Genomic DNA, 57,671 nt, shown 5'->3' with positions numbered 1-57,671 from the left:
AGGGGCGCGGTGACTTCTGATGGTTACCCTAAAGATGAGTTACATTGCTGTTTAAGTGCAGGCCATCATCCGAACTTAATTAAAGTGCTGGCGCAGATTTCAGAGCCTGATCATTTAGGTTTGGTCATGGAGCTTATTCCTCCGCGATTTTATAATCTAGGTTTGCCACCTTCACTTGTCACTTGCACCAGAGATACCTTTGCAGATGATATGGATATTTCCATAACGCATATTGTTAAAGTGATGCTGAGCATGGCAGGGGCTTTGTCGCACCTTCATCAACATAAAGTCAGTCATGGTGATATATACGCCCACAATACGATGATTGATGAGCAAGCGAATATGCTGTTTGGCGACTTTGGCGCAGCGACTGACTTAAGTAAACTAAAGCCGCAACAGGCTAAATTGATGCAATGGATTGAAGTTAGAGCGTTTGGCAATATGCTGGATGACTTATTGCAGCAACAAATTGCATTAGGTAATAAAACCAATACGGCTGAATTCACCGTGCTGTCAGAACTATCTCAGCAATGTTTACAGCATCAATCTGATTTACGACCGAGTTTTGATGAAATTTGTCAGCAGCTAAGCCTGTTAAGTTAGTGATTAATATTTACAGCTGCTAAATAATGGTATGGGATAAACAAAAAGGTAAGTTAGTAGAATGAGCCAAACGGAATTAAATCTTCTGATTGCACAGGTAAAGCAATGTGAGTTGTGTAAGCCTGAATTAGCGCACGGGGTTAACCCTGTTGTGCAGCTTCATTCTACTGCCAAAATACTAATAGCAGGACAAGCGCCTGGTCTTGCGGTACATCAGTCTGGTGTCCCCTTTGACGATGCCAGTGGCGAACGTTTAAGAGAGTGGTTAGGGATTGATAAGGCCGTGTTTTACGACCCTAAGCAAGTGGCCATTCTGCCAATGGGCTTTTGTTATCCGGGAAAGGGCAAAAGTGGTGACTTACCTCCACTAAAGCAATGCGCCAAAAAGTGGCGAACGTTATTGCTTGCCGAGCTTAAACAAATACAGCTCACCATTGTTATTGGCAAGTATGCTCAAGATTATCATTTAGACACTGCCAAACAGTCTTTAACTGAAACCGTTAAGAATTGGGCAGACTATCCTCGCTCAATAATGCCTTTGCCACACCCCAGCCCAAGAAATAATATTTGGTTAGCGAAAAATCCATGGTTTGCGGAGCAATTACTTCCTGAGCTTAAATGTCGAGTTAAAGCCGCATTAAAGGATGAGTTTTAAAGGCTTGGCGTTAAATGGTGCTTTAATGCCGTGTTTTCGTGCTATTTGCTTGTAAAATGGGCATTCGAACAATAAGTTTCATTTTTTTATTGATTCAATCTGAAAAATCAGTAAAGTATGCACCACATCAGCGGCGGCAACCGATTGCTTCGTTGAATATCAAATTTTGTAACGCGTTACGACGAGTTACCAGAGTTTGCCCGAGTGGTGGAATCGGTAGACACAAGGGATTTAAAATCCCTCGCTTAATAGGCGTGCCAGTTCAAGTCTGGCCTCGGGTACCATCATTTACATACGTAAGTATGGTGCGAAAAAGCCTCAACGAAAGTTGGGGCTTTTTTGTGTCTAAAATTTATAGAAATGATGCATAGAGTAAAAGCAAAATCCCTCGTCGTTTTAAAGTAAGGCGTGCCACTTCAAGTCTGGCCTCGGGTACCATTATAAAACAGCCTCGACATTAGTCGGGGCTTTTTTATGTCTGAAATTTAAGTAAGTTGAAGTTATTAAACGTTTTTAGGTGCTTCAGACTTGAAAATAATGTCTTTAGATTGCACTATATAAAAATCGAATTGTGATGCCCTCTAGGAGGATACCGTCACTTTTTGTAGGGATGCTGTAGGGTGGTTTGGAATACTCGACTGGGTCGAACTCTATATTCTACTTCTATAGGTACTACATTCTGCTGGTAGTGTTAGTACCACTACTACAATCCAATTTATGGCTGCAAACCATTTTGAGGCGTCACGGCCAGTGACGAAAAATAATCAGGAATTTAACTATGCCTGAGTCGGCTTGGGTCTATTTAGGGAACTATTATGTTCACTTTAAAAACTCAGAAATTTGAACTTACGATAAACATCGCGGCAATCATTAAGGCTTCGGCATTTTTGTTGTACGTTATGTAGTGATTTCAAGGGGCGGGCGACTTCGGTCGCCCAAGCTTCACTTACAAATTATCAACTGCAAATCATACTCAAAGCCACATCCGTTCTACACTTCAATAATTTCCGATTTAAGTTTTATTTGATTTACAACAACAAATATGTGTTAAATTAAAAGTAGAGTTGTTTGTAATAAATCGCATTTGAAAAGGAAGTCGAGCAATTAAAATCTGTTTAAAAATGTTATTCGGTCTTAAAGTTGGATTCAACGACATCGACATGAATGACATAATCACAAGCGAAAGTTCATACCTAGATAACATCAGTTTCGAATCCCCGATCGTGTTTAAGTAGACAGTTAGTTCAAGTAAGAACTTTAGGCATCAACCACTATCACTTCGCCGTTAATAAACCCATCTACTGAGCGCTCAAAAGCTTTACCGACTAATCTTCCTGGTACAGGTTCAAATCCTGGCATCATTTCACCGTAAACTTCCCATGCTTCAGTTAACACGGTTGGATTTACCACATTAATACGGGTATTTCTTGGCATCTCATGGGCTACACATTTTACGAAGGTGTCTATGGCGCCGCTGGTGGTCGCATCTGCAATCGCAAAAGGAATAGGCTTCATGTTTAATATGCCACTGATAAGTGTGAATGAGCCACCATCAGCAATATATTTTTGCCCGATTCGGACTAAGTTAATTTGACCCATCATTTTGCTCATTATGGTGGTTAACCATTGTGATTCAGTCATTGATTCAAAAGTTTCATATTCACAAAAGCCGACTGTGTTTACTACAGCATCAAAGTGGCCCACTTTTTCAAAAAGTGATTCAATCGATTTCTCATCAGTGATATCGACAATATGATCGACATTGCCAGAACGCCCAGCGGTAATAACCTTGTGATTGCCAAGCCCTGTTAGTGCTGCCTGCCCCATTTTACCTAGTGCGCCAATTAAAATAACTGTTTTCATATTTGCTCCTTAACCTGTGTTTGTTTCGATGGATGTATCTTAGGGTGGAATCAAAACAAGCGGAAACAAATAGTATTTGTAGGTGTTACAAGTTTTTCTTGTGTAGTGTTAAACTGCTACCAACATCAAACTCAGAAAGTGGTTAGCGTGAGTAAATTAGATCGTTTAGATATGAAGCAGCTCAGGGTGTTTCAGGCATTAATTCGTGAAGAGAACGCCTCTAAAGCTGCGAATCAGCTTGGGTTAACTCAGCAAGCAGTTAGCGAGCATTTGAAAAAGTTACGAGACGTGTTTGATGACAGATTATTTGTGAGGAAGACCAATGGCTTTGTACCAACCCCATTTGCGGAGGAGCTGGCTATAGGTGTCGATAGACTGCTTATAGATTTTAACTCGTTGTTGTCAGCTAAAGATTTTTCACCAGAGAAAGCCAAAGGCACGTTCGTTATTGCTGCCACTGATTATGCTCAACAAATTATCTTACCTAGCCTGATTGCCAAAATAAGACAACAAGCACCAAATTTAAAGTTGATTATTCGCGACTTCGAATTAGATAAACTGCACGAGTTAATGGAAAGCGGCAAAGTTAACTTAGCGGTGGCATTTCCTGACTATATTCCTGAGAGTTATAAGATCGTTAAGCTATTCGAAGAGCATCATGTTTGTGTGACATCAACTCATTCATCGATTGCTCAATTAACACCATCATTAGCTGAAGTAGCCCAGTTTCCAACCATTATCGCATCTCCATCAAGGCCTAACTTTAAAGGGTCAATCGATGAATGGTTCTCAACCTTTGGCTTAAAACGCAATGTTGTGGTGTCTGCTCCGTGCTTTTCCATTGTGCCTATGTATCTTGAAACCACAGACTCAATCGCGTTTTTACCGTCTAGAGCTATCAAAGGGTTAGATGTTGTCACTATAGAGCTTGAAGAGTCGCCAGATAGTTTTGATGTGATTGCAGCGTGGCACCCGAGATACAATGAGGATCCGTTGCAAAAGTGGGTTGTGAGTTTACTTGATTGCTTCTAACGTTTACGTGAAAGCGAAAAAACAGAGCAAATATTTGCTCTGTTTTTTATTTTGATACGTTAATTACTCTTCGTTACTGGCAATAAAGTTGTTAATTGCTGTGAGTATCAAGTCTTTTTTCATTTGAGTTGGGGTGACTTTTTGATCAAACCAAAAACTCATTGGTTGGTCGAAACCAATGCCATGCATGTAGTTGTATATCGCTTTACGCAATCCCTCACCAAGCATGGGATGATCAGTACCGGTTGGGTCAGTAAAATCGACATCGTTTTCAGCAAACGTAATATCAGGGCGCTCAGCAAGGGTAATGCCAAATTGTTCTGGGTTCATGCCAATCGGGCTGTGAACTGTGGCCACAAAACGATGCCAGTAAGCAGACTGGAAACAACCTTGCTCCATCATCTGGCGTACCATTTCGAGCGAATCAATGGTTTCTTGCTCAGTTTGAGTTGGGAAGCCATACATCAAGTAAGCATGAACCAAAATACCAGCGTCACTAAATGCTTTAGTCACGTGAGCTACACGCTCAACGCTGACGCCTTTTTTCATTAGTTTCAACAAACGGTCGGATGCGACTTCAAGACCACCGCTGACAGCGATACAGCCTGAATCTGCGAGTAATTGGCAACGTGCTTGGCTAAAGGTTCTTTCAAAACGGATGTTACCCCACCAACTAATCACGACATTACGTTCAATTAATCGTTTAGCTAATGAAAATAACACTTTTGGCGGCAAGGCTTCATCGACAAAATGAAAACCTGTTTCACCGGTTTCTTCTATGATCTGTTCGATTCGATCGACTAGCACATCGGCGCCAGCAGCATCGTATCGGTCAATATAATCTAGGCTGACATCGCAAAAGCTACATTTACGCCAATAACAACCATGGGCAATGGTGAGCTTGTTCCAGCGGCCATCACTCCAAATGCGGTGCATTGGGTTAAGCATTTCGCATAACGACAGGTAATCGCCTAACGGCAGCCCATCGTATATTGGTGCGCCCACATCAGTTTGTGGAATATCGTGAAGCTCGGTATTTTCATTAAAGTGAACATAAGGCTGGCAATTTTCATCCTCTGCAAGGAAGTAAGTACGGACTAAATCATCTATCTCACGTTCACCTTGGAAGTATTCAAGCAGGGTAATTAATGGGCGCTCGCCGTCATCCAGACAGATAAAATCAATAAACTCAAATACGCGGGGATCTTTCAGCGCACGCAGCTCCGTATTAATAAAACCGCCACCGATTACGATAGGGATGTCTGGGTTAATACTTTTACAGGTTTGCGCAATACGCAAAGCGCCAAGCATATTGCCCGGAAAAGGCACTGTTAGTGCAACCACACTCGGCTGTGTTTCTTCAAGGTAATGCTCGACTAATTGCTCCAAGATTTCAGAACTGAAACTTGGTTCGCCCATCAAGGTATCGTAGAGGTTATCAAAACTTGGGTTAGCTGCGGCAAGTTGTTCACCGTAACGACTCACTTCAAAGTAAGGGTCAACTCCTTGGGTAATAACGCTCGATAAATCATTGATAAATAGCGTGGCTAAGTATTTGGCTTTATCTTGTACGCCAAGGTTACCAAAGGCGGCTTGCAACACATCGCCTGATACCGCTTCCATTTGTGCAATGGCATCAAATGCGGGGCCTTCAGGTAAAAAGCGGCGCGAGTTAATCCGCATCGCAAGGCTTGGGTCTTTGCCTTGTAAGAACCGTATCGCAGTTTCGACGGTTAAGTGGTAACGGTCAAATTCGGCGAGGAAATTAAAAATGACATCAGGTAGCTCGTCATCTTCAAAGTGTTGGTAGTTTTCTTCTACATGCTGACGAATAATCTCAAGTGCTGGCGCTGTCATCATTTCTAAAAACAACTCAATTGCAGGATCCCGTTGCACCGCCTCATAGCCTCTAGAGCGTAAAAATCCGGTTAAATACGCAGTAGCCGGATAGGGCGTATTTAACTGAGTCATCGGTGGAGTCATTAGAAGAACGGTCATAACCTGCCTTTAAATAGGAAAACTTGAGCACTTGCAGCAAAACAAAGTGGCAATATCACAACTGAAAAATACAGCTGTTAAAAATAAAAAAGGATTCTAACAAAAGCAGTGGATAAAAACCCGTTAATTAGCTTTTCAGCTTTATTAGATGAGGCGACTTCTGGAGTCCGTCTTTATAACTGGCATTTATCACCTGCATTTGTCATATAGACATTGGAATAGCGCTTACTGATTTTATACCTGTTTATAGGCTTGGGTATTATAAACTTTCCAGTCTGTATTTTTAGCCGTAAATCATCAATGCTCCAAAGTTTGTTTACTAATTAAAAATCAAAGTCGTGTCTATTTTCCTACATTAAAAGAAACATCGCAGGATTCCATCCTGCACAGGCCAAAAGGGTATCAACAGCAATACCCTCTTGGATCACCCTGCCGCCCCAAACGAAAAATGCTGAAAAACGCATATTTTCGATGGGGGTGTATCCAACTTCTGACTTCGTTTGTCGACTGCTTCAGAGTTATTCGAAAATGCTAACGCTTCCGGTGGGCCTTCCATGGCCCCACGAAAGCTAGCCTGACGTCCTGTCAGGCTCACGCTATTTTCTTCAACGCCCTCAATTCAAATTGAGTCTGGCAGTTTTTGTCTTGTTTTCAGTTACAAAGATAGTCAAGTCGAAGAGATGAAAATTTTTGGTATAAATGTGGCAGTGACAGTCCATGACATGGACGAGCTTTCAGGGGCTCCCTTTTCCGTGCATCATTTATTGCTTGCTGTAAAGGCTACCTACATTGTTGAAAACCTCAATCTGAAGGTATTAGCAATAACATTTGATGAGTCAAAGCAATATGAATTCTTACTTGTACTTAATCCACCTATAATTCTAGGAGCAACAGGCATGGTATTAAATGCATTTTCTATAGAGCCTTAATTTTGTTTTTAGATTAAGATTGGTGAAAACGATGTTCACACTTAAATGTGGTGTTATTTTCATGGAGTGAAAATTGATCAAATATTTTAAATACCTTATAGCGTTAATAGCAACCTTGCTCATTTTTTCATGTGCAAGTATTCAGGAAAATAATACAGATTCGAATAATTTGATGGCAAGTATTGAAATACTATCTAATGAAGCAACCAGTTGTTTAAATAGCAACAACAGAGCATCTAGTATGTGTACTAGTTTGCCAAAATGTATAAAACTGGAGGCTCTGACGCTGTAAAACGATTTAGCGCTGAGGCTGCCAAGTATCTCGAGGAAGATCTCGATGCTGCACTTACTACAACAGATCAAATTATTATAGTTAGTCATGCTGTATAATTTTTGGGTAAGCGAACATAACGAGCGTATTATGCACAGGACTGCTAATTGTTGACTCGGTTCCGCTACGCAGCAAATTTTAACAAACTATCACTCGCCCTGACTTGGGCGCTTTACTATTATATTGAAAGGATGCAAACAGAGAATGAAGTTTATTGAATTAGAGGTGAAAACTGCATTTGTTGTACATGGATTCGATGAGAATAATAAAGAAATCATAGAAAAAGTTTCAGATGATGTGTTTATAAAAAAACTGATATCAATTGATAGAATTCAATCAATAAGTGAAGAATATGTATTAGTTACTTCAGCACATACACGAGTTATGTATTGGGAATATAATTGCTCCATGGACGAGTTAACTGCCAAACTAAACAGCGCTGGACTGCAAATCGTCTAACCGAAAATGAAGTCACACAGCCAACGTTTAGCTTTTCAACTAGGCTAAGCTTGAGTTTTCGCGCTGTCAGTCCTTTATCAAGTGTTATCTTTTACAATTCTGTACAGTTACATTTGCTCTTATTGGATGAGCCACCTTGTCGAACCTAATTTTATTGGAAAAATAGTCGAAATTGATTCTTCTGAGTTAGTTCAATATTGGAAGCATGATTGCTCTAAAGTCATCTGGCCGGCATGACTGGTTACCCGTAGGTACAGGGAAAGCATCTTATTTTATTACTATTGATTCTAATGGAACTGAGGTAAATAAAGAGTTAATTGACTCCAATTCAGATGGCTGGACGAAGCAAAAACTGTTAAATAAAATGCCAAAACAGCAATACGAAGCTTCTGAAACTAATCCTAATAACATGCCTGTCAAAGTTAAAATTTCATCTGAAGTTAAGCGTATGAGTTAATCAAAGCATATAAGCCAATTGAGGTGTGAATGTTAAATTTGTATGTTGTGGTGATAAAGCGCTTAGCTGATTTGTATTAGGGTTAACTTTATCAATGATTGGTCTATATTAAGTAATACAGCCGACGAATTTTCAAAAACGTGATTTAATTATTTTATTGTACGGTAATAATAACAAATGGGTTTATAGGCTGGTGGGTTTACCAATTGCCCTACAATTATCTACATCATAAAAGACATTAGGTTGTTAGGAGTTACGATGAAAACTGCAGTGTTCTTATTGCTATGCTTATTGATTGTGCCTGTTCAAGCAGCTGAACATGAAAATGGTTTTGTTGAGCAGAGCGCTGATGGAAAGGCGCTAGTCTGGAGTGATATAAATAATGAATGGGTTAGCATAGAGCTATTTTGGAGTGACTTTGCTAAGTCTAATCAAGCTAAATATTGGGGCCAGTCTGAGGTCATACCCTAATTACAATGATGTAGAAGAGTTCGATACATTTTTGGTTCAATTAGATGAAGGCAATTGTTTAATGCAGTTCTTCCATTCAAGGTGGCGGCGAGCTAATGATGTTCAACGCTGGGATGATACTTTCAATGAATATGGTGGCTGCCCATATGTGTTTAATTAGTTTATTTCGAAAGAGATATTTCTCGTATTCTCATCATTTATGAACGGCGAATTCGGAAAAATATAAATTTGCCTAAGTTAGTTTTAGTGTATTTAAACTTTGCCTCATTAATTAAAAAGCCTCTGCCGAAGTCGTTCGAGCAGAGGCTTTGTCATTTTAGCTTTTAAACCAACGAAAGGTTACTTAAACGTTGATATGCTTTTTAAATGCTGGGGCAGGTTTAAAGCTCGGTTGATTGAATCCTGGGATTTCGATGCTTTCACCTGTGTGAGGATTACGACCATTTTTAGCTAAATGGTAACGAAGCTCGAAGGTACCAAATTGGGGTAAATACACTTTCTCGCCTTCGGTTAAGGCTTTATGAAGCTGAATGAGGATCTGTTCTAATTGAGGCTTGGCTTGAGATTGTGTAATGCCAATGTCAGATGCCATGGTTTGTACGAGTTGCTTCTTATTCATAAAATTACTGCGATAAATAGTTTAAAATTTTTTTGCGGGCAACGTTTATAGCAGTTCTGTCAAAGCATTCCTAGTTTCTTAAAGCCAATTAACCGCTTACTGGGGGCTTGTTGGGTTAGTTGGTCTAAATTCATCCGTCTTTCGTAGTAACTTGTTAGCAGATATCACTGTCTGTAACACAAGGTTGATATTTTTTTGCCATACTGAGTAAAGGAATTCGAAGTAGGAGGGTGTGGATGAAAGCATTGTGTTGTTTGCGTATTAGTTTACGTACTGGTTTCGCTTTTACTTTCTTGTTGTCAATTCTATTGAGCTCGCCGATTAAAGCCGCTTCACAAAACCATGCTACCTATAAAACACTGGCTCAACATGTCTTATTGATTTCGTTGGTGGAGCCGTCTGTTAAATGGCAAGATTATTTATCCATTTTACAAGGTGCGAGTGAAGCTGAAAAACTTGAGTATATTGATACGATCCAAGTTGATATTGCTGACTTTTGGCATCAACGCCAAGTGGCACTGCCATATGACAGTCTAGATAATAGCGCATCTTCAAAACACAAAACTTTTGCCCTTGAGCCCAATGTGGAAGATTACTTAAGTGTGTTAAACCACATCAGAAGGCTTATGTGGCTTAACGAACGGCACGAGTGGACAAGTATTCAACCTGGTGGGTTATTACGCCCCGGTGATAGCCATAAAACCATCAGTGCCATTTCGCAACGATTATGGCTGTTGGGTGATTTGTCTTCTCGCTCTGAAACTCAATACGTTTTTGATGAAACTATTACTGTTGCTGTCGCGCGTTTTCAAGCCCGTCACGGTTTAAAGGCTGACGCTGTTATTGGCCCTAAAACCTTATATTGGTTAAACCAAACCCCAAAAGAGCGTGCTGCATTACTGGCGGATAACTTTGTACAAAAGACCAGTTATAAAGCCGATTTAGGTGAGCAATATTTATTAGTGAATATTCCCGCGTTTGAAATGGTATTAGTTAGTGATAATCAAGTGGCACTGACCTCTAGAGTGATTGTTGGGCGCTCATATAGACGAACCCCTGTGATGAAAGGCCAAATATCTAACATTGTGATTAATCCTACTTGGACTGTACCTAAAAAATTGATGCGCCGTGACATATTGCCGAAAGTGGCCGAAAACGGCAGTTACATCAGTGATAGGCAGTTTGATGTGTTTGATGTTACCGGCACAAAAGTCAGTAAAACCCCGCAAGAGTGGCAAGATATTGTCAACGCAGGGCCGTTCCCATATCGTTTAGTTCAGCGGCCTGGCGAGATTAACGCATTAGGGCGTTATAAGTTTCACTTTAAAAACGACTTAAACATCTATTTACATGATACCCCTGATAAAGGTCTATTTACTGAGGATGATAGAGCGCTTTCATCGGGTTGTGTGCGTATTGAAAAAATCCAAGAATTAGCAGAATGGTTTGCAACTAATGTTGTGATTGATAAGCGAACTTGGCAGCGGATGCAAATAGAAGGTGAAAACACTCAATGGTTTTCATTATCAAAAACGGTACCGATTCATTTTGTCTATTGGAATGCGTGGGTCGATGATACTAATCTAGCTCAATATCGTAACGATATTTATCATTTAAATAACATGAGCCAAACAATTGTGGCGAACAATTCATCTAATTCGTTACAGAGCGTTGCTCGATAAGTGATTGACCTGATTATAACTTACTAACATGTACAAAAATTAAGCTGGTTTTGTCGGCTTGATCGCTTGCTATTGCCTTCCTTTCCGTTTAACTTCCCTTTCAGTTGTGTAAAAAACACACAGGTTTTTATAATTAGAAAGTGGTGAGTTAATGTCTTTAGTTTGTCCTGCCCGTAGGCAAGTATTGTTAGGTTTAAGTGGTGTTGCTGTCGCTTCAGTGTTTTCAACACCGGTTCAAGCAAGTCGTTCAACTCAAGGTGTTAGAGAGTTAAGTTTTTATAATCGTCACACTGGCGAGCGCGAACAAGGACAGTTCTGGGCAGAAGGTGAGTACAACCAAGATACATTATCGTTATTCAGTGAAGTGCTACGAGATCATCGTCAGAATCAAGCTGCACCTATGGACAAACGCTTATATGAGTTTGTGTATAATTTGCAACAAGCGATAGGTAACAACGACGAAGTACACGTTATTTCAGGTTACCGTTCGCCGCATACCAACAATATGTTGGCCGCGAAAAGTAATGGTGTTGCCAAGAAAAGTTATCATATGAAAGGTATGGCGATGGACCTCGCTATTCCTGGTGTCGAACTTAAAACTTTGCGCGATGCCGCGCGTTCATTAGAATTAGGCGGTGTTGGCTATTATCCCCGTTCTGGTTTTATTCATGTGGACTGCGGCCCAGTAAGAAGTTGGTAAAGTTTCATTTTTGTCATTTACCTTCATGGTGCTAAAACCCGAACTCAGCATGCATTATCTTCAGCTTTGTTAATCTATCGAGGATAACATTGCTGAGGTAGCAAAACTTGGTGAGCCGTTAACTGAGTGATTGGTATGAAATAGCTGCTAATTGCTTGTTGAGGTGCATAAGCTGTGTTAAAATCCGCGCGCTTTGTTTAAACGAGTTCGATTGAATTGTTTTAATATGCTTTTTATAGAATTTTATTATTAATAAACAAGCACGAGTTGTTATTGGTCGAAAATAACAACATCAATTTATTTTTTTATTAAGTGAGAAACACATGTCTTACACTATTCAAGCTGAAATCCGTACTGAAATCGGGAAAGGTTCGAGCCGCCGCCTACGTCATGCGAATTTAGTTCCTGCTGTAATCTACGGTCCAGGTAAAGAGCCAATTTCTGTTAAGTTCGCTCAAAAAGATATCGTAAACATTCAATTGAATGACGATTTCTACACTACTGATTTAACTCTAGTTATCGATGGTAAAGAAGTTAAAGTACGTGTTCAAGCTATCCAACGTCACGCTTACAAGACGTTAGTTGAACATATTGACTTCAAATTTGCTTAATCGTTAATTTGAATGAAAAAAGCGCCTTTCGGCGCTTTTTTTATGTCTGAAGTCTGGTCAATGTTTTATTGCCAGTTTGCTATAACGTAGTTAGACAATGACATTAATAAATCTTCTTAGTCATTTTCAGAGTTTGTTTAACTCATAGCTATAGAGATAGAATAAACATAGGCAGGATTATTTACCGCTAAAAGCTAGTCAACATTAAAGCTGTAATAGATATCTAATGATTGATTTAGTGTCCCTGATACGGTTTCTAGATACAGCTGCGATAAAATGTAGTAGCGAACCGTCATTTCATAGCCTGGGTTAAATACCCCTATCCCGTACTTGACCATTAAGTCTTCACCAATGTAACCACTAATCGCGACACGGCCTTCATCGTTGGCATCCAGTTGTACATTAGAAAAGCCAAACTTTTCGATTAACCCTGTTGCTGTCGAACCAATGTTATTCATGGCTCCGCCACCAAATTGTGAGCCTAAGGTTAAGGCTGCGCCCATCATTAAGGCACTGTTTTGTTCATTGCTGCCATTACTAAAACCAGCACCAGTGACGATATATGACAAGATTTCTGCTTGCTCTTTTGCAGGGGTTGAAAATAACGTCACGATAGGGCGCATAGCGGTACCTGTGACTCTGACACCAGCGGTGATATCTTCTTCTTTGATTTCTCTAACGGCTTCGATATTTAAATTAGGAACCTCGGTTGGTCCAGAGAACTGCACTTCACCAGTACTAATGGTGAGCGTTTGCCCCATGAATTTGTAGGTACCTCGGCTAACTCTGATATCGCCAAATAATAACGGTGGCTTAAATGCTTGTTGCTGCAGTAGCAGTGTTCCGTTGAGCTTACCGCTGAGTCCCATCCCGTCAACACTGACTTCTGGGCCAACATTAATGCTCAAATCTGACACAATGGCATAAGGGCTCACACGTTGCTCTTGCTCAGAAATAGAGTCATTAAATACCACATCAGATGAGACGGCTACGCCACCTTCTGCAAGCTGTACAACGGTAATTTCACCGGCAGGTATATCGACATTTCCTTTAACTGCCAGTTGATCTTTATTAAAAGTAAGATTGATATCAGGAGAGGCATGTAAAATTGCAATCGGTGGTTGGATTAACGCGAGTTTGTCACCTTTGATATCAATATCACCACTGAAGTTGCCTTGTGGCCAAGATAGGGTGCCATTAATTTGCGCTAATCCTTCGCCCATGGATAAGTTGCCATCTATTAACCCTTTTTGACCTTTAAGCGCCATAGAGAGGTTAATTTTATCGACTAAAGTTGGGTTACTGGTAGTGGCGATAGCAGCCTTAGATAATGCAATGTTGCCTTGAGCCATTGGGTTATTAAGGTTGCCTACAAGATCTAAATCTGCAGTAAAGTCACCTTGAAGGGTTTCAAGTTTTGGGAAAAAGCCTTGGAAGTGATTAAGGTTTAAGGTGTCTATGCTGACATTGCCGGATAGTTCGCGGCTTGGATCGGTGCTGACACTGATTTGGCTGTGTATATTGGCAATTTGTTCAGCTTCTACAATGAGATTAGTGGCAAGCTTTGTTTCATCTAATAAGATGTTCAACTTAACGATATCGTAATCGAGTTTAATAAAATCATTACTGGTTCGTTTTAACTCAATCTCTCCTTCTGCCATGTTGACTTCAGCATTGGCTTGAAGGTTTTCAGTTTCTGACCAGCTTGCTGACGCGGTAATATCAGTATCGCCAGCCCAAGATAGTCGAGTGGGTAACATTGGCTTTAATAAAAGTCCTGGTGTCCCTTGTGCTACAAGGCTGATATCACCTGATTGGCCGAAGCTTGCAGGTGTTTCGATACACACTTGGTTGTTGGGGTGAGTAATACAAAACGGCTTGACGCTACCCTGAGTCTTTTTCTGATCCCAAATGATGTCTACAACTCGATCTGTAGTCCAAGTTCCTAGGAAATTAGTGACTGATAATGCGTTAATTTTGGCATCGAAGATTTGAGTTTTATCGTCGAATTTATTGTCAATAATAGTATGAATAGCAAGTTCGCCAGCGGTATTAAACTCAAGGTGTTGTTGGTTTAAATTACCTGATGCATTAACTAAAATTTCTGATAAATCGATATTTTTCCAGTTAAGTTTGTCATTGCTGACATCAAGCTTAAATTGATGATTACTCAGTGGTAAATAATTGGCTGTTAAGTTAAGCAGCTCAACTTCCATATCGGCGTATTCAAAGTCGGTGACCTTAGCGGAAATGTCTACAATGGGTTGTTGCTCATTTCCCGTTACATCGATTTTTGCATATATACCACCTGTTGAACTTGGTAACCACTGGCTGAGATCGGGTACGGTAAGTTCAGCGTCAACATCCCAGAATTTACTGGCTTGGCCATTTACAATGAGCTCAGCGCCTAGTGCGCGAGCATGTAAATTATCTGCATTGACGGCAAGCTGCTCATTGAACTCAATGTTGCCACTGACAGTGAGTGGAAACTCATTTAATGTGCCTTTAAGATCGGCATCGGCGATTTGTATATTCCAAGTCTCATCGCCAACACTACCTTTAGTTGATAATTGGCCGCTGATATTACTGTCGAGTTCAGTTAGTTCGTACAAATAACTGATTTTTTCTAATTGTAGCGTTTCGGTTTGTAGCTCTGCTTGCCAATTAACACCATTAGCAAAATCGAGTAACCCATTACCTTTAATGTCACCAGCTTCTGATTTTATATCTATGTGCGAAACGGTTAGCTTGTCTTGCTCAAAACTGACATTGGCGTCGGCATCAAGTTTTGGATGAAACGGACTTTGTAGCTGCGCGCTAAAAATCGCAGATTGACTGTTTATATCACCTTTACTGGTAAACTTATCCACTTTTGCTAAGTATTCTGGTTTATCAAAAGGCCATTTCAGATCTGCTTGAGCGACTTCTAATTGGTAATCCATTTCAGGCTTGCTGAGTGCAGCTATGGCTTCAAAGTCGATTGTCATATCACCCGTTGCCGATACTTTTACCGCTAAATCATCAAAGCCATTTTCGGCCTGTATTGATATTTTTTGCTTGGATAAACTCGGTAATTCAGCCACATTATTGAGATTGAATTGAGCATCGATGGTCATCGGGTAGTCATCGTTTAAGCTAATGTCGCCCACGAGTGTGGCATCGCCATATTGGTGTGTGACTGACAGTTGTTGCACATCAATAAAGTATTCGACATAACTGCCTTGTAATGCAATATGTGCAAATTTGTCTTCACGTGACCCTAATCGCATCACACTATCGGTCGAGATTAATTCATCCACATAGATAGGGAAGGTCATATAGACGGCGGGCAGGTTAGCCATGGCCCAGTCATCTATGTCTGAAGTCGTTTCGGGAGTTAGTTTATTTACATCTTTGTCTTTATCGTTATTTGCACTAGTCGTTTTATCATCTTCACCATCCCCAAGCGGGATATCGACGAGTAAACCTTGACTGTGAAGATAACTGACGCGCAGTCCACTTCTATTCCACAAAGCTTTGCCTTGCAGACGTTCAGCGTTATAGCGCATATCGTTGACACTGACTTTGACGTTATTTAAGTCCAGTTCGTTAAGGCCGATTATCACAGGTAAAATCAGTGGTGATGGTTCTTCATTTTTGTTATCTAGCTCAGCGTTTTCAGGGTTTACTTGCACTAAATCATCTATAAGTTCTTTATTTGTAGCATCGTCATTTATAGGGTTTTCATTAACTGCATCGTCATCAAACTCATCGGTGGCTACACGCACTTTCACATCGCTTGCAAGTAGGCTATCGACACATATCTGCTTATTGAATAAACATGTTGGCACCCATGAAAGGGACAAGTTTTCTACTTCTACCGCTACGCCGTTCATTGACCAACTGGCGTAATCAAATTCTAAATGCTTATTAATGATCCCTGAACGCAGCTTGAGCTCAAGGTTGGGGACAAATTGATTGGCAAAGAAGACACTTATTTGTGCGCCAATGGGGGTACCAATTAATACTGCAACAAGGATCAGTATCAGTAATGGAATATAGATTAATATACGAGTTGAAAGCTTAAATGCAATCCAGCAGCGTTTTAATACAGACTTTGGCGGCTTAGCCGCAGGTATATGACCATGAGCTGAATGAGTCTTATGGTCTTGCGTGGATGCTTGAGGAGAGGATTGGTCAGTCATTACAATTCAGTCCCCATGGTTATGTGAATTCGCCACGAGCGATCAACGGTTTCAGTCTCTTTAAGGCCGACACCTAAATCAAGCTTGATTGGTCCAATAGGTGAAATCCAGTGAATACCGCCACCAACTGAAATCACGGGTTCAAATTGTTCGGTATCAAATGCATTACCCGCATCAACAAAGCTTGCTACTCGCCAGGTATCAGTTAGGTAATATTGATACTCTAAACTCCCCACAACAAGATAACGGCCACCAACAACCTGACGCGATATGCCGCCTTCAGCATTCTCATATTCAATATAAGGGCCTAACTCTTGATAACTATAGCCGCGTATAGACTGATCGCCACCGGCAAAGTAGCGCAGTGAAGGCGATATTTGGTCTATTTGATCACTGTCGGCGATATTGGCACCTAAATCCAGACGAGCGACAAAGCGGTGACGATCAAAGAAAGTATCAATCCACTTAAATTTGGCTTCTAATTTTGCGAGTCGAATTTCTGAACCTAAATTGGGGTCGCCGTACTCAACACTATAAACCTGTCTAAAGCCCGATTTGGGGTCAAGGGTGTTGTCACCACGGGTGGTTTTACCAATGCCGAAACCGGCTAAAATGTATTGCGGGTCGTAGTCAGTATCCGATTGATTATAAAACTCTTGGTTGAACTCCAGTGAGTAACCAAATAACCAGCCACTGTCTAAGCGCATTTGTCTAATAATGCCTAGTAAGCGTTTTTCAGATTCAAGTTCTCCAGTGTAGTCATAACTCTTGTTTTCTTCATTATAGTCTTGTGTCACACCGTACTTGTCGCGTAGAAGACCAACTTTAAATTTCAATTGGTCGTCTAATGGATGTGTCAAAGGAATCGTATATGTAGTTAAGAATTTAGGCCTATCAGGTGACCACTCCATGGTCGTTTCTTGAGTATGGCCGAAACGGTTAATTTCTGGCATACGCCATGTCAGACGGATACGAGGCTCAATGTTTTTGTCAACATTATTGCCAATGTCTGCACCTAAACCCACTTCAAATGAGTGGGTAGGGCGCGGCGCTAAATCGACTTTAATAGGTACTTTGCTATCTGAGATATTGTCAATTAGTGGTAATACTTTGATGCTACTGAAATAGCCTGTATCGATTAAGTTTCTGTTAAGGCGGTTTAATCGACTGGTGGAGTACTTGGCATTTGGATCAAAAGGAATCAACTTTTCTAATAAATCATCATTGACAGTTTGGCCAGAAAATACCACATCACCAATGAGGTAGCGTTTTCCTGATTGGAAATCGATATGAATTTTTGCCGTGTTGAAATCTCGATTGATTTCTATTTCAGAACGAGCAAAAGTTGCATCAAAATAACCTCTTGCTAGTGCGAGAGTCACCAATTGTGACTTTAAGTCAGAATAGATCCCATGGTTTAACGTATCGCCTGGTTTAACTGTCAACTGATTTAGCCAGCGATTAAAGCTGTCGTCATTGAGCATTTCATCACTGAACTTGATATCAATCCATTGAATGATGGTGGGTGCGCCTTCATCGATATCGATATTAAGCTTCCATGGTCCCTTATCAGATTCAGTGACATCGATGTCTACTTTGGCATGATAATGTCCCATGGATTCTAAAGCTGCAGTGACGCTATCTTCAACGGTAAATAGGAATGCGCGGCGTTGCACCGCAGAGTTTGGGCTTTCGCCAAGGTGAGCACGAATATTTTTTGTGAGTCTTTCTGAGGCGCCCGTTAATTCAGTGCTAAGCCATTCATCTTTTGCCCAAGCGAAATTCGATGCCATCGAAACGAGGGCAACGCACACAACAAGGCAATATTTAAACGATTTGGATAACAATGAATGAATGCTTATCAACGGCTAATTACTTATAACCTATTGTCGCCAGAATAGTGCTAACAGGCAAGGTTATGATTGAAATTACCGCCCGAAATGGTTACAAAGATACAAACCGATCAAGGACTTGCTTAAAATGAAAACAATATCGCTCGCTTTTGCTGTTTCGCTGACACTTTTTTCAGGCTTATCTTTTGCTAATAACGACAAACCTTTTGCTATCGCCATTCATGGCGGTGCTGGAACCATTAAAAAATCCAGTTTCACACCTGAGCAAGAACAAGCCTATCGCGCAAAATTAAAAGAAGCCGTTGATGCGGGTTATCTGGTGCTAGAAAAAGGTGGCTCAAGCCTTAAAGCAGTCACAACTGCCATTAATGTGCTAGAAGACTCTCCATATTTTAATGCAGGAAAAGGCGCGGTATATACTCATAATGAAGAACACGAAATGGATGCCTCTATCATGGATGGCAACACCATGAATGCAGGCGCTGTTGCGGGTGTAAAACACATTAAAAATCCAATTGATTTAGCGCGATTAGTCATGGATGAGTCAGTGCATGTGATGCTGTATGGACAAGGCGCTGAAGAGTTTGCTTTAACCCAAGGTGTACCATTAGTTGCTAATAAAACCTTTAATACTCAAAAGCGCTATGAAGGGTTGCAACGAGCTAAGGCCAAAATGGCTGAAGCTAAAAGTAGTGCTGATTACCAAGCGGCGCACCAACAATTAGACACTGAATACAAAGTTGGCACTGTGGGCGCAGTGGCATTAGATAAACAAGGCAACATTAGCGCTGGTACATCAACGGGTGGTATGACAAATAAACGCTATGGACGAATTGGTGATGCTCCTGTTATTGGCGCTGGCACATATGCTGAAAATGGAGTTTGCGCAGTATCAGCAACAGGGCACGGCGAGTATTTCATCCGCTATCAAGTTGCAGGCGATATTTGTGCCAAGGTGAAATACCAGAAAAAATCGATTATTCAAGCCGCTGATGAAGTGATTAACCAACGCTTAATTACAGCTGGCGGTACAGGTGGCGTAATTGCCATTGACCATCGCGGTAATATCGCTACACCATTTAATACAGAAGGCATGTACCGCGCGACTCGCAAAAGTGGTGAGCCAGCTCAAGTGATGATTTGGCGCGACAAGTAAGTTAATCAATTAATTTTTGAATTAGGTTTATTAAAACGAAAAAGCATCAGATACCTGATGCTTTTTTATTACTCGAACTTCTATAAACCAAGCCTAAGATTTAACCGAATAACACAATCTATTAATTCAATCATCGCTTTATTAGTATTTTGACTACACTAAATATGAAGACCAAAAAATAATATTAGGGTCATGTTTCAGCGCAGAAACAGATATTAAGGGGTAAAATTATGGATTCAATTAAAATTTCAGAATATATGGATCGCCAGCCAGTGCTATTAAAGGCCAACATGTCTTTAGCTACGGCAGTAGAACATCTATTAACTAAGAATAAAGCTGGTGCGGCGGTTGTAGATAATGATGGTGCTTTGGTGGGCTTTTTATCTCAACAAGATTGTTTATCAGTGATGCTTAAAAGTAGTTATCACTGTGATATGACAGAAACTGTTAAAGATTGCATGAAAACTGATGTGCTAACTGCAACTCCAGATGGCAGCATATTGCAGTTAGCAGAGCAGATGCTGGGTGCAAAACCTAAAATTTACCCAGTGGTAGAGGGAACCAAAGTGATTGGTACTATTAACCGTACCGATGTGCTGAATGCAATGAACATATATATGCAGCAATGTTATTTAACGCCAGCGTAGAAGCCAAGAGTAATATCTCCAATTACCTGCAGTATATATCTAAGTTTACCGAGTTGTTTGTTGCAAACTAATACCATTCAGTCTAGTTCCTTGCTAGGATCGCAGTTTTTGAAATACTTGCTAGGAATTAGATTTGAATTCGGACCAACACCCGCTCTCTAAAGCATACCTAAACTCTTGTTATCAAACCGACGCGGCTAGAATCCGTCGTCGTTTGTATCAATTAAATAAAGAGCCTCAGTCTGAAAAGAAAGATCAAGCCTTAGCCAAGTTAACCGAGCAAGCGACCCAAGCTTACGATAAAGCGCAATACCGACTGAATAATATTCCTCAAGTGACCTATCCTGATTCATTGCCTGTATCGCAAAAGCGCAATGATATTGCTTCTGCTATTGCCACAAATCAAGTGGTGATTGTGGCGGGTGAAACAGGCTCAGGTAAAACGACTCAGTTACCCAAAATTTGTTTAGAGTTGGGCCTCGGTACACGCGGTTTAATCGGGCATACCCAACCTAGACGTCTTGCTGCGCGAAGTGTTGCTAGTCGTGTTGCTGATGAGCTTAATAGTCCACTAGGTGAAGTTGTTGGTTTTAAGGTCCGTTTTGCAGATTCTATCAGTCATGACAGCTACATTAAGCTAATGACCGACGGTATTTTACTGGCTGAACTGACCTCTGATAAATTCTTAAATCAGTACGACGCCATCATTATCGATGAAGCTCACGAACGTAGTTTAAACATCGACTTTATTTTAGGTTACCTTAAGCAAGTTTTAAAAAAACGTCCTGATTTAAAGGTGATTATTACCTCGGCAACCATTGATGTTGAGCGCTTTTCAAAACACTTTAACAATGCGCCAGTCATTGAAGTATCAGGAAGAACCTTCCCTGTAGAAACTCGTTACCGTCCGTTAGTCCGTGATACCGACGCTGATTTAGATGTCAGTGATGGGATTTTCTCCGCTGTCGATGAGTTAATGGCCGAAGGGCCTGGCGATATTTTGATTTTCATGAATGGTGAGCGCGAAATTCGTGACACAGCTGAAATGCTGCGTAAACAAAAATATCGCGATACTGAAATCTTGCCGCTTTATGCGCGTCTATCTTATGGCGAGCAGTCAAAAGTATTTAAAAGCCATATTGGTCGTAGAATTGTACTGGCGACCAACGTGGCAGAAACGTCCTTAACCGTACCGGGTATTCGTTATGTTATTGACCCAGGTACCGCGCGTATCAGTCGTTATAGCTATCGCACTAAAGTACAGCGATTACCGATAGAGCCTATTTCACAAGCCAGTGCGAATCAGCGCCAGGGTCGTTGTGGTCGTGTTGCTGCAGGTATATGTATTCGTTTATATGACGAAATGGATTTTAATCAGCGCCCTGAGTTTACCGATCCTGAAATTCTTCGTACTAATTTAGCGTCGGTTATTTTGCAAATGTTGGCCATTGGTCTTGGTGATATTGCGGGTTTCCCATTTATTCAGCCGCCTGATCAAAAGCATATTCGTGATGGTTTTTTACTGCTGGAAGAGCTACAAGCCGTTAAGCAAAAACGTAAAGATTTAGTGCTGACAAACTTAGGTCGTGACTTAGCTAAAATTCCATTAGATCCGCGTTTGGCGAGAATGGTACTTGAAGCAAAAGACATGAGCTGTTTGCACGAAGTCATGGTGATAGCCTCTGGTTTATCGATTCAAGACCCGCGTGAAAGGCCGATTGAAAAGAAACAAGCCGCAGATGAATGTCATCGCAGGTATGCCGATAAAGACTCAGATTTTGTCAGTTGGGTAAATCTGTGGAATTACTTAAAAGAGCAAAAAAGCGAGTTATCGGCTAGCCAATTCCGAAAACAGTGCCGCGAAGAGTATTTAGCCTATTTACGTGTGCGTGAATGGCAGGATTTATATACTCAAATTAAACAAGCGGTACATGACTTAAAGTGGCGCTTAAACGATTCGCCAGCAAGCTATGATAATTTGCACAAAGCTTTGCTATCAGGACTGTTAAGCCACATTGGTTTTAAAGATGCTAATAACGAATATCTTGGTGCTCGTAATCGTAAGTTCTTTGTATTCCCAGGTTCTCCATTGGCTAAAAAAGGCCCTAAATGGATTATGGCAGCGGAGCTTACAGAAACCTCACGTTTATTTGCCCGTTGCTGCGCCAAAATTCAACCAGAATGGCTAGAGCCGTTAGCTGCGCATTTGATTAAGAAAAATCATTTAGAGCCGCACTTTGAAGCCAAACCTGCCAGTGTTATCGCCTTTGAAAATCAGGTGTTATATGGACTGACAGTGGTTAATCGCCGCAGGGTGCAATATGGGCCTATCGATCCTGTTGAGGCGCGTGAAATTTTTATTCGCAGTGCTTTAGCGGAAGGGCAGTTACAAACTAAAGAACCTTTCTTTATTAAAAATCAGCAACTGCTGAATGATATTGAGTCGTTAGAACACAAGTCTCGCCGCCGCGATATTTTAGTTGATGAACAAGTGCTGGTTGATTTTTATGATCCGTTAGTGCCGCAAGGTATTTATAACTCGCCGCTGTTTTTTAAATGGTGGAAAGTCGCTCGTAAAGATAATCCTGAGTTACTGGATTTTAATCAAGACTTATTAATGCAGCGCAGCGCTGATCATATTTCTGCATTGGACTTTCCTGAAGTGTGGCATAAAGCCAATTTAGGTCTGCAAGTGAGTTATCACTTTGAGCCTGCAGCTGTTGATGATGGTGTTTCGGTGCACATTCCAGTCGCGCTTATCAACCAAATAGATACTGATGATTTTGATTGGTTAGTTCCAGGGCTTAGAGAAGAAAAGGTCGTGGCACTGATTAAGTCGTTACCTAAAAACCTACGTCGTAATTTTGTGCCAGCGCCAGATTATGCCCGAGCTTGTGTACAAGCGATGGAGCCGTTTACTATGCCACTGCTTGATTCCATCTGTAAGCAGTTACTTCGTATGACAGGCACACGTATCAGCGGTGATGATTTCGATTTAACCCAGTTAAGTGCTCATTTAGCGGTTAATTTTAAAATTGAAGATGATAAACATCGTCTTGTGGATCAAGGCCGCGATTTAGATACTCTTAAAGATAAACTTCAAGGGGTGGTAGCAAAAGCGATTCGAAATGTGGCTGAAGATGGCATTGAAAAGAAAGAAATCACCACTTGGTCATTTGGTGATTTACCTAAGCAATATCAAAAGCGTAAAGGCAATTACGAAGTTAAAGCGTATCCAGCATTAATTGATGAAAAAGACCAAGTATCGATTAAGTTGTTTGATGATGAATTCGAAGCAGAACGTCAGCACCGAATTGGTTTACGTCGCTTACTGCTAATTAATATTCCATCGCCGGTTAAACATTTACAAAAAGCACTGCCTAACAAGGCTAAGCTTGCGATGTACTTTAATCCTTTTGGCCAGGTACAACTGCTGATTGACGATATTATTTCGGCATCGGTTCAGCAATTACTAGATGAGAAAAAGCTCGATGTGCGTAATGAAACGCAATTTGAACAAGCTAAAGATTGGGTACGACAAGAGCTAAATGGCTATGCAGAGCAAATTTCTTTGCAAGTTGAGCAAGTACTAACGATTTATCAGCGTATTAAAAAACGCTTAAAAGGCAAAATCAGTTTAGATATCGCTTTTGCCATGAGTGACATTAATAACCAGCTTGATAAATTAGTATTTAAAGGCTTTGTAGAACATTGTGGTTGGAACCGTCTTGCTGATGTAGCCCGTTATTTGAAAGCCATTGAAAACCGTTTAGATAAGCTGCCAGTAGACCCGACTCGTGACAGACTGCATATGCAGAGCATTGCTAAAGTGAGTGAGCTGCTAACAGCGCAACTTGCAAAGGTACCAAAAATGCAACCTGTTCCAGAGTCATTAGTTGAAGCGCGCTGGATGATTGAAGAGTATCGGGTATCGTGTTTTGCACAAGTGTTAGGTACTGCTTATCCGATTTCTGAAAAACGGATTGTGATGCATATAAATCAAGTGTAACTGTTCATCTCGGGCTTTTTGCTAAGGAATTGGCTAAATAAAATAGGCTAAGAGAATTATAGCGAGTGATATCTATGACGATATCACTCGCTTTTTATTATCTTAAAATTAATCGGCATATGTGAGTGGATTGTATGGTGTGATAGGTAAATGTGACATTAATATGCTGCGCTCGTGATCTTTTTTGTAAGACTTACAGTTTCACCCTGCTAAAAACCACTATTAAACGAGTTATTTACAGAGTGAGCATACATTTCTGAAAGTTTTTTGTAATTATTGGTTGGGTTGGAACTATTTGCTTGGTATAATCTCGCACAAGAAGTAATGATGGCTACTGCTTCTCTGTAAAGGAAAATGTCACCCCCCAAATAATAGACATTCCTTACCCCCTACAAAACGACCTTAGGTTGATAGGAGTTACTATGGAAGTTCATGAATACGAAAATGCTTATTATCAAGTAAAAGATGACGTTCTAGAGTCACTACCTACTGATGAAGAATAAGTAGATTGAACTAATACTATTAGCTCTTTCTCAAGCATAAAAAAAGCAGCCTTAGCTGCTTTTTTTATGTCTAGAGCTTATTTTATGTCTAAAGTTTAGGTCGTGCTTTAAGCTAGAGCATTATTATCATTGTGCTCAAATTCTATAGGTCAATACGACCTTTCTCTGTTAGCACTTCAACAATCGTCCAGCGTTTACCATTTTTAACCAATTTGATAGTGCGATCATCTACCCAAGGGCTTCCACCTCTTAATCCTTCAACTTTCACTTTTACATCAACTTCATCGGTGAACTTTCGGAAAAAATCAATATCAATATCGTCAATACTCATATTGACGTCAGTCATAGACAAGCCTAATACATGGCGTTGCACTGCTGATGCTATGTGGTAATGCGACATGACATCCTGTAGCTCTGGGCTGACAAACACTTTGGCTTTTTCTACATCACGGTCGACATAGATTGCCTCAAAGAAACCTATGGATACTTGTTCAGGACTTAATGCTTTATCCAACCGACCTTGCTGACTTTCTTCAGCTGGGCTGCATGCAGTGAGGAGTAAAACACTAATGATGACAAAAATTTTATGCATAATGGTTAAGTTTTTTATGATGATAGGGCAGTATCGCTATTTCAATCAGCAGACACAAGTTTCAAACTGTAATAAGCAATTTTGACATAAAGATCTTGACTGTAAATAGGACTCGTGGCATATCTTACTATATAGTCTAAAATAAGTATTATTAACTATTCCGAACTTGCTCGTAGAGTTTGGTGGATAACTTTGGGTTATCCACAAAATCTGTGGACAACTTTGTTGAATACTATTAGCCTTGTTTGTAACTCGATGATAAACAATGGTTTTAAGTGCTGGTCAAAAAATGACACCCTTCATTTCTCTTGTGTAAGTTTCTATTTTAATCACGAGATTTATCCTTTTTTCTCGCCTCTACTACTTGCAATTCAATTAAAAATACTTTTCGTATACGATTGTTAACACAATTTAATATAGCGTTTTTAGCTCTATTAAAGTGGTGACTAACAGTGACTCATTTTAGTTGTATATCTGGTTTTTTACGCCGAACTGACTGTAATTCTTGTTGGCAATTCTTGTTAATAATTCTTCTCGGAATTTCTTGTTAGTATTTGTTGTGAGTTGCTCACTAGAGCTGGTTATTGAAATCTAGTTAATACAAACCTTAATGTACAGACAATAAAAAAGCACTGGCGCGTTAGCGTCAGTGCTTTTTTAATTCCTACTATTAAACGATCAATGAGTAGGTGATGAATGGCCGTTTAAGACTGTTCGTTTTGCGCTGCTTGAATTGCAGTTAGTGCAATAGTGTAAACGATATCATCGACTAACGCGCCGCGTGATAAATCGTTTACTGGTTTGCGCATACCTTGCAGCATTGGGCCAATACTGATGAGGTCAGCACTACGCTGTACCGCTTTGTATGTTGTATTACCCGTGTTTAAGTCTGGGAATACAAATACTGTAGCTTTACCTGCAACAGGGCTGTCAGGTGCTTTAGAGCGAGCAACGTTTTCCATTACCGCAGCATCATATTGCAGTGGTCCATCGATGACTAAGTCAGGACGTTTCTCTTTAGCAATACGGGTAGCTTCACGCACTTTATCAACATCCGAACCTGTACCAGAAGTACCGGTTGAATAACTGATCATTGCAACGCGTGGCTCAATACCAAATGCGGCGGCAGATTCTGCTGATTGAATCGCGATATCAGCAAGTTGCTCAGGATTTGGATCTGGGTTAATTGCACAGTCACCGTATACCAAGACTTGATCAGGCATCAACATGAAGAAGATAGAAGATACTAAGCTTGAACCAGGAGCTGTTTTAATTAACTGCAGTGGAGGGCGAATTGTATTGGCAGTGGTGTTTACCGCACCAGATACAATGCCATCGACTTCGTCTTGAGCAAGCATCATGGTACCTAATACCATGTTGTCTTCTAACTGCTCTTTAGCAACGACTTCAGTTAAGCCTTTGTGGCGACGTAAATCTAGCATGCCTTCTACATAACGCTCACGCGCTTGTAGTGGGTCAATGATTTGCACGCCTTCACCGAGTACAACATCTTGCGATGATGCGATACGTAAGATTTTTTCAACGTTACCTAAAAGCACACAACGGGCAATGCCACGTTCAGCACAAATTGATGCCGCTTTGATTGTTCTTGGCTCTTCACCTTCAGGCAATACAATGGTTTTCTTGGCTGCGCGAGCAAGCTCAGTCAGTTTGTATCTGAATGCTGGTGGAGATAAACGGTGCTCACGTGGTGAATTTTGAGTAACACTCTCAATCCAGCTTTGGTCAATATGACTTGCAACATATTCTTGTACGCTATCGATACGTACTGCGTCATCAACTGGCACTTCATGGTCAAAACGCTGAATATTTAGTGAAGTTTGCCATGTGTTACTTTCAATTAAAAATACAGGTAGGCCAGTTTCAAAAGCGCGTTCACACAAAGCCATGATTTCAGGCTCTGGCTCATATCCACCCGTTAGTAGTAATGCACCAATTTTCACGCCATTCATGGCAGCAAGACAGGCGGATACAATCACGTCTGAACGATCGCCAGAAGTAACGAGTAAAGAGTTAGTGCGAATATGGGTAACCATATTTGGAATACTACGAGCACAGAAAGTCACTTTACGTAGGCGACGAATATTCATTTCACCCGCGTTAATGATTTTAGCGTTTAAGTGTTTAGCTAAATCAGATGCGCGAGGTGAAACTAAATCTAGGTTGTAAGGCACACTACCTAAAATTCGCAGCGGGCTTTTACCTGGAAGTTGGAACATCGCTGAAGTATCTGCAGTTGTTGCTTCGGCATGATCAAACACTTCTGATAGATCTGGGCGAGCGCGACCTTCGTCGTCAACTGGCGCACCAATCTTATTGATGATTGAACCAATAAGACGTTGGTTTTTATGACCACCCCAAGAGTTATAGGCGATTTCTAAGCGGTTCATTAGACCGTTAGGCGAATCGTTACCAGGTGTGGCAATGAAAATAACATCAGCATCAAGTGCTTTAGCAATTTCAAAATTGATGTCGTCAGAGAACGGGTGAGTGCGAGTTGGCACTAAACCTTCGATAACGATGGTTTCTGTGTTGGCAGCACATTCGCTAGCGCGAGCAATAATTTGCTCCATTAATACGTCAATTTGCTCTGAGCGAATCAAGTTTTCAGCATGCTCCATTGAAAATGGCTCAAGCGGATTAACGGTTGGCGAATGGCTTAAAATGGTCGTTGAACGTTCTGGGCCGTTATCACCATTGCGGATTTGTGCAATAGGTTTGAAGAACTGAACTTTAACACCTTTGCGTTCAAGTGCACGCACCATCCCAAGACTCAATGAGGTTAAACCTACACCGGTACCAATTGGAATTAACATAATATTACGAGACATAGAGACCTCTATAAATAGCGTAAATAAAGCCTGCTATGCAGGCTTTAGGTATAGGCAATGGTGATTAAGCTTTGATTAACTTAATTGCATCTTCAGCGATAACCCATTCTTCATTAGTTGGGATAACCATCGCCACAGTGCTGCCTTCTTCTGTTATCACGCCGTCTTTACCAAAACGTGCTGCAAGGTTTTTCTCTTCATTAACATTGAAGTTAAAGATAGCAAGCATTTCTAGAACTTTTGCGCGGATGATGTCAGAGTTTTCACCGATACCACCAGTGAACACAACCGCATCTAAACGTCCTAAAGGCACAGTGTAAGAAGCAATGTATTTGGCTAAACGGTAGCAGAAGATTTCTAATGCTAATGTTGCGCCTTTATGGCCATCTTTATAACCGTCTTCAATACCACGACAGTCATTAGTCAGTTCAGAAATACCTAACAAACCACTTTGCTTGTTGAGTAAGTTGTTGACTTCATCGATGGTGTAACCAAGTTGGTTAACGAGGTGATAGATAATTGAAGGGTCCATATCGCCACAGCGAGTACCCATAACTAAACCTTCTAATGGCGTTAAGCCCATTGAAGTATCAACACTTTTACCGCCTTTAACCGCAGTGACAGAAGCGCCGTTACCCAAATGCGCAACAATCACATTAGTATCAGCTACGTCTTGATTAAGTACTTTAGCGGCTTCACGGCTAACAAATAAGTGGCTAGTCCCGTGCATACCGTAGCGACGAATACCGTGCTCGCGGTAAAGCTTGTAAGGCAGTGCGTAAATATAAGCGTGCTCAGGCATCGTTTGGTGGAATGCGGTATCAAATACGGCTACTTGAGGCAAAGTAGGGAATGAAGCCATTGCCGCACGAATACCGATTAAATGTGCAGGGTTATGAAGTGGCGCGAGTGATGCACAGTCTTCAATACCAGAAATCACGTCTTCGTTAATGATCACTGAGCGAGAGTATTTTTCGCCGCCATGAACAATACGGTGACCAATTGCTTGGATTTGAGCGGCTAATTCTGGCTGATCAGCAAGAATATTGTTAACTATGTATTCAACAGCTTCGCGGTGAGCAGTAAATGCGCCTAATTTGGCTTCATTTTTTGCGCCGTTAACTTTCCATTTGATGCGTGAATCTTCTAAACCGAAGCATTCAGCAAGTCCTGATATGTGATCATCACCTGAAACAGCATCAATTACAGCAAATTTTAGAGAAGAGCTACCGCAGTTGAGTACTAGTACGAGTTTTTCTGACATGTTGAGACCTTTTAGTCTGATCGTGCAAAATTTAAATTGACGTGAAATGTGTTATTTCAACTATCAATCATAGTTAATTAATTACTAAACAACCGATAAATTTACCGTAAATTTGGGGCTAATTATCGCTGTGTGCTATTGTGCATATATCTTTCAAATCTTGTAGGGCGTAACGTTGAGCGTAAAAGTTTTCAAAATCATTGGCGATGGTCGACGTTATATGAAAACCTGGCCTATGGTTCGACAACTTGGGTTTTATTTCCCTGAATATCGCGTCGTTAGGGCAACCCATTTAGGCATTATGTTTATGCCATTTTTTGCTATCTTGGCTGCAATTAGCCAAGTGTATGTCAACGGCTGGGCATTTTTACCTCAAGCCATCGCCATACTGTTATTCTTTATCAGTTTGCCTATTCAAGGCCTGTTATGGCTGGGATTACGTGCTAAACATCCTTTGCCGATAACACTATTTGATTGGACCAATCAGCTCACCACTAAAATGAGTTCCATGGGCATAGCCTGCCAACCTTTAGGCGCTAAAGCGTGTTATTTAGATATGGCACTTATTTTAAAAATGGCGTTTGAACGTTTGGATAAAAGTTATTGGGAGCAGCTTTAATAAGCTGTTTTTAATAATCTGCTTTTATGCCACGTTCAGTGAATACCGTTTTAATGGCTTCCATTGTTTCTTTGCTTGGTGGTTTAGTGTCGATTAACGAGTATGTTTCACCGAACGCTTCCCACTTGTGAGTGCCTAACTGGTGATAAGGTAGTAACTCTACCTTTTCAACATTCTTCATTGGCTCAATAAAGTCTGCTAATGCTTTAGCTGAAGCAAGATCTTCAGTAAAACCATCGACAACCACATATCTCACCCAAGTCTTTTGATTACGCTTTGCTAAGTACTCAGCAAATTGCAGCGTACGTTGATTACTGACCTTAGTTAAATCGATGTGCTTGGCATCATCCATTTGTTTTATGTCGAGTAATACTAAGTCGGTATTGTCGAGTAACTCATCAATGACAGGTGAGTATTTGCGGACAAAACCATTGGTGTCTAGGCAGGTATGTAAATCATTTTCTTTGCAAGCTTTGAAAAGCTCAGCGACAAACTCAGCTTGAAGAATGGCTTCTCCACCTGTTGCTGTCACGCCACCGGATTTGAGGAAAGGTTTGTAACCGATGATTTGGCTCATGAGCTCATCAACAGTGACTTCTTTACCGCCATCTAAATCCCAAGTATCACGGTTATGGCAATACTGGCATTTCATTAAGCAACCCTGCATAAACGCAACATAGCGAATACCAGGACCGTCAACGGTACCAAAGGATTCAATAGAGTGGATACGACCTGTGGTCATGGGCTCTCCAAATAAGCAAAAAAATGGTTGTACTAAATATTAGTACAACCAATTTTAAGAAGTATTACAAGCCTTTAGTGAAAGTACGAGTAATTACATCTTGTTGCTGTTCAGGTGTTAATGCATTAAAGCGTACAGCGTAACCAGAAACACGGATGGTTAATTGTGGGTACTTTTCAGGGTTCACAATCGCATCTTCAAGCATTTCGCGGTTCATTACGTTCACGTTTAAGTGCTGACCACCTTCGCTGTTAGCGTTACTCATGAAGTAACCGTCCATTAGCGATGCAAGGTTAGCTCGGCGACCTGTTTCATCTTTACCTAGTGCGTTTGGCACGATAGAGAAAGTGTAAGAGATACCGTCTTGTGCATGAGCAAATGGCAGTTTCGCAACTGATGTTAGTGATGCAATTGCACCATTTTCATCACGACCATGCATTGGGTTTGCACCTGGAGCAAATGGCGCGCCAGCTGGGCGACCGTCTGGAGTCGTACCTGTTTTCTTGCCGTATACAACGTTTGATGTAATGGTCAAGATTGACTGTGTTGGAATCGCATTACGGTACATTTTCTTAGTACGGATCTTAGCCATGAAGCGTTCAACTAAGTCACAAGCAATGTCATCTACACGTGGGTCATTGTTACCAAATTTCGGGTAATCACCTGAAATATCAAAGTCAATTGCAATGCCGTCTTCATCACGGATAGGCTTAACTGTACCGAATTTAATTGCTGATAATGAATCGGCAGCAATTGAAAGACCAGCAATACCACATGCCATAGTACGACGAACGTCACGGTCATGAAGTGCCATTAACGCAGCTTCATAAGAGTACTTGTCGTGCATGTAATGAATTGAGTTAAGTGCTGTCACGTATTGTGTTGCTAACCAATCCATTAAGCCGTCTAAACGACCCATTACATCATCAAAATCTAAAACGTCAGCAGTAATCTTGTCGGCTTTAGGGCCAACTTGGATTTTCAGTTTCTCGTCCACGCCGCCATTGATAGCGTACAGCATGGTTTTTGCTAAGTTAGCACGAGCACCGAAGAACTGCATGTGTTTACCCACAATCATTGGGCTCACACAACATGCGATTGCGTAATCGTCTGATTCGAAATCAGGACGCATTAAGTCATCGTTTTCATACTGGATAGAACTCGTATCGATTGATACTTTGGCACAGAAGTTTTTAAAGCCCTGTGGCAATTCGTTCGACCATAAAACAGTGATGTTTGGCTCTGGGCTAGGGCCCATGTTGTATAAAGTGTGTAAGAAACGGAAGCTGTTCTTAGTCACTAAAGTACGGCCATCTAAACCCATACCTGCAACTGATTCAGTTGCCCAGATTGGGTCGCCAGAGAATAATTCATCGTATTCTGGAGTACGTAAGAAACGCACCATACGTAGTTTCATCACGAAATGGTCAACCATTTCTTGCGCTTGTTCTTCAGTTAATACGCCATTAGCGATATCACGTTCGATGAAGATATCAAGGAATGATGAAGTACGACCTAATGACATTGCCGCGCCGTTTTGGCTTTTAACTGCAGCAAGGTAACCGAAGTAAGTCCACTGAATTGCTTCTTTAGCATTGGTAGCTGGTAGAGAAATATCACAGCCGTATTTAGCTGCCATTTTCTTCATTTGACCTAATGAACGATGCTGCTCTGCAATTTCTTCACGTAATTGCATTGTGCTTGCTAAATCTTCGCCTGCTTCAAAACCAGCTTGAAGTGAAGAGAACTGAGCGAACTTGTCTTTCATCAAGTAGTCGACACCGTAAAGTGCGATACGACGGTAATCACCAATGATACGACCACGGCCGTATGCATCTGGTAAACCAGTTAAAATACCAGACTTACGACACGCCATGATTTCAGGCGTGTAAACATCAAATACGCCTTGGTTATGGGTTTTACGTAATTCAGAGTAAGTGTATTTTACGTCTTCATCTAATACACGGTCATAAGCTTTACAAGAACCTTCAACCATACGAATACCACCATTAGGTAGCATTGCACGTTTAAGTGGCGCATCAGTTTGTAAACCAACGATGGTTTCTAAATCTTTGTTGATATAGCCAGCATCGTGAGAAGTAATGGTAGAAACCATTTTTGTGTCGAAATCAACAGGAGCGTGAGTGCTGTTCTCTTGCTTAATACCGACCATCACTTTTTCCCAAAGTGTTTCAGTAGCTTGAGTTGCACCGGCTAGAAAAGACTCGTCACCTTCATAAGGTGTGTAGTTTTTCTGGATGAAGTCACGAACATTAACTTCAGTTTTCCAATCGCCAGCTTTAAAACCTTGCCAAGCGTTTGCAAATAACTCTGTTTTATCGGTCATGGTAATTTACCTTCTCGTTAATTGACTGTTGATGTGCCATACGATGGTAGTTGATAACTGTTACAACCAAGTTGGCATATCAAAAAATTGAGACCCCTATTAATGGATAATTACTAGGGCATCTAATCTGTTGGCTAACTCACTAATATTGGTACTGAGTTAGCGAAAATCTTTGCAAATCTAAATTGGTAAGACCAATTTACCTAAGGGATATTAGCATAGGTTTTATGCAACTTCACTTAATTAAATCAAAATCGAATAAGATATGGACAAAACTGTTATCTGGCTAACACTTTTTGACCAAAAAGTTTTTTATTCAATCATTAGTGACTACTCTTGCGGCTTGTTGTTGGCTAGCTTTTTGTTACCTTCTTATCGCAATATAGCTTTGCTATACTGTTTTATAGCATCTTTTAGATAAGTCGATCATTTATTAGTGAAAGCTTTACTTTTAAAAGCAGCTTTATTACCAAGTTCATATGACTATTCTTGGTATTACCAATTTATTTGTATGATTAAATGATGGCGTTAAATACGGTTAAGTTTGTTATAACAAGTCACGCTGTTTATTTGCTTTATTAGTCCTATTGAGTTTTAAAAGATTTGAGGTTTTTTATGCAGAAATTAACCGGTGAAGAACGCCAAAAATCGGCAGATTCAACGACCGAGTTAACGAATAAGCCGTCAGAACCGACGACTTATGAACAAGCAGAAAAGTTTGGTTTAGCTAAGGTGGCCAAAAGCCCTTGGCAATCTTTCATCTTATCGATATTCGCAGGCGCGTTTATTGCCATTGCGTTCGTGTTTTATGTCACGGTAACCACTGGCAGTACCAGCGGTTGGGGCATGACCCGTTTTATTGGTGGTATTGCATTTAGCCTTGGCCTCATTTTAGTGGTTGTATGTGGCGCTGAGTTATTTACCAGTACTGTACTTACTTCCATTCCTTGGGCACAAAAACAAATTAAAACCGCAACACAACTACAATGTTGGGCGCGAGTTTATGGCGGTAATTTAATTGGTGCACTGATTATGGTGCTACTGATAATGACGTCACGTATGTTCGAATTAAATGGCGGACAATGGGGGCTTAATGCACTCAATATTGCGCAACATAAAATTCATCACACTTGGGGTCAAGCTTTCACTTTAGGTATTTTGTGTAACATGCTGGTTTGTCTTGCTGTATGGATGACGTTCGCAACTAAAGATTTATTAACCAAATCCTTATTAATGATATTACCTGTAGCGATGTTTGTGAGTAGTGGCTTTGAACATAGTATTGCCAACATGTTTATGGTGCCATTAGGGGTTGCTATTCATTCTTTTGCGCCAGAAAGCTTTTATCTTGCATTGAATATTAATCCTCAACAATATGCAGATTTAACCTTAGTTAATTTTGCATTCAATAATTTAATTCCTGTGACATTAGGCAATATTGTTGGCGGCGGGGTGTTTGTTGGTTTAGGTTTTTGGCTTGTTCAACAAGGTAAATTAACCATAGGTTCTGAAGGTGCAAGTAATGCATCGTTAGTGACGAAAACTGAACAAAAAGACTCACTACGCTGATAGCAGCTAAAGTGTTATTTGTATATCGAAAGCCCAGCAAATGCTGGGCTTTTTTGTTTGAGTATTTTAATTATGACTTGATTTTAAGTCTGAAAAATATCTGTCCCAACCAATGTGCGCTCTGTCAGCGGCTTGTAAAAAATGACTCGGGTTATTGGCTTTACCTTCAAGGATCCCCTGATATATTCCCGCAATCACAGTACCAATAAAGTCACCTAATTCAGCTACGCGATCTTGTTGATATTCTTCAACTGTCATTGGGCTGTAGATGAGTTCAGTGTTAAAAGCTAAATTCAAATAGTCGGCTAATTGATATTGGGTTAGCGGATCACCATGCAGGTTATAGGTTTGACCGTTGTGCTTATTCTGAGTCAACATTTTTGCATAGGCGTAGCCTAGCTCGTCACGGGTGGTGTAACCGCATTTACCATCATTAGCGCAATTGGCAATAACGCCTAATTTTTTATAGCTATCGATATATTCAATATCGGGTTCAATATAAATACCGTTACGACCAATCACCCAATCTAGGCCGCTATCACGTACGTCTTGTTCTGTTTGACGGTTACTTTGAATAACAGGGGAGAAGGCCGTGTTTTCTTCAGCTCCTTGAACACTGGTATACACAATTTTTTGTACACCAGCCTTTTTAGCGGCATTAATGACATTTCGATGTTGACCAATTCGTTTATCAGGGGCATCCATACCTGAGACGAGTAGCAGTACATCAATTGATTGTAGTGACTGCTCTAATTGCTGTGCATCATTGTAATCACCAGGTCGAACTTCTACACCTAGATGTCGCGCATTATCAGGCGTTCGTGCTAATGCGATAACATTTTCTTTAGGGGTAATGGCTAACAGTGCTTTTACAATTGCTGTACCTAGTTGTCCGCTTGCAGCGGTAATAGCGATGTTCATTCAATAACTCCTAAAGGTTTAAATTGATCATTTATCTATAGTTGACTTTTAAGGTGCGACTAGCAGAGCTTAATAAATTAATTCCTATTTTTTCATTGTGCTTTTAACTGTATTTTTTAAGTTCTGCATAAATGATTTAAAGTGTGGCATAAATTCAGCAAACAATGGGTGCTTACGGTTTTCCATCATGACAGGGCCTAATAGGCGCAATGACACGGCAACTCTAGTTGCTAGAGATGTTTCTAACCCACTGCCTTGTTGTAATTTATCAACAACGTTGAATAAGTCTTCTCTATCTTGAAATTCAAAAGCTAACGTTTTACCCACCTGTGACTCTGGTAAATTGATTTCTTCGACAGTAATACGATAGCTGTGACCTTTACGGATAATTGTGTTCATAATTAATACCTTATAAATAGTTTATAGTCGTTGAAGTTGTAGTAGTAAATGTTTAGTGATTAATGTTTAGCTTTTTAATATGGCTTCTACTTTAGGTTTTATGGTCAATGACACGATAACCATTATGGTCAGTGCAAAAGGCAGCGCTGTGACTAGAGTACTGAACCAAGCGCTAAAAAACGTATCCGAACTTGTAACCCCAAGATTATTGTAGGTTGTCGATAACGCGATACCTGATTCCATAATCAAAGCCATGCTGATACCTACAAGCGTGTTCTTTAGTTTCACTCCCGAATTGGGAATGAGAATTTCTGCGAGCTTTGTTAGCAATGCCATCATGATAAAACCCGCTGGCATCACTGTGATTGCGGCCAGCAGAAATGCACTTAACCAGTCAGAGAAAAAACTATCGCTGTATCCAAGATTTAAAAACGTCATCACACCTGTTAATGTGCCACCCATTAATGTCATCATGCCTAAGACGGTGAGCACTTTATAAATCAGTGGTGTTTTATTATTTGTTGGTTGCGAGGTAACCATCTCGCTTGAATTAATCGCTTGTGTGTTCAGTGCTTGTGGAGCTAATGTTTGTTGATCTAATGCGTGATGAACCATAGTTATCCTCCGTCTTGAAATAAGTGTTAATTTAGTTGATAATGTCAACTATAGTTTTACTGATTGACAATGTCAACTAGTTTTGTTGTGGAGTCTCGTTATGCAAGATCGAAAATCATTAGAAAGTCTGTTCCAGCTAGTGCATGTATTGAAGCGTCAGTTACACGATAATATTGAGCAACTGGATTTAGACATCGCACCGATGCATGTGCGAGTGCTTAAAATAATCAGTAAAAAAGCGCCGTGTACTGCTATTGATATTGCGAACTTTTTAAATCGTGACAAGGCGCAAGTGACGCGTTTACTGAATACATTAATTACCCAAGAGCTGATAGTTAAGGAACCAAACCCTGAAGATAAGCGCAGCCAATGTTTGCGTTTAACTGAAAAAAGTCAGTTGATAATGGGGGGATCAATTCAATTGATAAAAAAATTCATCAACAAATGACAGCTGGGATGACAGAAGATGAGCTTGCGCTATTTCAAGTTATTGCTAAGAAAATGGCAACAAACTTAGCTGCAAAATAATTTAATTAATAGTGAGGCTTTGTGTGAGTTTAACCTCTGACTAAAGCTCTGTTATTAGTTGGGCTTATAAACTTACGCTGTAAAGCTTTCTATTTGAAATGAGCGACAAATTAATGCTGTTGTTTGCGGCAGCATAAACCACCTAATTAAGTTAAGTTTTTAAACTAAAACGTCTCAAAATACTGTTTTGTACCTTGGTATTTATGAGCGCACTTATTTCGTGTTAAAGGTTAATATAATTAAAACCGCGGCTGTATTAATGTTTTCGTTTACCTCCCTCAATAAAGTGATAAAACCTTCAATAAATTGTCTTATTTTTAATAAAAATTTATGAATACGTATGCAATCGCGCCGCATACATTTTGGCCAAAATATATTGTATTGTTTTTCAATGTTTTATCTTTAAATGCTGAATCCTAGCTATTAATTGCGAATTCAAATTCATAAAAAGGTGCTCTTTGGATGTCTTACCTAAGTAATTTTTACCTATTAATTGGATTAAATAAAATACAGTTATACTCGCCATAAGTAATTATAAGTTTCTGTATTTTGGTTGTTATTTATACTTCCTATATCTTATTTTATTTGTTTGATGAACTCTGAAAATAGCCTTTTATATTTTCTAAAAGTTAACAGTTTTAGCTCATTTAATCTGGTGTACTTGGCTGCTTGATACGTTGAATATTAATGCGCAAATATTCTACAAAAAATATGTTGTGATATTGTTAATTTGAATATGGGGATATTTATTTAATTTGAACTTGGTGTTTTAAACACTTAATTCAGATAACTACAAAAACAAAAAATAAGGTGATGAGCATGCGCGCACATAATCACAATAGCGGCTTAATTAAACGCTTAAGTCGCTCCAGATTTTATTGTCTGTTTTCTCTTCTAGTGATATCAATAATGTTAGTTTCGCAACCCGTTGCCGCTGCTGTCAGTCCAACATCAATATGCTTTGATAATGGGAATGGATTTAATAATCCGACAGTGTATTTGTGGAACTCATCACCAGCTAATGCAATTCCAAACTCCAATTGGCCGGGTCAAAGTATGACAACTGAAGCGGGGTTTAGTTGCTACGATTCAGGGGTGGAATTAAACAGCGTTAATGTTATTTTTAGTGATAACGGCAATCAACAAACAACCGATTTAATGATGACCAGTCCTAATCAATGTTGGCAAAATGGTGGCTGGAATTCACTTTATGATTGCGGGCTGTTAAGCGCTAATCTTGACCCCATTGCTGATGCAGGCGCTGATATAACTGTGGTTGCGGGTTCAACTGTCACATTTGATGCTAGTGGCTCATCGGATCCTGACGGTACAATCTCAAGCTATGAATGGAGTAATCAATTAACCGGTATTGCGCCTTCGCAAGTTTATAACACGCAAGGCAGTTACCAAGTCACCTTGACTGTTACCGATAATCAAGGCGCGATAAATACCGATACCGTTTTAGTTACTGTCACCAATATTAATGCTGCCTCAATTGAAGCAACCTCCATTTGTTATGACAACAATGCAAATTTTGCCTCTCCCACAATTTATATGTGGAACTCAACTCCTCAAGGTGTATTAGCTAATTTTAATTGGCCGGGTGACACCATGATTCAACAAGGTGATTTCTACTGTTTTGATCCCGCGGTTGAACTGACGTCAATGAACGTTATTTTTAATAATAATGGTGACGGTCAAACTAATGATTTATTAATGACATCGCCTAACGCGTGTTTTAAAGATAATACTTGGATGAGCTTAACAGCTTGTGGCTTTTCGATTATTGAGGCAGAGAATCTTGCTCCTACAGCAGATGCAGGTGCAGACATCAGTATTTGGGTTGGCGAAGAGGCAAATTTTGATGCCAGCGGCTCAACTGATAGTGATGGCAATATTACTAATTACAGTTGGAGTAATGGCCAAACAGGCATAACAACCAGTCAAGTTTATAATCAGGCTGGTACTTATGTGGTGACGTTAACGGTTACCGATAACGACAATGCGACCGCTCAAGATAGTGTCACTGTAACGGTTTCTGCGGCGCCAGAATTTAACTATCCAGTGGGTAAAGCGATTTATTATATTAATGATAATAATTGGGGCGCTCCTACTGCTTATATTTGGGCAGCTGAACCAGCAGGAAGTATGGCTGATGGTCAATGGCCTGGAGCAGCACTTACCGATTTTGGTGGTTTAAATGCATGGTATATCGACATTGATGAAAATGCCCAAAGCGGTAACGTTATTTTTAGCGACAATGGCGCTAATCAAACTGCTGATTTAAATTTCAGTGGTGATTTATTATGTTATTACAATGGTGAGTGGGTCACATTGGCGGCTTGCGCCATACCAAGCCTGTCTTCTGCTGACGCGGGGGAAGATCGCACCGTCAATGTAAATACAAGAATTGCGCTAACCGCAGCGGCATCTCAAAGTTCAATAGATAATGCTATTTGGCAAAGTGATGCTTGGCAAGGTGTGTTAACAGGAGCAAGCCTTGTATCGCCAATCTTAAGCAATACTGGCACATTCAATGTCACGCTAACACTTGATAATGGCAGTACAGATTCTTTTGTACTCAATGTGGTGAATGCTGTGCAAGGCTTGGCTGAAAGACCCAAGCTTGCCACGCCATTGAATTTCCCATTATCTGGTAGTGTTTCATCTAGTGATTACGAGTTTGAATCAGCTTTTCCCGCATTAGATGGCACTTTCTCATCGCCTGTAATGGTCACTCATGATGGTTTAAATGACTTAATTTATATCGTTGATAAGTCTGGGAAGGTGTTTGTATTTCCTAATGATCCCGCAGTTAGCACAGCTCAAGTTAGTACCTTAATTGATATCAGCGAAGAAGTTCGCGATTACCATGAGCAGGGCTTACTTTCGATAGCCTTTCATCCAGATTTTGCCACTAACCGTTTTGCCTATATTTATTATATCGAAGGCGATAATGACAACGAAAGTGACAATGGTGTATTTGGCGATGGCGTGCTTGAGCGTATTACATTAAATGATGCGACTAACCCAACGCAAAGTAGCGAGAGGATAGAGGTACTTCGCATTCCACAACCTGGACCTGATCATAAAGGCAGTATGATGCAATTTCACCCTCAAACAGGTGAATTTTATATGAGCATCGGTGATGGTGCTTATGGTGATACGGCTATTGAGCCGACAGAGCCAGATCCTAGAACCAATAATAGCGCTCAAGATACCAGTAATTTACTGGGCAGTATTATTCGCTTAAACATGCGCGAGACGCCAAACTTCTCTGGTAAATATTACGATATCCCATCAGATAACCCATTCATCAATGATGACAATGTGCTTAATGAAATATGGTCCTATGGTCATCGTAATCCATGGCGTTTTAGCATTGATAATCAAGCGCCTTATGTTTTATGGCAAACCGAAGTAGGTCAAGCTGACTTTGAAGAAGTTAATATCATTCAAGCAGGTGGTAACTATGGTTGGCCGATTTGTGAAGGTAACAATCATCGTGGCAATGATGGTGGTGACCCAAACAATACTCGTAGTTGTAGTGGTGACTTAATTGCACCTGAAGGTGGTTATTTTCACGATACGGGGTCGGTGTCTATTATTGGTGGTTTTGTCTATCGAGGCGCTGAATTACCTGAGCTTACAGGGCATTTTATTTATGGCGATTACGTCAGTAAAAAGATTTGGTCAGCGGTTGAAGGTAATACCGACCAACTGGTGAGTGATGCTTTCCCAAGTAATATTTCGTCATTTGGTACTGATATGAGTGGTGAGTCGGTTTTTGTCACTTCTCATGGTGTTGAATATGGCGGCTTATCGATTATTTACCGTATGGTGAATCGTGAAGCGCAAGCGGCAGCGATTCCGGCAAAACTGTCTAGTACAGGACTGTTTGCTGATCTGGCTGAGCAAATACCTTCACACGGTGTAATTGAATATGATGTCAATTCAGACGGTTGGTTTGACGGTCTAATAACGCGTCACTTTGTGGCATTACCGAATGACAGCAATATTGTGTTTGATGAAAATGACATTTGGAATTTACCTATCGGGAGTGTGCTGGTTAAACACTTGTCCTTACCAACTAGTATCGATAATACAACACCTTACGAAACATCAGTGCTGTTTAAACAAGATTCAGGTAACTGGGATTCTGCAAATTACCGCTGGAATGCCCAAGCTACTGATGCGGATTTAGTGACTGAAGCATTTAATGAAACAGCAGCGCAATTTTACGATGGTGCAGTGACTAATATTGAGCGTCGTATTCGCTCGGGAGCTGAGTGTACTTCTTGCCATTTGGGTACAGGCAGTAAAGAGCCATTAGCTATGAGTACTGCTCAATTAAATGGTGAGTTTGATTATCAAGGAGTCATAGATAACCAACTGGATGTATTTAACCAAATTGGTTTGTTTGATAGCGCAATAGCCTCTGTTAATAGTTTAGCTGCTTATCCAGATCCTGAAGATATAACAGCTGATCTTGATAATCGTGCTAGAGCCTATTTAGACACAAACTGTGCCCATTGCCATGATGGCAGTTTAATGGACTTAAACTACGACACACCAGTAAATGAAATGGACATGATGAATGTTCAGCGTTCTGGGGTTTACCGTATGTTGCCATTCGATCATACAGCGAGTTTGCTGCATATTTATCAAACCGATGATGCTAACCGCATGCCAAAAGGCAGTGTATTAACCAATCCATTGGCGGATACGTTAATTGCTGACTGGATTGATGGCCAAAGCGCGACTCAAATTGGAATGAAAGTGACAGTCGACCAAACGACGATTGTTCCTAGTACTATTGTCTTGTTATCAACTTTTGGCTTGTACGATAATGGTTTTGAAACTGTGCCTACAAGCGGTGTTTCTTGGACGTCATCCGATACCAATGTACTTAATCCAACTGGAGATAGCGCAACAGTTTCGACCACTGCGGGTGAAAGAGGAACCGCTACAATATGGGCCAGTCACAATGGGCAACAAGGTAGTCTAGATATTACCGTTATCAGTGCCCCCGCGCAGCCAACCGGGTTTAGTGCGCTGGCAACCAGCTCTGACTCAATAAGCTTAACTTGGAATGATGTTGCAGACGATGAGCAAAGTTATGAGATCCGTCGCTCATTAAATCCAGCAGGCCCATTTTACCCTCTAGTAACGTTAAACCCTGATAGCGAAAACTTTGTTGATACGGGGTTAAGTCTAGACACCGAATATTATTATGATTTAACAGCGATTGGGGTTTATGCAAACGCTATTAGTGTTAGTGCCAGTGCAACTACACAAGGTATTGGCACAGTTAATGATGTAGAAATTATTAGTGCAGTAACCCCAACACTCATTGCTGGTGAGTCTCAGCAGTTAGCCGTTATTGCTAATGCTGGCGAAACTAGCCTTGGTGTGACATTAGCGGCAAGTTGGAGTTCAAGTGATTCATCTATTGTTAGTGTTAACGCTGAAGGCTTAATCACTGCTGGTAATAACTCAGGTAGCGCGACAATTACAGCAAGTTACCAGGGCAGCAGCGACAGTGTCATTGTGAGTAATCAAGGAGGCGGCCAGTATGTTTACTTTAATGTTCCAACTAATTGGAATACACCAACGGTATATATTTGGTCTGATGACAATGGGACGCTAACCACTCGCTCCGATGGTTGGCCCGGTACTGTGCTTAGTGCAACGGCAATTGAATTGGGCGGTACTTGGTTAAAACTCATCTTGCCGGATGCGTGGGCAAATAATAATCAAGTGAACATTATTTTCAGTAATAATGGCGCCGATCAAACAGCCGACCTTAATGTAAGCCTTGCAGCACCTTCTTGGTATGACAATGGCTGGTTAACCGTTGCGCCAAATGGAAATGGTGTTGAATCTGGCAGCCAAGTGCAGGTAGGTAATGGCACGGTAACGTTAAATGGTAGCGAGAATTTAAGCGGTAAGTTATTTGCTACAGGGACAACTGTTGAAATTAATGCTGATATTGCAGCGACAGGACTTGAGTTTGTCGGCTGGGAAGGTTCTGGTATTGCATATTTGATTGACCCTAGCTTAGCTGATACACAACTGGTTGTGGGTGATGCATTATCCTACACCTTACTTGCTGTATTTGACTCGGTAAGTGACTCTTATGAAGTAGGGCGTGCTTTTTATAACGATGAAGGCTGCGCAGGCTGTCACGGCGTCGAAGGTGATGGCGGTACTTCGTTATTGAATGTGGCAAATAACTATGATCTTGCCAGCTTAACCTCATACATTGAAAACAACATGCCTTTGGGTAATCCAACGGCTTGTACTGGAGAGTGTGCATCATCAACGGCAAGTATGATTTTAGCTGGCGCTTACGTAGCACCACTTAATGTTTGTAATGCGACTGACCTTGATGATTTAGTGCCACAAGACCGCGGCTATCGTTTGCTATCAACCCTTGAGTACAATAATTCCATTCGTGATTTATTAGCATTATCGAATGATGTTGATGTGACGACAGGGCGCATACCTGCCGATATCCCAGTCAATGGTTTTAAAACCAGTGCCAATACCTTGTTTACTAATGACTATGCAAAAGGCTATATCACTGCTGCAGAAGCGGCCGCTGAAATGGTCAACAATATCTATGATCTATCCTCAGGTTGTAGTGACATTGCTTGTGTGATTAATGATTTTGGTAAACGTGCATTTCGCCGTCCAATAACAGATGCAGAACTTGCAGATTTAACTGAGGTTTACAATCAGCATGATGACATTGGTTTATTAACAGCTATTTTATCAGCGCCTGCCATGTTGTATCGCTCAGAAGTCGGTGTCAGTGATGGTGCTGGCTATTATGAACTGACGGATTACGAAGTTGCCTCAATGCTGTCTTATACCTACTGGGCTACTACGCCTGATGCGAGTTTGATGGCTAAAGCAGATGCTGGCGCGTTAAGTAGTGCATCGCAAATAGCCAGTACCGTGCAAGGTATGCTTCAAGACTCTAGAGCAGAAGCCGCATTTGAGCGATTTATTACCGGTTGGCTTGATTTAGACCAAGACATTAAAACCTCAGTGCTGAGTGACAGTTTAAAAGCTGACATGAAGCAAGAAACAATTGAGTTCGTGCGCCGAACGGTATTTGAAGGCGGACAATACAGTCAACTATTGACCGCCGATTACAGCTTTATGACCCAACAATTAGCTAATCATTATGGCCTAGAGTGGCCTGGAGGTAACGGTTGGCAAGAAGTGGCTTATACCGCTGGTAATGGCACAGTTCAAGGTATAGCTAATACTGAGCGTCGCGGTATTTTAGGGCACGCAGGTATATTAACTATTCAGTCAGCTTCAGAGAAAACCCATCCAGTTAAACGTGGCTTATTTGTTCGTCGTAACTTGATGTGTCAGGACTTCCCACCGCCACCAATTGGCGCTGTACTTAAGCCTCAAGAAGATCCTAGCTTAACGGTGCGTGAGCGTTTTGAAACCGCCCATTTACAAGATGGTTGTGAATCATGTCACCAGTACATTGATGGCATCGGTTTTGGACTTGAAAACTACAATGCTGTAGGGATTTATTCTGAAACTGAAACCACTGATGATGGCCAAGTCAAAGTTATTGACTCTTCGGGTTACATTGGCAGCTTAGACTCTGCTGAAACCTTCTTATCAGAAAGTGATCCAGTTATCCCTTATCAAGGGATGAATGAACTGGCACAACTGGTTGCAGACAGTGCACACGGCAAGGCATGTTATGCCCGTCAGTGGTATCGCTATTCCCGTGGTCAGCTAGAAACGGATGAAGACAGCTGTACTGTTAGCGTATTCGGTGAGGAGTTCAAAGATGATGCAAGCTCGACCATGCTTGAGCTGATGATTGAATTAACTCAAACAAAAAACTATACCCTGCGTAAATAGTGGAAGGATAATCTGATGAACTTTTTAAAACATAAAATGAAGCGCCGTGATTTCCTTCGCACTATGGCAAAAGCAGGTTTAACCACTGCATTTGCAAGCCAGTTTGCTTTTTCGCCTAATGTTTTTGCAGCTGCGGGCGATGCGAGACGGTTTGTGATGGTGTATTACCCAAATGGTTGCTCTAGAGAAAAGTGGCACGCTTATGAAACTGGTGGCTTAGGGGCTGGGAGTTTGGCTGATAGCCCACTAAGTCCTTTAGACAGTCATATCAATAATTTGGTCCCCATTAAAAACTTAACCTTTGCAGGACATGGTGGCAGTTCAGGGCACCCAGAGGCATGCCGTGCAGTATTTTCTGGCGGAGTGGATGGTGCGCCATCATTTGATAGTGAAATTGGTAATGCATTAGGTGGAACCTTAACTAATAATCTACACGTTGGCTGTTGGTCAAGTAAAGCTAAAGGCTCTGAGTACATGCCGTTCACAAACATCAATGGTAATAAAATCGATGTGCCTGATAACCCACAAATGATTTACGACAATTTACTGGCAGATGTGGTCAATGGGGGCAATCAAAGTGAAACTTCTCCAGAAGATTTAAGGCGCAATCGCGTACTAGAATCATTACATGAGAATTTGGATTTACTCCAAGCTAATAGTTTAAATGTTACCCAGCAAGGTAAGTTATTAACCCATGAAGAGTCGCTGAATTACTATCAAAATGTATTAAACAGCTCGCTAGATATTGGCGATGGCACAGGTTTCAGTCGTCCAACGGTTGGGATGTCTGGACTCAATGAAGAAGCCGAAGCGGTGGCTCAAGCACAAATGCGTAATATCGCGATGGCATTTCAAGCTAATGTCACCCGTACTGCCAGTTTTCAATTTATGGGTGCGCAGGATGAGTCACTACAGATTAACTTTCCGAGCATTCGACCTTACATGGGAGATTATGGTAGCGGCGATAAATTGTATTGGAACCAAACTCGTTCACACGTTAGCTCCCATGACGAATCTGATGTATTTAACTCACAAACCCTTTGGTACAACATGATGGTGGCTTACTTAATGGATCAATTAGCCTCTCGCCCTGATACCGCTTATGGTGGCACTTTATTAGATAACACCTTAATATTGGTCATGTCCGAAGTCGGTGGCGGTAATCATCAACAAGAAAATCCAGGTATTTATCTTGCTGGTGGTGCAGGCAATGCGATAAATAAAGGTATAGCTATTGATGCCAATAATGCAGGTATGTCGAATTTGTATTTAGATATCGCCAATGCCTTTGGCTTAGGTTGGAACAACTATGGTAATAGCTTTGGTGGCGTCAACGGGTTATTAGTGTAGAAACTCAAACAAGTTTTAAAAATATTTAACGAGCGTGGGCGATACAAACATAAGTTAATCTGGTTTATCGCTCACGCTTTTTTAAATGAAGGTTTTTATTTGTTTTTTAACAGCTTATCAGTAACAAAAGATCTGTTTTTAACCGATAACCATAATATCACCCCGAGTACGCCTACACAGAGCTGAATAATGCCGAGGTTTGTAATTAAAGACGCTTGGCTGAGTGAGACTAATACCATTCCTAGCGCTCCGCAGATCATGCTACAAAATTGAATCAACGCGACAGCAGAGCCTGTGTCATGACTTTGCTGATCTAACATTAAGTTCGTGCCAGGTACTTTCATGGTGATGATAACCACAGTCGCTGGCGCGGCAATAAGCGCAAAAACAATAGGTGATAAATGACCTATGGTTAGGGTTAATACGCCTGCTACTGATAAAAAGAGAAAACACAGAGTGATAATTCTTTTCACCGTGATATAACTGGATAGGCGCATATAAATCATTGGGCCAAACGCCGCACACATTGCATTAAAAGCAAATGCGTAGCTAAATTGCTGCTCTGTAAGGCCAAAATCGTTGATGTAAATATATGAACCAGAAGCGAGAAAGCCCATTAATGCCATTGGTGAAATTGAAAATATGATTAATAAGATAGCAAATCGAGGGTTTTGGATAATAACCGCAAGCCGTCCCCATGATCTCAGTACAGAGCCCTGATACCTTTTCTCAAGGGTTTCTTGATAACACAAAGCTAAGATACCCGCGAAACTGCCAAATATGGCTAATGCGACAAACATCATTCTCCATGAGGCAACTTGCAATAAAAAAGCCCCAATCACTGGCGCAACCATAGGGGCGATGATGACCAATGACATGATAGTTGCCATGATTTTCTCGCGCTCACGACCGGTATATATGTCCTTTACGATAGCGGTTGATACCACTGTAACCGCACTTGCTACAAAGGCTTGCAGTATGCGGGCTAAGATAAGCTGCTCAATACTGGCTGATAAAGCGCAAATAATGCTAGTGACAATGTAGCCGCTTATCCCGATGAGCACGATAGGTTTTCGGCCAAACTTTTCGCTTAGGGGTCCCCAAAACAGCAACCCAATAGCATAGGTTACAAAGTAACTGCTCAGGGTTAAATTCACCATAGATTGATTGGTATTAAGCACCTCAACCATGGTGGGTAAAGCAGGTAAATACAAATCAATCGTTAATGGCGGAAAAGCGCTAATAATGACCAGAAAAAATAGCATACCGGTCTTACCCAGTAACTGCTGTGGGTTATTCAAATTAAAACTCTTTTTAAGCTATTTATTGTTTAAAGGGTCTACACGACATTGCTTGAGTAAAGCGGTGAAAAATTCAGCCCCTTTTCGTTCTGCAAAGGCGATATTGCGTTCAGGTATGGTTTCTGGCTCATCATATTCAGCAAGCGCCGCTTCCATACTTGATTCACGGATAATATGGATCGTTGGGTAAGGGGAGCGGTTGGTAAAATTTGCCGCGCTATCTTGGGGCTCGCCCTCAAAGCAATAGTCAGGATGAAAACTTGCCAGTTGATAAACACCTTCATATTCGTTTTCAAACAGTTTGTCGTTGGCTAAATCGACGATATCGAGATAACTGTAAAACCCTTCAAAGCCGCGGGGCATAATAAAAAGAGTGGTCTCAACATTAGGGTGTTCATCTAAATATTGGCATTCGTTGAGAAAATCTTTCATCACCTGCTTAACTTTGGTGTTCTCACTACAGTAATAACGAATACTGTTTCGCTCTACTTCACGGCGAGCAAAAGGGCAAATGTTATATTTCATGATCACTTTGTTGACCCAGTTTGCCGTCTCTATATGGTATTCGTTTAACTCTGACATCTGAATTCCTGTTGCTTAATTGACACGACTAGTTAGGTAGTACCATAGGGATAATGGATAACACTAATAATAACGCCATTGAAATATTAAATATGCGTTGCTGACGTTGATTTTTGAGTAATTTTTTTAAGCCAATGCCAAAGCTCAGCCATATTGAGGCGCAAGGTAATGCAACAAAGAAGAACACTACCGCAATGGTAATGACTTGTGGTGCTAAAGAATGGTCAATGCTAGTAAATGTCGCAATCGCACCAACAGCCATAATCCAACCTTTTGGGTTCACCCACTGAAATGCTGCGGCTTGTAAAAAGTTAAATGGCTTTGCTGTTTGTTTGCCTTCTAGATTGCTAGAACTATTGGCAATCAGCCAAGAAAGGTAAAGTAGGTAAATAATGCCTGCCACTTTAATGATTTGATGGGCCACCGGGTAAGCTTGAAACACAGCGCTTAGGCCCAAACCGATAGCAAGTACCATGCTTGGGAAACCTACGATGATCCCTAATAAATGCGGAATACTGCGTTTAATGCCAAAATTTACTCCAGATGTCATCAACATAATATTGTTGGGGCCAGGAGTTATTCCAGCTGAAAAGGCAAACAATGCGATGGTAATAATGAGTTCCATAGACCTTATCATTCTAGATGGGTGATTTGCTTAAGAGCCACATTTTAGCGGTTATCGCTTAGTGAACAAACAAAAAACTTGTGTTTAGTGAATTACATTTGGATACGTTTGTCATTAATTGGTTGGGGTTATTTTGTTGTTTGCCCTCAAGTGTTTAAAATATACTTAAAATATTCGGATTTGTTGTTATTAAATTTGAGTCAGGTTAGGTTAGGGTTCATATGTTAAATTATTATCGATGCTACAGTTCGCACTTTTTAACTATTGCGCTTGATTATTGCTCTTATTGACTGTGCTTACCTTCGAAGTACTTGCTAGTTTCTGATTATAGGATTAACGGATAAATGATAAACAAACAGTGGTATTTATGGATAAGTTTAGTGGCGGTATTAGTTAGTGGTTGTGCAACAAATGAAACCAGTATTGATCCGGTTCCAAGCAGAATTACTATGGTGACCTCAGGCGACTTAGATTTAATTTCTTCAAGCGCAAAAAGCTTTGGCTGGCATCCAACCATGTTTACGGTTCGTAGTGCGAATAAACTTAATGATGCTGAGTTAGTAAGACATATGCGTCAATCGATCACTAAAATAATGGAAGCTAAGGGGTATCATTATGTTGAAAGTGATGAGTCTCCAAGTATTTTAGTTGGTTTTGGCATGGCACTAGAATCGGAAATGAGTGATAAAGAAATCATGAAGCGAGCGGGTTTAGTCGCAGGTTTATCGACCAAGGGCGTGGATGACGATTATGAAAAAGGTTCGGTACTCGTTGCACTATTTAGCCCTATTCGTATACAACCTGTATGGAAGGTTCTTGCTCAAGGTTTTACTGATACAGATAAGCCCATTGAAGATCGCGAGCAACGCTTTGATGAACTTACCACTATGATGCTAAATTCTGTTCCTAACCACGTAATGTAGTTTTCGAGTAACATTCGAATAATAAAAAGGCCGCTGATAAATTTCAGCGGCTTTTTTATTTATCTTGTCTCGTTCTGGAATGAGTTAATGCAATAATTAAACGGTTACATCGACTTCGTAAGAACCAAACTTACGAATGTTGATCACCCCAGTATCAAAGATAAGATATTGGCCTTTGATACCTTGCAAAACACCAGTTACTTCAGGGGTTTTATCAAAGTTATGCGACTTAACTTTCTTAGGGAATTCAGTGATAGGGAACTTGATCCCTTGAATCGCATCATCTAAACGCTCAATAACAAAATCAGGGTTTTGCTGTTTGATTTCCAATAAGCGCTCTTCAATCACTGGGATTAATTGATTGGCCATATCGACTAAGTCGACATCATCAGCGTTGCCTTTTAGCATAGCCTGCCAGTTAGTTTTATCGTTGATTAGCTTTGCTAATTCAACTTCCACTAAGCCCGATAGTTGACGTGTCGATACTTTGAATATTGGCAGACCTTGAGTCGCCCCCTGATCTATCCAGCGAGTAGGGATTTGGGTATAGCGGGTGATACCGACTTTAATCCCTGAGGTATTGGATAAATATACATAATGAGGAACAAAGCAATGGCTTTGAGCCCACTCAGGCTCGCGGCATGTGCCTTTATCAAAGTGGCAGGTTTCTGGTTTCATAATGCATAAATCACAGCTTGCAAGCTTAGACATGCATACATAACAGTGACCTTGAGAGTAACTCTTTTTGGTCTTTTTACCGCAGCTGCAACAAAAAATATTCCCAGTGTGAGTTAGTGTCAGTGTTTTACCAATTAAAGGGTTAAGGTCGATGGTTTCATCGCCCACAGGCAGTTTGTATTGCACTTCATTTTGCTCATCAAGCTGAGTGCGCATTTTAGACAGCGTTCCTAACATTTTATACTCTTTGTTTTTATCATTTGTGCTTAGTCTAACAGATGCTTGTAGGTAAATTTAAACGGTTTTTTAGATTGAATCGACAGTTATGCGGGTAGAGATATTGTGACAGTTAAATGAAGGTTTATCGCAATGAAATCGAAAATCTAATGGGGGGAGATAATTTGAAAAATAGGTTAAACACCAGCGTGGAGAATGAATCATCACGCTGGTGAAATAAGCTTATCAACAACAGGTTAGCAGCTATTGGTGCTAGCTGTTAATTATTCATTACTGATTACTAGTAGTAAAACCGACCTTGAGTAACTAAGCGCTTTTACTGAGTTTATCGAGCACTACATCATCACCAAGTTCATATAAGGATTCTGTTAACTGTTCTTCTTGGTTAGGATCTGACAAACCTAGACCCATAGTGGCTCTAAATAACGCGATGCCACTATGACTTGCAGTTTCTTGCTGACTACTAAACTGCTCAATGTTTATTCCAAGCGCATTGATCTTATTTGAGATTTCAAGAACTAAACCTTCACGGTCATATGCTACTAAGTTAAAGCTTAAACGCTTGATTGGCTCTGCAATATAGCCGGTTTTAGAGTAGGCGTAATTTAGCCCTTCAATACACTCTAAAGCTTCCAGCATGGCATCCCATTTTAATGCTGAAACTTCTAACTGTAATATAGCTGCAAAAACACCGTCGATATGACGCATTTCTGAATCAAGCCAGTTACCATTGTGACGACTTATAACATTTGCGATTTGTTCAACTAACCCTACTCTATCAGGGGCTTGCAGGGTGATCAGGTAACGTAACATATATGAAACTCCCAATTTTTTAACAAATAAATCTGCTGTAACACTACTGTCATATTTACGTCATATAATTCAGCCAATTAAAATGGCATCCAAAAAATGTCATATAAGCTCGCTAAACTGCTGATTTTTACACTAGCTACTCGCTAGTAATTTAACAACAGTCGGTTTAAGTAAATAAAACAGCTATTTATTTAGTAACACAGCGGATTAAACAATCATAGCGAAATTTCGCTGACGATTAATTATAGAGGTTCTGAATGGAAAGTCAGGTAGGTCAGCCTGGTTCTGAAACGAAAAGCTTGCTAGTTAATAGAAGCACAAGTCGAAGAGCATTTACGGATAAAGCAGCTGAAGTCGGAGTGACTGTGGGTGGTACCATGGTCTTTGTCGCTTTGTTGTTGATTTTCTTTTACTTATTGTATGTTATTAAACCTATTTTTGATGGCGCTGATGTTGAGCCTGTCTCAACAATCAGTTATCAAAATACCGACCTCGCCACGTTAATGGTGGGCAGTGATGAGCAGAACGAAATTGCTTATCGCGTGACGGTTGAAGGTCAAGTTGATTTTTATTCAGTAGCCACTAAGCAGTTAATTGAAAGCTTTAATCCACCTATTCCAGCGGGCACAACTGTAGTCAGTAGTGCTAAAGCAAAGCCGAACGAACAACGTTTTGCCTTGGGCTTAAGTTCGGGTGAAGCCTTAGTTGTAGGCGTTAATTTTGGTGTCACTTACCCAGACAACGTGCGCACGATTACGCCTCGTTTACGTTATCCCCTTGGTGAGACGCCAATCATGGTTGATGAAGGTCAGCCATTAAACAATTTAGTTTTTGATTACATCGATAGTCGTATTGGCTTTGCCTACCAAGATAATGAAGGTTCATGGAAATTGAATCGTCTTGAAGGCGAAGAAAACATGATGACCGAAGAAATTGAATGGTACTCAGACTTAACTTTCGTTGAAGATGCTCCAAAAGAAGCATTTACCGCATTAATGACACCTGATCACCGTCAATTAATTTTACCGACATCAGACAAGATTTTTATCTATAACATTCGTGATACTGATGCGCCAACGTTACTTCAAGTTATTGATGTAAAGGATGGTAAAAATAAAGTATCTAATGTGAGTTTATTGGCGGGTGCAAGCTCTGTATTAGTCAATTATGAAGACGGTACTATTGATCAATACTTCCAAGTCAGTAGTCGCAACGGTCGTTTGTATCAAAAAATACGTGACTTTGAAATTGACTCACCTGTGCAAACAATTGCGACTGAGTTTTATCGTAAAAGTTTTGCAGTAGTAAGCCCAGAAGGTGAGCTATCGCTACTTTATACCACCAGTCAACGCAACTTATTCACCGAGAAATTCAATATCGCTCAGCCTGGCGAAATGGCATTTAGTCCTCGTTCAAATGCGTTAATCGTTGAAGCAAATAATAGCTTAAATGTGTTTGTAGTTGATAATGACCACCCTGAAGTGTCATGGAGCGCTTTGTGGCAAAAAGTCTGGTACGAAGGTTATCCAGAACCGCAGTACGTGTGGCAGTCCACCTCAGGTTCAGATGATTTTGAAGCTAAATTAAGTTTAATGCCGTTAGCATTCGGTACAATGAAAGCTGCTTTTTACGCAATGCTTTTTGCTGTGCCAATCGCGATTGCTGGCGCAATTTACACGGCTTACTTCATGGCACCCAAAGTGCGCAGTGTGGTTAAGCCAACGATTGAAATCATGGAAGCATTGCCAACGGTTATTTTGGGTTTCTTAGCAGGTCTATGGTTAGCGCCATTAATTGAAGACCACCTGCCAGGTATTTTAGTGTTACTGACCCTATTACCGACCAGTATTTTGCTGAGTGCATTCACTTGGAGCAAGTTGCCACCTCAGTGGAAGCAACGCTTACCTGAGACTTATCAAGAAATTATGCTAATCCCGGTTATTTTGTTTGTGGGTTGGTTCTCATTTGAAATAAGTCCAGTGATTGAAATTGCTTTCTTTGATGGCAACACGCGTCAATTTATTACCAACGAACTCGGCATTACATTTGACCAACGTAACGCGTTTGTTGTTGGTATTGCGATGGGCTTTGCGGTTATTCCAACGATTTTCTCGATTGCTGAAGATGCGATTTTCTCTGTGCCACGTCACTTGTCGAACGGTTCGTTAGCCTTAGGTGCAACCAACTGGCAGACATTAACACGTGTGGTATTGCTAACGGCAAGTCCTGGTATCTTCTCAGCAGTGATGATGGGCTTAGGCCGCGCTGTAGGTGAGACCATGATTGTATTAATGGCAACCGGTAACACCGCAATCCTTGAGTGGAGTGTATTTGAAGGTATGCGTACCTTGGCGGCGAACATTGCTGTTGAAATGCCTGAATCTGCCATTGGTAGTTCGCATTACCGCGTACTGTTCCTTGCAGCATTCGTCTTGTTTGTATTTACCTTTGTCTTTAACACCATTGCAGAAGTGGTACGTCAACGTCTACGTGAACGTTACAGCTCACTTTAAGGAATGAAGATGAAAACAGTATTTAATATTTCGCCAATCGCCTTGAGAGGTTTGAGCAATGGGTAAGTGGGTTAAATCAGGTTCTCCATGGATATGGATGACTGGTGGTGCAGTAAGTATCAGCTTGATTGCAGTACTTGGTTTGTTGTTATTAATTGCTTGGCGCGGTTTAAGTTACTTCTGGCCTGCTGATATTTATCAGTGGAAAATGGAAGATAACAATGGTGTTAAGTCGACCTTAATTGGTGAAATTTACGACCGTGAGGAAGTACCTACTGAACGTTTAATTTCAGCGGGTCACACGTTTAATGAGTATCCAGGTGAATTTGTTACGCGTTACTTAGTTAAAACCGGTAACCGTGAGTTTGTAGGTTTAGATTTCCGCTGGATTTTAGCAACGGATATTGTGAGCCGTGAAAAACCAACTGATATCGCGATGTTTGAGCGTACTAAAAACGGTAACTTCTATGGCTATCCAGTTGCGGTTATTGAAGACGGTAAGCGTTTATCACTTGAAGGTGAGCAGATTGAAGCGTCGTTAGAAGAGCATATCGAACGTGCGGTTAATATTGGTAAACAAGCGCTGAAACTGCAGAAGTCTGAAATTGGTTCAGTTAACTACGCCCTAGAACGTCTTCGTTTAAAAGAACGTGGTTTCGAGTTAGATGGTAAGTTAACACCAGCACTTAAAGCAGAGCTTGATGCCCAAGCTGAGCAGTTAAACCAAGACTATTTAGTCATGGAAAAAGACTTGTTTGCATTGCGTGATGAAGCGGCAAGAGACTCTGTTATCATTCGTGATATGCGCGGTGAAGAAGTCACTTTAAAGCTTGATTCAGTACTTGATGTTAGCTACGTAAATCGCATGAATAGCTTTGATAAAGTCGTGCATTGGTTTGTCGGTTTAGGTCGTTTTGTTAGCCATGACCCACGTGAAGCCAATACCGAGGGCGGGGTATTCCCAGCAATTTTCGGTACGGTATTTATGGTTATGCTAATGGCTGTGATTGTGACACCATTTGGTGTTATTGCAGCGATTTACTTACACGAATACGCTAAGAAAGGCCCAATTACTAAGATGATCCGTATTGCGGTGATTAACTTAGCGGGTGTTCCGTCAATTGTATACGGTGTATTTGGTTTAGGCTTCTTCGTTTATATGTTAGGTGGTTCGTTAGACCAATTGTTTTATCCTGAAGCATTACCATCGCCAACCTTTGGTTCGCCTGGTGTAATTTGGTCTGCATTAACCTTAGCAATTTTGACTTTGCCAGTGGTTATTGTATCGACTGAAGAAGGCTTAAGTCGTATTCCAATTGCAGTACGTCAAGGTAGTTTAGCCTTAGGTGCGACAAAATTTGAAACCTTGTGGCGCATTATTATTCCAATGGCGAGCCCTGCAATTATGACAGGTCTTATTTTGGCTGTTGCTCGTGCAGCAGGTGAAGTTGCGCCGTTGATGCTAGTAGGTGTCGTTAAACTTGCACCGACACTACCTATTGATATGAACTTCCCGTTTATCCATTTAGAACGTAAGTTTATGCATTTGGGTTTCCATATTTATGACGTTGGCTTCCAAAGCCCTAACGTAGAAGCGGCTAGACCATTAGTTTATGCAACTTCATTCTTATTAGTATCTGTGATTGTGACACTTAACTTAACAGCTATTAGTGTACGTAATCACTTACGTGAAAAATTCCGTTCGCTAGAACATTAATTAGCGATATCCTGAGGAAAAAGAAAAATGATTTCTATTGATCAAAGCGCTATTAAATCTGAAGTTGTCGATTTAGCAAACCTACCTGCACAGGATACTGCGCTAGAAATTCGTAACCTAGATTTACGTTATGGTGATAAACAAGCTCTATTTGATGTGAGCATGAAGATCCCAAAAAACCAAGTGACTGCATTTATTGGCCCAAGTGGTTGTGGTAAATCAACGCTATTACGTTGTATTAACCGCATGAACGACTTAGTTGAAACTTGTCATATTGATGGTGAAATCTTACTTCATGGTCAAAACATTTATGACAAGAAAGTCGATGTTGCAGCCCTTCGACGTAATGTCGGCATGGTGTTCCAGCGTCCTAACCCGTTTCCAAAATCAATTTACGAGAACGTGGTTTACGGTCTACGCCTGCAAGGTGTGAGCAACCGTCGTGAGTTAGATGAAGCGGCTGAACGTTCTCTTCGCGGCGCTGCGATTTGGGATGAAGTGAAAGACCGTTTACACGATAACGCTTTCGGTTTATCTGGTGGTCAGCAGCAACGTTTAGTTATTGCCCGTGCGATTGCCATTGAGCCAGAAGTATTACTACTCGATGAACCAACATCGGCATTGGATCCTATTTCAACGTTAACGATTGAAGAGTTAATCACGGATCTTAAATCAAAATATACTGTGGTTATCGTAACGCATAATATGCAACAGGCAGCACGTGTATCAGACCAAACTGCCTTCATGTACATGGGTGAGTTAATTGAGTACGCTGATACCAATACTATCTTTACCACGCCACAAAAACGTAAGACAGAAGATTACATTACAGGTCGTTACGGCTAATTGTACTGGCATTAGTAGCTGATGGCTTCGGTCAATATTTTAAAGAATAAAGGTTGATACAGTAATGGAAAGCAAAAATTTAAATAAGCATATTTCTGGTCAGTTTAACGCTGAATTAGAAGATATTCGTAACCGTGTATTAGCGATGGGTGGCTTAGTAGAGCGTCAGCTTGAAGAATCACTGGATGCACTTGCATCACTTGATGCTGAACTTGCGCAGAAAGTCATTGATGGCGATCATCGAGTTAACGGTATGGAAGTGTCGATTGATGAAGAATGTACTCGTATTATTGCTAAGCGTCAGCCTGCAGCAAGCGATTTACGCCTTATTATCACCATCGGCAAGACCATTACCGATTTAGAGCGTATTGGTGATGCTTGTGTACGTATTGCTAAAGCAGCCTTAGATAAGCGTTTAAACAACCAGCAGCCATTATTAGTGAGCATTGAAAACATGGGGCGTCATGCTACGCGTACGCTTCATGCGACCCTTGATGCATTTGCACGTATGGATGCTGAAAATGCACTTGAGTTACATAAAGAAGATGCCAAGTTAGACAAAGAGTATGAAGGCATTATTCGTCAGTTAATGACCTATATGATGGAAGACCCTCGCTCTATCCCAGCGGTACTAGATGTACTTTGGGCTGCTCGTGCAGTTGAGCGTGTGGGTGACCGTTGTAAAAATATCTGTGAATACATTATCTTTTACGTGAAAGGTAAAGATGTTCGCCATACTTCATACGAAGATATGGAAAAAGATTTAAACATGTAAATCGCCATCTCTATCGCTATCAGCATTTACATGTGATTGACGATGATAAGATTAAGCCCCTTTATAGGGGCTTTTTTATGGCCGTTATTTATAAGACTACTATTTCGTGGCGCAGATATATGGGAGCTGATCAAAATACGTAATTAGTTACTATTGAATGATTAAGCGTTGGCTAAACTGGACAAAATGACCTTGTAAG

41 protein-coding genes and 1 tRNA gene (1 of these 42 cut by a window edge) are annotated in these 57,671 nt (G+C 40.7%); 24 read left to right on the top strand and 18 right to left on the bottom strand.

The features are described from left to right. The 3 genes from AC0L4E_RS11830 to AC0L4E_RS11820 all read left to right on the top strand — a co-directional run. Positions 1–603: the 3' end of a leucine-rich repeat-containing protein kinase family protein gene (locus tag AC0L4E_RS11830; protein WP_473679342.1), read on the top strand. Its footprint begins 765 nt before the window's first position; 603 of the gene's 1,368 nt are visible here — the last part of the coding sequence; the start codon falls outside the window, past its left edge; its stop codon occupies positions 601–603. 61 nt (positions 604–664) lie between these two features. Beyond that, on the top strand, positions 665–1,258 hold the full coding sequence (locus tag AC0L4E_RS11825; protein WP_473679341.1) for a uracil-DNA glycosylase family protein: 594 nt from the start codon (positions 665–667) through the stop codon (positions 1,256–1,258). Positions 1,259–1,456: 198 nt separating this feature from the next. Then, positions 1,457–1,542: transfer RNA gene (locus AC0L4E_RS11820), tRNA-Leu, on the top strand. A 973-nt stretch (positions 1,543–2,515) separates the two neighbouring features. On the opposite strand, the gene AC0L4E_RS11815 is transcribed toward AC0L4E_RS11820, so the two are convergent. Continuing rightward, on the bottom strand, positions 2,516–3,121 hold the full coding sequence (locus AC0L4E_RS11815; RefSeq protein ID WP_473679340.1) for a short chain dehydrogenase: 606 nt from the start codon (positions 3,119–3,121) through the stop codon (positions 2,516–2,518). A 147-nt stretch (positions 3,122–3,268) separates the two neighbouring features. On the opposite strand from AC0L4E_RS11815, the gene AC0L4E_RS11810 reads away from it, so the two are divergent. Continuing rightward, positions 3,269–4,153 carry a LysR family transcriptional regulator gene (locus AC0L4E_RS11810; protein ID WP_473679339.1) on the top strand — a complete coding sequence of 295 codons (885 nt, stop codon included), beginning with the start codon at positions 3,269–3,271 and terminating at the stop codon, positions 4,151–4,153. A gap of 63 nt (positions 4,154–4,216) precedes the next feature. On the opposite strand, the gene AC0L4E_RS11805 is transcribed toward AC0L4E_RS11810, so the two are convergent. Beyond that, complete coding sequence (locus AC0L4E_RS11805; protein WP_473679338.1) at positions 4,217–6,151, bottom strand: B12-binding domain-containing radical SAM protein; 1,935 nt, start codon at positions 6,149–6,151, stop codon at positions 4,217–4,219. A 680-nt stretch (positions 6,152–6,831) separates the two neighbouring features. Here AC0L4E_RS11805 and AC0L4E_RS11800 point away from each other — a divergent pair. The 4 genes from AC0L4E_RS11800 to AC0L4E_RS11785 all read left to right on the top strand — a co-directional run bounded on the left by AC0L4E_RS11800 (position 6,832) and on the right by AC0L4E_RS11785 (position 8,798). After that, a complete protein-coding gene (locus tag AC0L4E_RS11800; RefSeq protein ID WP_473679337.1) occupies positions 6,832–7,080 on the top strand; it encodes a hypothetical protein in 249 nt (82 codons plus the stop codon). 535 nt (positions 7,081–7,615) lie between these two features. Beyond that, positions 7,616–7,870 (top strand): hypothetical protein, encoded by a 255-nt coding sequence (locus AC0L4E_RS11795; RefSeq protein ID WP_473679336.1) that lies wholly within the window; start codon positions 7,616–7,618, stop codon positions 7,868–7,870. A gap of 205 nt (positions 7,871–8,075) precedes the next feature. Beyond that, positions 8,076–8,327 (top strand): hypothetical protein, encoded by a 252-nt coding sequence (locus AC0L4E_RS11790; protein ID WP_473679335.1) that lies wholly within the window; start codon positions 8,076–8,078, stop codon positions 8,325–8,327. A gap of 258 nt (positions 8,328–8,585) precedes the next feature. Continuing rightward, positions 8,586–8,798 carry a hypothetical protein gene (locus AC0L4E_RS11785; RefSeq protein ID WP_473679334.1) on the top strand — a complete coding sequence of 71 codons (213 nt, stop codon included), beginning with the start codon at positions 8,586–8,588 and terminating at the stop codon, positions 8,796–8,798. Positions 8,799–9,141: 343 nt separating this feature from the next. Here the strand turns inward: AC0L4E_RS11785 and AC0L4E_RS11780 are convergent, their stop codons facing one another. Further along, positions 9,142–9,417, bottom strand: coding sequence for an HU family DNA-binding protein (locus AC0L4E_RS11780; RefSeq protein WP_220755498.1), 276 nt, complete (start codon positions 9,415–9,417; stop codon positions 9,142–9,144). A gap of 236 nt (positions 9,418–9,653) precedes the next feature. On the opposite strand from AC0L4E_RS11780, the gene AC0L4E_RS11775 reads away from it, so the two are divergent. The 3 genes from AC0L4E_RS11775 to rplY all read left to right on the top strand — a co-directional run bounded on the left by AC0L4E_RS11775 (position 9,654) and on the right by rplY (position 12,410). After that, positions 9,654–11,099 (top strand): L,D-transpeptidase family protein, encoded by a 1,446-nt coding sequence (locus AC0L4E_RS11775; protein WP_473679333.1) that lies wholly within the window; start codon positions 9,654–9,656, stop codon positions 11,097–11,099. 151 nt (positions 11,100–11,250) lie between these two features. Beyond that, the gene (gene mepK / locus AC0L4E_RS11770; RefSeq protein WP_473679332.1) at positions 11,251–11,799 is read left to right on the top strand and encodes a peptidoglycan L,D-endopeptidase MepK; all 549 of its coding nucleotides are present in this window, start codon (positions 11,251–11,253) and stop codon (positions 11,797–11,799) included. A gap of 323 nt (positions 11,800–12,122) precedes the next feature. Beyond that, on the top strand, positions 12,123–12,410 hold the full coding sequence (rplY, locus tag AC0L4E_RS11765; protein WP_248982847.1) for a 50S ribosomal protein L25: 288 nt from the start codon (positions 12,123–12,125) through the stop codon (positions 12,408–12,410). 194 nt (positions 12,411–12,604) lie between these two features. Here rplY and AC0L4E_RS11760 read toward each other — a convergent pair whose 3' ends face one another. Beyond that, on the bottom strand, positions 12,605–16,594 hold the full coding sequence (locus tag AC0L4E_RS11760; RefSeq protein ID WP_473679331.1) for a translocation/assembly module TamB domain-containing protein: 3,990 nt from the start codon (positions 16,592–16,594) through the stop codon (positions 12,605–12,607). Then, entirely contained in the window at positions 16,594–18,387 is a 1,794-nt protein-coding gene (locus AC0L4E_RS11755; protein WP_473679330.1) for an autotransporter assembly complex protein TamA, read from the bottom strand. The genes AC0L4E_RS11760 and AC0L4E_RS11755 overlap by 1 nt, the downstream gene beginning before the upstream one ends. Before the next feature lie 187 nt (positions 18,388–18,574). On the opposite strand from AC0L4E_RS11755, the gene AC0L4E_RS11750 reads away from it, so the two are divergent. The 3 genes from AC0L4E_RS11750 to hrpA all read left to right on the top strand — a co-directional run bounded on the left by AC0L4E_RS11750 (position 18,575) and on the right by hrpA (position 24,259). Continuing rightward, a complete protein-coding gene (locus AC0L4E_RS11750; protein WP_473679329.1) occupies positions 18,575–19,603 on the top strand; it encodes an isoaspartyl peptidase/L-asparaginase family protein in 1,029 nt (342 codons plus the stop codon). Positions 19,604–19,833: 230 nt separating this feature from the next. Beyond that, complete coding sequence (locus tag AC0L4E_RS11745) at positions 19,834–20,250, top strand: CBS domain-containing protein (protein WP_473679328.1); 417 nt, start codon at positions 19,834–19,836, stop codon at positions 20,248–20,250. A gap of 133 nt (positions 20,251–20,383) precedes the next feature. Beyond that, the gene (gene hrpA, locus AC0L4E_RS11740) at positions 20,384–24,259 is read left to right on the top strand and encodes an ATP-dependent RNA helicase HrpA (RefSeq protein WP_473679327.1); all 3,876 of its coding nucleotides are present in this window, start codon (positions 20,384–20,386) and stop codon (positions 24,257–24,259) included. A 645-nt stretch (positions 24,260–24,904) separates the two neighbouring features. On the opposite strand, the gene AC0L4E_RS11735 is transcribed toward hrpA, so the two are convergent. The 3 genes from AC0L4E_RS11735 to ackA all read right to left on the bottom strand — a co-directional run bounded on the left by AC0L4E_RS11735 (position 24,905) and on the right by ackA (position 29,470). Beyond that, entirely contained in the window at positions 24,905–25,354 is a 450-nt protein-coding gene (locus AC0L4E_RS11735; protein ID WP_473679326.1) for a hypothetical protein, read from the bottom strand. A gap of 704 nt (positions 25,355–26,058) precedes the next feature. Further along, entirely contained in the window at positions 26,059–28,206 is a 2,148-nt protein-coding gene (pta, locus tag AC0L4E_RS11730) for a phosphate acetyltransferase (protein WP_473679325.1), read from the bottom strand. 64 nt (positions 28,207–28,270) lie between these two features. Continuing rightward, on the bottom strand, positions 28,271–29,470 hold the full coding sequence (ackA, locus tag AC0L4E_RS11725) for an acetate kinase (protein ID WP_473679324.1): 1,200 nt from the start codon (positions 29,468–29,470) through the stop codon (positions 28,271–28,273). 175 nt (positions 29,471–29,645) lie between these two features. Between ackA and yfbV the strand changes: the two genes are divergently transcribed. After that, complete coding sequence (gene yfbV, locus AC0L4E_RS11720; protein ID WP_473679323.1) at positions 29,646–30,089, top strand: terminus macrodomain insulation protein YfbV; 444 nt, start codon at positions 29,646–29,648, stop codon at positions 30,087–30,089. A 10-nt stretch (positions 30,090–30,099) separates the two neighbouring features. Here the strand turns inward: yfbV and pflA are convergent, their stop codons facing one another. Both pflA and pflB read right to left on the bottom strand, forming a co-directional pair. Then, positions 30,100–30,831, bottom strand: coding sequence for a pyruvate formate lyase 1-activating protein (pflA, locus tag AC0L4E_RS11715; RefSeq protein WP_473679322.1), 732 nt, complete (start codon positions 30,829–30,831; stop codon positions 30,100–30,102). Positions 30,832–30,895: 64 nt separating this feature from the next. After that, a complete protein-coding gene (gene pflB / locus AC0L4E_RS11710) occupies positions 30,896–33,178 on the bottom strand; it encodes a formate C-acetyltransferase (protein ID WP_473679321.1) in 2,283 nt (760 codons plus the stop codon). 615 nt (positions 33,179–33,793) lie between these two features. On the opposite strand from pflB, the gene focA reads away from it, so the two are divergent. Next, a complete protein-coding gene (gene focA, locus AC0L4E_RS11705) occupies positions 33,794–34,747 on the top strand; it encodes a formate transporter FocA (protein WP_473679320.1) in 954 nt (317 codons plus the stop codon). A 66-nt stretch (positions 34,748–34,813) separates the two neighbouring features. Here the strand turns inward: focA and AC0L4E_RS11700 are convergent, their stop codons facing one another. The 3 genes from AC0L4E_RS11700 to AC0L4E_RS11690 form a co-directional block, all read right to left on the bottom strand. Continuing rightward, positions 34,814–35,668 carry an SDR family oxidoreductase gene (locus AC0L4E_RS11700; protein ID WP_473679319.1) on the bottom strand — a complete coding sequence of 285 codons (855 nt, stop codon included), beginning with the start codon at positions 35,666–35,668 and terminating at the stop codon, positions 34,814–34,816. Positions 35,669–35,752: 84 nt separating this feature from the next. Continuing rightward, a complete protein-coding gene (locus AC0L4E_RS11695; RefSeq protein WP_473679318.1) occupies positions 35,753–36,067 on the bottom strand; it encodes a DUF3861 domain-containing protein in 315 nt (104 codons plus the stop codon). 66 nt (positions 36,068–36,133) lie between these two features. Then, on the bottom strand, positions 36,134–36,682 hold the full coding sequence (locus AC0L4E_RS11690) for a DUF2798 domain-containing protein (protein WP_473679317.1): 549 nt from the start codon (positions 36,680–36,682) through the stop codon (positions 36,134–36,136). A gap of 100 nt (positions 36,683–36,782) precedes the next feature. Between AC0L4E_RS11690 and AC0L4E_RS11685 the strand changes: the two genes are divergently transcribed. The 3 genes from AC0L4E_RS11685 (at position 36,783) to AC0L4E_RS11675 (ending at position 46,462) form a co-directional block, all read left to right on the top strand. Then, a complete protein-coding gene (locus tag AC0L4E_RS11685; protein WP_473679315.1) occupies positions 36,783–37,130 on the top strand; it encodes a MarR family winged helix-turn-helix transcriptional regulator in 348 nt (115 codons plus the stop codon). 989 nt (positions 37,131–38,119) lie between these two features. Continuing rightward, positions 38,120–45,112 carry a starch-binding protein gene (locus AC0L4E_RS11680; RefSeq protein ID WP_473679314.1) on the top strand — a complete coding sequence of 2,331 codons (6,993 nt, stop codon included), beginning with the start codon at positions 38,120–38,122 and terminating at the stop codon, positions 45,110–45,112. 15 nt (positions 45,113–45,127) lie between these two features. Further along, positions 45,128–46,462, top strand: a complete 1,335-nt coding sequence (locus AC0L4E_RS11675; RefSeq protein ID WP_473679313.1) for a DUF1552 domain-containing protein — start codon at positions 45,128–45,130, stop codon at positions 46,460–46,462. Positions 46,463–46,557: 95 nt separating this feature from the next. Here the strand turns inward: AC0L4E_RS11675 and AC0L4E_RS11670 are convergent, their stop codons facing one another. The 3 genes from AC0L4E_RS11670 to AC0L4E_RS11660 are packed head-to-tail and all read right to left on the bottom strand — an operon-like array spanning position 46,558 to position 48,970. Beyond that, a complete protein-coding gene (locus AC0L4E_RS11670) occupies positions 46,558–47,763 on the bottom strand; it encodes a multidrug effflux MFS transporter (RefSeq protein ID WP_473679312.1) in 1,206 nt (401 codons plus the stop codon). An 18-nt stretch (positions 47,764–47,781) separates the two neighbouring features. Beyond that, positions 47,782–48,345, bottom strand: coding sequence for a DUF1415 domain-containing protein (locus tag AC0L4E_RS11665; RefSeq protein ID WP_473679311.1), 564 nt, complete (start codon positions 48,343–48,345; stop codon positions 47,782–47,784). A 28-nt stretch (positions 48,346–48,373) separates the two neighbouring features. Continuing rightward, positions 48,374–48,970, bottom strand: coding sequence for a LysE family translocator (locus AC0L4E_RS11660; RefSeq protein WP_473679310.1), 597 nt, complete (start codon positions 48,968–48,970; stop codon positions 48,374–48,376). Positions 48,971–49,314: 344 nt separating this feature from the next. On the opposite strand from AC0L4E_RS11660, the gene AC0L4E_RS11655 reads away from it, so the two are divergent. Further along, positions 49,315–49,893, top strand: coding sequence for a DUF4136 domain-containing protein (locus AC0L4E_RS11655; RefSeq protein WP_473679309.1), 579 nt, complete (start codon positions 49,315–49,317; stop codon positions 49,891–49,893). Positions 49,894–49,989: 96 nt separating this feature from the next. On the opposite strand, the gene AC0L4E_RS11650 is transcribed toward AC0L4E_RS11655, so the two are convergent. Next, positions 49,990–50,808 (bottom strand): DUF2797 domain-containing protein, encoded by an 819-nt coding sequence (locus tag AC0L4E_RS11650; RefSeq protein ID WP_473679308.1) that lies wholly within the window; start codon positions 50,806–50,808, stop codon positions 49,990–49,992. 306 nt (positions 50,809–51,114) lie between these two features. Beyond that, positions 51,115–51,621 (bottom strand): glycine cleavage system transcriptional repressor, encoded by a 507-nt coding sequence (locus tag AC0L4E_RS11645; protein WP_473679307.1) that lies wholly within the window; start codon positions 51,619–51,621, stop codon positions 51,115–51,117. Between the two features lie 257 nt (positions 51,622–51,878). Between AC0L4E_RS11645 and AC0L4E_RS11640 the strand changes: the two genes are divergently transcribed. The 4 genes from AC0L4E_RS11640 to phoU all read left to right on the top strand — a co-directional run bounded on the left by AC0L4E_RS11640 (position 51,879) and on the right by phoU (position 57,472). Then, positions 51,879–54,134 carry an ABC transporter permease subunit gene (locus AC0L4E_RS11640; RefSeq protein ID WP_473679306.1) on the top strand — a complete coding sequence of 752 codons (2,256 nt, stop codon included), beginning with the start codon at positions 51,879–51,881 and terminating at the stop codon, positions 54,132–54,134. 58 nt (positions 54,135–54,192) lie between these two features. After that, entirely contained in the window at positions 54,193–55,851 is a 1,659-nt protein-coding gene (pstA, locus tag AC0L4E_RS11635) for a phosphate ABC transporter permease PstA (RefSeq protein ID WP_473679305.1), read from the top strand. Positions 55,852–55,878: 27 nt separating this feature from the next. Then, positions 55,879–56,697, top strand: a complete 819-nt coding sequence (gene pstB / locus AC0L4E_RS11630) for a phosphate ABC transporter ATP-binding protein PstB (RefSeq protein ID WP_055022996.1) — start codon at positions 55,879–55,881, stop codon at positions 56,695–56,697. A gap of 64 nt (positions 56,698–56,761) precedes the next feature. Further along, positions 56,762–57,472, top strand: a complete 711-nt coding sequence (phoU, locus tag AC0L4E_RS11625) for a phosphate signaling complex protein PhoU (protein ID WP_473679304.1) — start codon at positions 56,762–56,764, stop codon at positions 57,470–57,472. Positions 57,473–57,671: the final 199 nt, after the last annotated feature.

The sequence above is a fragment of the Shewanella sp. GJ50-10 genome, assembly GCF_055808815.1.
This window is presented reverse-complemented; position numbering and strand designations above follow the sequence as displayed.

Excerpts from the sequence above, each read along its gene's own strand:
- AC0L4E_RS11825 (WP_473679341.1), top strand. The coding sequence starts at position 665 with ATGAGCCAAACGGAATTAAATCTTCTGATTGCACAGGTAAAGCAATGT.
- AC0L4E_RS11815 (WP_473679340.1), bottom strand. The coding sequence starts at position 3,121 with ATGAAAACAGTTATTTTAATTGGCGCACTAGGTAAAATGGGGCAGGCA.
- AC0L4E_RS11805 (WP_473679338.1), bottom strand. The coding sequence starts at position 6,151 with ATGACCGTTCTTCTAATGACTCCACCGATGACTCAGTTAAATACGCCC.
- AC0L4E_RS11800 (WP_473679337.1), top strand. The coding sequence starts at position 6,832 with ATGAAAATTTTTGGTATAAATGTGGCAGTGACAGTCCATGACATGGAC.
- AC0L4E_RS11795 (WP_473679336.1), top strand. The coding sequence starts at position 7,616 with ATGAAGTTTATTGAATTAGAGGTGAAAACTGCATTTGTTGTACATGGA.
- AC0L4E_RS11790 (WP_473679335.1), top strand. The coding sequence starts at position 8,076 with ATGATTGCTCTAAAGTCATCTGGCCGGCATGACTGGTTACCCGTAGGT.
- AC0L4E_RS11785 (WP_473679334.1), top strand. The coding sequence starts at position 8,586 with ATGAAAACTGCAGTGTTCTTATTGCTATGCTTATTGATTGTGCCTGTT.
- AC0L4E_RS11780 (WP_220755498.1), bottom strand. The coding sequence starts at position 9,417 with ATGAATAAGAAGCAACTCGTACAAACCATGGCATCTGACATTGGCATT.
- AC0L4E_RS11775 (WP_473679333.1), top strand. The coding sequence starts at position 9,654 with ATGAAAGCATTGTGTTGTTTGCGTATTAGTTTACGTACTGGTTTCGCT.
- mepK (WP_473679332.1), top strand. The coding sequence starts at position 11,251 with ATGTCTTTAGTTTGTCCTGCCCGTAGGCAAGTATTGTTAGGTTTAAGT.
- rplY (WP_248982847.1), top strand. The coding sequence starts at position 12,123 with ATGTCTTACACTATTCAAGCTGAAATCCGTACTGAAATCGGGAAAGGT.
- AC0L4E_RS11760 (WP_473679331.1), bottom strand. The coding sequence starts at position 16,594 with ATGACTGACCAATCCTCTCCTCAAGCATCCACGCAAGACCATAAGACT.
- AC0L4E_RS11755 (WP_473679330.1), bottom strand. The coding sequence starts at position 18,387 with ATGGCATCGAATTTCGCTTGGGCAAAAGATGAATGGCTTAGCACTGAA.
- AC0L4E_RS11750 (WP_473679329.1), top strand. The coding sequence starts at position 18,575 with ATGAAAACAATATCGCTCGCTTTTGCTGTTTCGCTGACACTTTTTTCA.
- AC0L4E_RS11745 (WP_473679328.1), top strand. The coding sequence starts at position 19,834 with ATGGATTCAATTAAAATTTCAGAATATATGGATCGCCAGCCAGTGCTA.
- AC0L4E_RS11735 (WP_473679326.1), bottom strand. The coding sequence starts at position 25,354 with ATGCATAAAATTTTTGTCATCATTAGTGTTTTACTCCTCACTGCATGC.
- pta (WP_473679325.1), bottom strand. The coding sequence starts at position 28,206 with ATGTCTCGTAATATTATGTTAATTCCAATTGGTACCGGTGTAGGTTTA.
- ackA (WP_473679324.1), bottom strand. The coding sequence starts at position 29,470 with ATGTCAGAAAAACTCGTACTAGTACTCAACTGCGGTAGCTCTTCTCTA.
- pflA (WP_473679322.1), bottom strand. The coding sequence starts at position 30,831 with ATGACCACAGGTCGTATCCACTCTATTGAATCCTTTGGTACCGTTGAC.
- pflB (WP_473679321.1), bottom strand. The coding sequence starts at position 33,178 with ATGACCGATAAAACAGAGTTATTTGCAAACGCTTGGCAAGGTTTTAAA.
- focA (WP_473679320.1), top strand. The coding sequence starts at position 33,794 with ATGCAGAAATTAACCGGTGAAGAACGCCAAAAATCGGCAGATTCAACG.
- AC0L4E_RS11700 (WP_473679319.1), bottom strand. The coding sequence starts at position 35,668 with ATGAACATCGCTATTACCGCTGCAAGCGGACAACTAGGTACAGCAATT.
- AC0L4E_RS11695 (WP_473679318.1), bottom strand. The coding sequence starts at position 36,067 with ATGAACACAATTATCCGTAAAGGTCACAGCTATCGTATTACTGTCGAA.
- AC0L4E_RS11690 (WP_473679317.1), bottom strand. The coding sequence starts at position 36,682 with ATGGTTCATCACGCATTAGATCAACAAACATTAGCTCCACAAGCACTG.
- AC0L4E_RS11685 (WP_473679315.1), top strand. The coding sequence starts at position 36,783 with ATGCAAGATCGAAAATCATTAGAAAGTCTGTTCCAGCTAGTGCATGTA.
- AC0L4E_RS11680 (WP_473679314.1), top strand. The coding sequence starts at position 38,120 with ATGTTAGTTTCGCAACCCGTTGCCGCTGCTGTCAGTCCAACATCAATA.
- AC0L4E_RS11675 (WP_473679313.1), top strand. The coding sequence starts at position 45,128 with ATGAACTTTTTAAAACATAAAATGAAGCGCCGTGATTTCCTTCGCACT.
- AC0L4E_RS11665 (WP_473679311.1), bottom strand. The coding sequence starts at position 48,345 with ATGTCAGAGTTAAACGAATACCATATAGAGACGGCAAACTGGGTCAAC.
- AC0L4E_RS11660 (WP_473679310.1), bottom strand. The coding sequence starts at position 48,970 with ATGGAACTCATTATTACCATCGCATTGTTTGCCTTTTCAGCTGGAATA.
- AC0L4E_RS11655 (WP_473679309.1), top strand. The coding sequence starts at position 49,315 with ATGATAAACAAACAGTGGTATTTATGGATAAGTTTAGTGGCGGTATTA.
- AC0L4E_RS11650 (WP_473679308.1), bottom strand. The coding sequence starts at position 50,808 with ATGTTAGGAACGCTGTCTAAAATGCGCACTCAGCTTGATGAGCAAAAT.
- AC0L4E_RS11645 (WP_473679307.1), bottom strand. The coding sequence starts at position 51,621 with ATGTTACGTTACCTGATCACCCTGCAAGCCCCTGATAGAGTAGGGTTA.
- AC0L4E_RS11640 (WP_473679306.1), top strand. The coding sequence starts at position 51,879 with ATGGAAAGTCAGGTAGGTCAGCCTGGTTCTGAAACGAAAAGCTTGCTA.
- pstA (WP_473679305.1), top strand. The coding sequence starts at position 54,193 with ATGGGTAAGTGGGTTAAATCAGGTTCTCCATGGATATGGATGACTGGT.
- pstB (WP_055022996.1), top strand. The coding sequence starts at position 55,879 with ATGATTTCTATTGATCAAAGCGCTATTAAATCTGAAGTTGTCGATTTA.
- phoU (WP_473679304.1), top strand. The coding sequence starts at position 56,762 with ATGGAAAGCAAAAATTTAAATAAGCATATTTCTGGTCAGTTTAACGCT.